The organism is Kribbella sp. NPDC056861 (assembly GCF_040687575.1).
Lineage (GTDB): Bacteria > Actinomycetota > Actinomycetes > Propionibacteriales > Kribbellaceae > Kribbella.
In genome coordinates this window covers 154,640-209,896 of the sequence record NZ_JBFBNQ010000002.1, presented here as the reverse complement: position 1 = coordinate 209,896, position 55,257 = coordinate 154,640, and the positions used below count along the sequence as shown (strand labels likewise).

Sequence of the window (55,257 nt, the reverse complement as noted above, 5' to 3'; positions counted from 1 at the left end):
AGATCGGCTATGCGCCGTTCCCGGCCGGTCCGGCGGGTTCGAAACCCTACAACATCCCGTCCTGGAGCCTGGGGATCAACCGGTTCTCCAAGCTGCAGGACCACTCGTGGGAGTTCATCCGCTGGGCGGCGAGTCCGGAGATGGTTGCTTCGCTGCAGGCCGCCGGGATTCCGGGTGCTCGCGAATCGGTCTGGGCGGCTGGAGCCGGTGGGTTCCCGGCTGAGCTCGCTGCCGCCATGAAGGTCAATGCCGGCAACGGAATCGGGCACGACCGGCCGCACGTCCTGCAGGTCGGTCGCGCGCGCGACATCGTCGGCCGGCCGCTGGTGACGGCTGTGCTGCAGCAGCCGGTTGAGCCGGTCGCTCGCGACGCCGACTCCGAGTTCGCCGACTTCCTGGTCCGCGACAACCGTCACCAGGGGTCCTGATGGCCAGCACGATCGAGCGGTCCAACCGCCGGCTCAAGTGGGCGATGCTGTCGCCAGCGCTCGCCTTCGTCGGGCTGATGATCATCTTCCCGCTGCTGTTCACGCTGAACCTCAGCACCACTGATGCCTTCGGTGCGGTGAATGCCGGCGCCAAGCACATCGGTCTGCAGAACTTCGCCGACGGACTGAGTGACAGCCGCCGGTTCTGGCCGGCCGTGTGGCGCACTGTCGTGTTCACCGTGGGAGCGGTGGCGCTCGAGACCGTGTTCGGGCTGGCGCTGGCCATGCTGATGCGCAAGGTGTTCCGGGGGATCCGCTGGGTACGGACCGTACTGATCATCCCGTTGCTGGCGACGCCGGTGGCGATCGGAATCCTCTGGTTGCTGATCCTCGACCCGACCAACGGCATCGCCAACCGGATGCTGGACGTGGTCGGGATCCCGCCGCAGGAGTTCCTCGGCTCGGTCTCGCAGTCGCTGCCGACGCTGATGCTGATCGACGTCTGGCAGTGGACTCCGATGATGACCCTGTTGCTGCTCGCCGGGTTGGCGACGCTGCCGGAGGAGCCGGAGGAGGCCGCCAGAGTCGATGGGGCCGGCGCCTGGCAGCGCTTCAGGCACGTAGTACTGCCGATGCTCGGGCCGACCCTGATGACAGCGCTCGTACTGCGTGCTGTGGACGGGCTCAAGACCTTCGACATCATCTATGCGACGAAGGGCGCCGGGGGAGGGTCCTCGTTCGAGGCGGAGACGCTGAACGTGTACGCGTACGGCCTGACCTTCGACTACCAGGAGTACGGCCTAGCCGCGGCGGTGCTGGTGATGTTCACCCTGTTCATCATCGGTGTGGTGCTGGTCCTGCGCCGTCGCTCGGTCAGGAGTGCCGCATGAGGAAACAGCTCTCGTGGGTCCGCGGGGCCGGCATCACGCTGGTCGCCCTGTTCTTCGCGCTGCCGCTGGTCTGGATGTTCGCCGCGGCGTTCAAGACCAACGTGCAGGTGACCGACCCGAACGTCGGGCTGATCTTCTCGCCGACGCTGGAGAACTTCCGCGCGGTACTTGCCGACGGCAAGATTCTGCCGTCGATGGCCAACTCGCTGATCGTCGGCGTGGTCTCCACGGTGCTGTCGGCGATCATCGCCGTACCGGCCGCGTGGGCGGTCGGCCGGTTCCGGATGCAACGGGCCGGCTCGCTGGTGCTGGTGGCGCGGATCGTGCCGGCCATCTCGCTGCTGGTGCCGTGGTACTACCTGTTCGCGCAGGTCGGGCTGGTCGGCAGCTACACGGTGCTGATCCTCAGCCACATGTTCGTCTCGGTGCCGTTGATCCTGTGGATCATGATCGGCTTCTTCGAGGGGTTGCCGATCGAGCTGGAGGAGGCCGCCCGGGTCGACGGGCTGAGCGCGTTCGGCGCGTTCCGGCGGATCGCGCTGCCGCTGGCGGCGCCTGGTACGGCGACGGCGGCGACGCTGGCGTTCGTGGCGAGCTGGAACAACTTCATGTTCGCGCTGATCCTGTCCGACGAGAACACGATGACCGTGCCGGTCGCGCTGTTCACCTTCATCTCCTATGCCAGTACCGACTGGGGCGGCCTGATGGCCGCGTCCACGATCATGACGGTGCCCGTTGTCGTGGTCGCCGTGCTCGCCCAGAAACATCTCGTTGCCGGCCTCACCGCCGGCGCCACCAAAGGCTGAACAGGAAAGAGTTGTCATGAAGATCGTCGATGCCACCGTCGTGGTCACCAGTCCGGGCCGTAACTTCGTCACGCTGAAGCTCACCACCGACGACGGGGTGACCGGTCTCGGCGACGCGACCCTCAACGGGCGTGAGCTCGCGGTGGTCTCGTACCTGCGCGATCACGTGGCGCCGCTGCTGATCGGGCTCGACCCGCATCGGATCGAGGACACCTGGCAGTCGCTCTACCGGGGCGCGTACTGGCGTCGCGGGCCGGTCACGATGGCCGCGATCGCCGCGGTGGACGTCGCGCTGTGGGACATCAAGGCGAAGGTCGCGAACCTGCCGCTGTACCAGCTCCTCGGCGGGGCCAGCCGGGATCGCGTACGCACCTACGGTCACGCCAGCGGGCGCGACGTACCGGAGTTGTTCGACTCGGTGCGGGAGCGGCTCGAGCAGGGGTACAAGTCCATCCGGATCCAGACGGGCATCCCCGGGCTGCAGCGTGTGTACGGCGTGGGCGGCGAGCCGGATGTACTGCCGGACGGTCGGGTGCGGCCGCTCGTCGAGGACTGGGACACCGGTGCTTATCTGCGCCACATGCCGGGGGTGTTCGAGGCGGTCCGGAACGAGTTCGGTCCTGAGCTACCGCTGCTGCATGACTCCCACCACCGGCTGACGCCGTTGCAGGCGGGTCGGCTGGGGAAAGACCTGGAGCCGTACGACCTGTTCTGGCTCGAGGACTGCACGCCGGCCGAGAACCAGGAGGGCCTGCGGCTGGTTCGCAGCAAGACCACGACGCCGCTGGCGATCGGGGAGGTCTTCAACACGATCCACGACTTCCGGACGCTGGTGAACGAGCAGCTGATCGACTACGTCCGCGCGGCCGTCACCCACTTCGGTGGAGTCTCGCCGATCAAGAAGCTGTTCGACTTCGCCGCTCAGCAGCAGATCAAGAGCGCGATCCACGGTCCGGAGGACATCTCGCCGGTGGGAATGGCAGCGGCGATCCACCTCGATCTGGCGATCCACAACTTCGGGATCCAGGAGTACGCCGGGTACACCGCTGCTACGTCAGAGGTGTTCCGGCACGAGTTCACGTTCTCCGACGGCTATCTGCATCCGGGGTCGGCGGTGGGACTGGGCGTCGAGCTGGACGAGGAGCTGGCCGCGGCGCATCCGTACGCGCCGGCCTATCTGCCCGTCAACCGGCTGGCCGACGGGACCGTTCACGACTGGTGACCTGGGCTTTGGGCCGGCCGGCTAGTTGCTGTTCGCGATCCGGGAGACCGCGAACAGCAGGATGACCAGGACCGAGAAGATCCGCATCAGCCGGGCGCCGGTGCTGACCACCGGCCAGGACAGGAAGCCGAGCCAGCCCAGCAGCAGGGCCAGCAGGATCAGGGCCGGGATGCCGACGCTGACCGGCGCGAAGACTCCGATCAGGGCGAGCACCAAGGTGATGCCGGGCAGGGTCAGCTTCGGCATGGCGTGCAGCTTGGCGACGATCGGGTAGCTGGCCTTGGTGATCCGCGCCCGGAGCGGGCTGACCGGCTGACTGCTGGGTGTGCTGCTCATCCGGCCATTGTTCCAGGCGACCGGAGCAGGGCCAGCGACCGGTGACCCCAGGTGACGCCGTACGCTGTCGTGGGTGTTCGTGGTGATCAGGTTCCGGGTCGAGCAGACCGCGCAGCCGGAGTTCATTGGCCGGCTCGAGACCGCCGTCGAGGTGCTGTCGCGGCAGAAGGGTTTCGTCGCGGCCAGAACCGGGCGGAACGCGGACGATCCCGACCTGCTGGCGCTCAGCATGGAGTGGGTGAACATCGGCAGCTACCGTCGCGCGCTGTCGCCGTACGAGGTCAAGCTGGCGGCCGTGCCGCTGCTGTCGCAGGCGATCGACGAACCGTCGGCGTACGACGACCTGAGCGAGTTCGCCCCGCACCGCTGACCGGATAGCCTGGTCCCTTCCCGTACCACCACTCTGGAGTCGAAACGTGCCCGTGGATACCGTCGATGCCGTCGTCAGCCTCAGTAAGCGGAGAGGCTTCGTGTATCCGTGCGGCGAGATCTACGGCGGTACCAAGTCGGCCTGGGACTACGGACCGCTCGGCGTCGAGCTGAAGAACAACGTGCGCACCCAGTGGTGGCGCTCGATGGTGACGAGCCGTGACGACATCGTCGGGCTGGACTCCTCGGTCATCCTGCCGACCCGGGTCTGGGAGGCGTCCGGCCACCTGCAGGAGTTCGTCGACCCGCTGACCGAGTGCCAGTCCTGCCACAAGCGGTACCGCGACGACCACCTGCGCGAGGAGTTCGCCGCCCGGAAGGGTCGCGACGCCGACGAGGTGAAGCTCGCCGAGATCCCGTGCCCCAACTGCGGTAACAAGGGCACCTTCACCGAGCCGCGGATGTTCAACGGCCTGCTGAAGACCTACCTCGGCCCGGTCGAGTCCGAGGAAGGCCTGCACTACCTGCGGCCGGAGACGGCGCAGGGCATCTTCATCAACTTCGCGAACGTGATGGGCACCGCCCGGAAGAAGCCGCCGTTCGGCATCGCCCAGGTCGGCAAGAGCTTCCGCAACGAGATCACCCCGGGCAACTTCATCTTCCGGACCCGCGAGTTCGAGCAGATGGAGATGGAGTTCTTCGTCGCCCCCGGCTCGGACGAGGAGTGGCACGAGTACTGGCTGAAGGCCCGCTGGGACTGGTACCTCGGGCTCGGGCTGAACCCGGACAACATGCGGTTGTTCGAGCACCCGAAGGAGAAGCTGAGCCACTACTCGAAGCGCACCGTCGACATCGAGTACAAGTTCCACTTCGGCGGCAAGGAGTTCGACGAGCTCGAGGGCATCGCGAACCGGACCGACTTCGACCTGTCCACGCACTCCAAGCACTCCGGCGTCGACCTGTCCTACTTCGACCAGGAGAAGGGCGAGCGCTGGACGCCGTACGTGATCGAGCCGGCCGCCGGCCTGACCCGCAACGTGCTGGCCTTCCTGCTCGACGCCTACACCGAGGACGAGGCGCCGAACGCGAAGGGCGGCGTCGACAAGCGGACCGTACTGCGCTTCGACCCGCGGCTGGCCCCGGTCAAGGCGGCCGTGCTGCCGCTGTCCCGCAACGCCGACCTGTCGCCGAAGGCCAAGGACCTGGCCGGCGAACTGCGGAAGAACTGGAACGTCGACTTCGACGACGCCGGGGCGATCGGCCGGCGCTACCGCCGGCAGGACGAGATCGGTACGCCGTACTGCATCACGGTCGACTTCGACACCCTGGACGACCAGGCGGTGACGATCCGCGAGCGTGACTCGATGAAGCAGGAGCGGGTCGCGCTGACCGAGGTGACTGGTTATCTGGCGCAGCGGTTGGTGGGTTGCTGACTATGGCCGTCTCGACGTTGCGAGGGATTGTGACGCCTCTTTTGACGCCCAGCCGCGCGAGGTTTGGGGTAGCGGTCTTCGGGCTGAGCGCGCTGCTGGTGTTTCTGGTCGCGGGCTGCTCGGACACTGCTCCGGATGCCGGCAGTCCTCCGGCGTCTAACCCGACCTCTGCGTCGTCTACAGGTGGGACACCGTCTGCGCCGGGCTCTACCGCGCCGATCCCGACCGCGTCGACGCCGTCGCTGACGCCGCTGCCGACCCCGTCGAAGCCGTGGCCGACACCTTCGGTGAAGGGCGAGCCCGCTTCGGATGCGCCGCTGTCGCAGCGGATCCGGTTTGCGATCTCGAAGCAGGCTCAGGTCACCGCTGGTCGCGCCGCGACAACGACGGTGAACTGCCCGGGAATCGACAAGGCGGAGACGGCCGGCAAGCACACGCTTGCGTGCACGGTGACGTATGCGGGCAAGGCGTACAAGGGGACGTTGACGGTCGACGCGAAGCAGTACAGCGCGTCGTACAAGTTCACGTCCGATGAAGTCGCGATCGTCAAGGCGAAGGTTGTCGACGCAGTACTGCGGACTGTGGCGGGCGCCGCGAAGGTGACCTGCACGATGGATGACATCGCTGTTGTGAAGCCTGCCGGCCCTGGCATCGCGTGTGACGTGACGACGACGGACAACGCAGTACAGCCTTACAAGGCGCAGGTCTCCGGCAACGGCCAGGTCCTGGTGGCGAAGGCCTGATCATGCTGAAACTCGGTGAACTGACGATCGATACGCCGGTGGTGCTCGCGCCGATGGCGGGAATCACCAACGCGGCGTACCGGCGGCTGTGCGCCGAGCAGGGTGCCGGGCTGTATGTCTGCGAGATGATCACGTCGCGCGGGATCGTCGAGGGCGACCAGAAGAGTCTCGACATGCTCACCTTCGACGAGCGCGAGACTGTGCGATCGGTGCAGTTGTACGGCGTCGATCCTGTGTATGTCGGGCGCGCGGTTGAGTTGCTGTGTTCGGAGTACGGGGTGGCGCATGTCGACCTGAACTTCGGCTGCCCGGTGCCGAAGGTCACGCGCAAGGGCGGCGGCGCTGCTCTGCCTTGGAAGCGGAATCTGCTGGGCGCGATCTTGCAGGCTGCGGTGAAGGCGGCTGCGCCGTACGGGATTCCGGTGACGATGAAGACCCGCATCGGAATCGACAGCGCGCACCAGACCTATCTCGACGCCGGCCGAATCGCTGAGGAGTCCGGTGCTGCTGCCATCGGCCTGCACGGCCGCACTGCCGCACAGGCCTACTCGGGTCAGGCCGACTGGACGAAGATCGCCGAGCTGGTAGAGCACGTGAACATCCCCGTGCTCGGCAACGGCGACATCTGGGAGGCCTCCGACGCCCTCCGAATGGTCGCCGAGACCGGCTGCGCCGGCGTCATCGTCGGCCGCGGTTGCCTCGGCCGCCCCTGGCTCTTCCGCGATCTGGCGGTTGCGTTCGATGGCGGCGAAGCACTCAACCTGCCAACCCTCGGCGAGGTCGCGACGGTCATGCGCCGCCACGGCGAACTGCTCGCCGGCCTGATGGGGGAGGACCGCGGCCTGCGGGACTTCCGCAAACACGTCCCGTGGTACCTGAAAGGCTTCCCCGCCGGCGGCGAACTCCGCGCCGCCCTCGGCATGGTCGATTCGTTGTCCCGCCTGGACGAACTCCTGTCTCAGCTGGACGTCTCTGCGCCCTTCCCCGTGCAGGAGTTGGGCTCCCCGCGGGGCCGCCAGGGCAGCCCGCGCGACCATGTCATCCTCCCGCACGGCTGGCTCGACGACACCGACGGCCTCAACACGGACATGGCCGACGCAGAAATCGGCATCTCCGGCGGCTGACCAGTCCGCCCCACCCGTACTCGCGATTCAGCTTGAGCGTTGTGCCCACCCAAACCCGCGCGGGGTGCTGCCCGGCGTGGTGCTGATCCGTGTCTTGGGTGGTGCGGCTGACCAGTTCGCCCCACCCGTACTCGCGTTTCGACTTGAGCGTTGTGCCCACCCAAACCCGCGCGGGTTGCTGCCCGGCGTGGTGCTGATCTATGCCTGGGGTGGTGCACGCGCAGCGATGCTTGACGAGAGACCTTGAGCCGGACCTGTCACGCAGGCTCGCGTTCGGCCCCTTCGGGCCAGACAACCAGCACCACGCGGCCGAGGCTGCGAGCATGGTCGACAACATCAGCCGTTCCGCCGTAGCCTCCCGCGGGCTTGCCATCCCAGACAGCAACCATCAGTTCGCTTCGGGCCACCAGTTCCTCGCTCGCAGCCATGTAGGCAGCTCGGCCTGGTTCATCGAACGGCATATAGACAACCTCAGCCGCCTTCGACAGCAGGTCATCGAATGCCTTAAGGTTGGCCGGCTTCACCTTCTTCTCGCGATAGTTCCGCGAAGGCAGCAAGACCGTGACCTGCCCGCCGCTGTCGAGGACGGCCTGCGCGAATATCTGATCCGCTCCCCGTGCCAGGCATGTCACGCCGACGAGTCTTTGTTGCGAGTATGGTCTCAGCGCTTCGCGGATCGCTTCGTATACGAGCGTCCCGCAAGCTTGCGTCAGGTTCGTGTGCCCTGAGATCCCGATCCTCATCGTGACTTCAGACTCTCTCCTCGTGTGGCGACTTGCGTAGATACTTCCCGAGTTGCTGCCACGCATGTCGAACACTATTGGTGTGTCCGAGGAGCAACACGCGCCTTAACCACACGCTCAGCCTCTGCGCTCGAGCGGTCCACGTCGATCGGCCGAGATCCTGGTGGGCGCATCGTGACCGGCCGATTGGGCGAGTACGCGTGACCAGATTTCAATCGGATCGCCGTGACAACCGGCGACCATCGACCGGTCGGCTATTTGCTCAGGTCTGGATGGTCATCTGCTGAAGGGCTAGGTTTCGCGGTGGGGAGGGGTCATGGATGACCACGCGGCCATCAGGGCCGGCGACGAGCGAGCGCAGTATGAGCTCCTGCTGCGCCTTGCGCGGCAGGCCATTGGTCGGTTCTTCGGTGGACCGCCGATGACCGGACACACGAGCTGGACTGAGGATGCGCTCGTTGACCTTCTGGGGGAAGTGTTCGTGCGCAAGGGGCAATTCGTCGAGGCGGGACTGCTGAGGACGACCACTGACGCGAAGCTCGAGTTGTACCTGTTGACCGCAATCGAGAACGTGCTGCGCGACATGGGTCGCGAGACCGAGCGATTCAAATTGATGGCCCGGCTTGAGACGATCTTCGGAGCCGAGAGTGACTTCGTTCGTCATCTTCGGCCGTACAAGGCATGGCGTCTGGGGTCAGCGCCTGCCGTTGCCTGGCAGGGTGACATCGGCCGGTTGATCGCCGCATCGCTGCGGCTACGTGGGGTCGTTGCGACTGCTTGGAGCCGATCCGGCCCGACGCCACGGCCGTCTCGGGAGGCGATCGTTAGGGTTGCGAAGGCGGCGTTGGACGAGGCCGCGGGGTTCGTGCGGGATCCTGACCTCGCTGAGGTCGTGCAGAACTGCGTTCCAGCCGTACCGCTCGATGTCGACAAAGCGGAGCGACCCACCGATCCGCAGATCGTCGCGAGCATCGGGCGTGACGAGTCCCGGCCAGGTCTGGATGATGATCTGGAGGTCTTGCCTGAGGCGATCGCGGATGCGATCTGGCATGCCCTGGACGTGCACGAGCGACGGGCGGTCCTGCATCTCGACAGTGACCGGGCTGTGGCTTCGGCACTCGGCGTATCGCGGAGGACCGGTGCGGCGATCGCCGCGAGCGCGAAGGCGAAGATTCGGTCCGGAACTACTGCGGGGACCGAAGAAGATGTCGTCCGGTGCATCTGCGATCGTGCGAACTCGTTGGAGGACGTGTGACAGTTCGAGCGTTACCGCGTTCGTTGACACTGAGGAGGGAGGTCGTCGCGTATGTCCGATGAGGAAAGGTTCGCTCGTTTCCGGAGCAACCTTGTAGCGGGATCGGCGCTTCGGGATGCGCAGCGGTCGCGGCGTACGCCGTTACCGTCACCGGGCGACTTCTGGCGAGTGCGCTGGAACGGGACGGCTTTGGTCGCCTTCGTCGCCGAGGTAAACCCACCGTCAGTCAGGGCGGTGCCGGTGACTCTCGATGTCGAGGCGGACGACAGCGCGGTGGTCGCTCCGGCTTCGGCCCACGATCTTGGCGTCGACGTCACGATCTGGGTCAACGACGACTCGGCGGTGCCGATGCGGGTGCTCGAGTTCAAGCTCGGGTCCCTCGCGGTGCCGAGTACAGCCGAACTGGCGGCCGGTACAGCGAACTGGGGGCCGACCGATCCGCGAACCCGGCTGCGCGCAGATCTACAAGATGCGATCGAGAGCCTTGCCGATGCTTCGTGGGTGCCTGACGCGGAGGCCGGGGCCGTCGACCTCGACGCGCTGCTTGATACTGCGGAATTCGACGATGTCGTCCGGGCTGTCGGCTCGGTCCGGTTGGCGAGTCGAATACGGCGGGGCGAGGCCTCGCTCACGGAGCAACAAGCTGCCGGGCTCGCAGAACTGCTGGGGGTATCGACCGCACACGTGCTGTCGGCTTCCCAGCCGGTGCTGCCGGATGAACTGATCGCCGCCATGGATCTTCCCGAGGTTCGAGCCCGCGTGGACCGGATGGCACAGGCTCGTGAACGGGAGGAGATCGAGACCTGGAGATTCTGCGCCTACGGTGTTCTGGCCCTGGCGGCGCGCGAGCATGATCGGCGACAGACCTTCTGGGAGGCCAAGGTGCGGGCGTACTTCGATGCGGTTCTTCCGGAGATCGACGAGGCCCCCGGCCGATGAACGGGCCTCGCCGGGATATCGTCGCCCTGCAGGCGGCGAACATGGTCGCAGTCGCCAAACGGATCTTCGGAACTGACTTCGGTGAGCTCCATCGGGAGCCGTGCGACGTACTGGGCCGGTGGGATCAGATCCAACTGCAATTCGTGCTCGAAGTGCCCGCCGAAGGCAAAGCCGCGTGCAGCGTGGCCGGGGCGTACATCGAGGATGACCAGGGCGTCAGCACGATCCAGGTTGCGTTGGCGGCCAGCCCACGGCGCCGGAACTTCACGGCACTCCATGAACTGGGGCACCACCTGCAACGGACAGATTCCGGACTGGCCAAGGCCGTCTGGGGACAGACGCCGCGGGCACTGTTCGAGGACGTCGCGTGCGATGGTTTCGCAGCCGCGATCCTGCTTCCGGATGCGGTCGTCGAGCTTGCCATCAACCAGTCGGGCCCGACCGCAGGCGATCTGGTGACCCTATACCGGCGTTGCTCCGCGTCGCGCTCGGCGGTCTGCGTGCAGGGTGCTCGTAGGCTGCCGGCGCCTGGACACGTCGCGTTGTTGCACCCCGACGGCACGGTGTTCTTCTCCTCGTCACGCGAGCTGCCGCCGTTGCGGCGTGGCAGCGACCAGTCCGGTACGCCGGTCATCGGCCGCGCGCTGTCGAGCGGCAACGGTCGGGGCCGAGGACGGTTCACCTATCGCGACGGTATCCAGGGACAAGAGCTGTACATCCAGACCACAGGCATGGACGGCTTCCTCCTGGTAGTCGCTGTAACCGACCACGCCCCATGGGAAGAGTTCGCGCTGCCGAGCCGAGATGACCGCCCACGGGCCGGGTCGTACGACTGCGTCAACCCGGCCTGCGGCACCTCCTATACGACGTTCGCCGCAGGGTGCTCACGCTGCCGGGTTCCACCGTGCCCGGACTGCGGGCGGTGTGCTTGCGAGCCAGCCCTAGCCGAGCGCACCTGCACCTCCTGCTGGATGGTGAAACCCGCGGCGGGCTTTGCACGGGGAGTCTGCGCCGACTGCTTGTAGGCAACTGGACGCCTTCGCTGAACTGTCGGTGGTGGCTGTCACGATCATCACGACGGTGGCCGAGTCGAGCCACCGCGTGCGCCAAGCGTCGAGATAGCCCGTTCGTTCCTCGCAAGGCCACATCGACAGCGAGGAGACACCGTGACCACCCTGCTCACCGCGAGCGCCGACAACTCCGTTCCCGACCGCCCGCCGACGCTTCAGGAACTGCTGGAGCTCCTGCGGTCGCATATTCAGGTCACCCCCGATGAGCTCACCGAGGCGCGTCGTCGGCGGGATCTCCTCGCCGCTGCCCTCCTCGACGAGTTCCCGGGCAGCCGTCCGTACGTGAATGGGTCGGTTGCCCACGGCGACGCGCTAGATCCGCTGACCGACATCGATTTCGGCGTCGTGGTCGCCGAGGCGAAGGACACCCATGGTCCTGGCCTGAAGGGCTGCGCAGACCTGCAGGAGCGGGCCGCGAGGGCGATCCGCGATGCGCTGAAGGAGGAGTTCCCCGACCTCCGAGTCGAGTGGAAGGCGCGGAAGCGCTCGATCCTGGTGCGGTTCGCCAAGTCGGTCTCGTCCGGCGCCGGAGACTTCACGGCCGATGTGATCGTGGCGATCGAGCACCCCACCGAGGGGCTTTACATCCCCAATCACGCCGGCTGGAGCCGGTCACACCCCGAGGAGCACACGCGGCTGATCCGCGAGGCCAACAAGACCACGCGGATGAGCTTCGCCCGTGTGGTCCGACTGCTGAAGCACTACAACCGCTGCAACCAGCACCCGCTCTGCTCGTGGAACATCAAGGCGCTCGCGCTCGGTGCGATGACCGCTCCTACCCGGTTGGTCGCCGGCATGAAGGACTGGTTCGACCACGCGATCGACGACCTCTCCGACGGTCTGACCGAGGACCCGGCCGGCATCGCCGAGAAGCCGATCGCGCTGAACGATCTGACGCGGACCCAGGTGGTCGACAAGCTTGAGCGGGACCGCGACCGGCTCGTCCACGCGATCGAGCTCGAGGACGCCGGCTACCCATTGCAGGCCCACGAACAGCTAGCAAAGTTCTTCAACGATAAGGATCTGTTGCCCTTCCCGGATCCGGACGCCGTGCAGGCTGAGGTTGCCCGGAAGCTGGCGGCGGACCGGGCCGCCGCAGAGACGGCCGCGGCGGTCGTCCCGATCGCGACGGTGCCTGTGGTCGGTCACCATCCCGATCAGCAGGCGCCGCGTACCCGCTCCTGGGGTGTCGGGTGAGCAACGCCCGCTCCGAGGTCACAGCTGAATTCGGCGGAGGACGCCGTACCAGAGGATTCAATCCCTGGTATGCCACGGGGATTGCGTTCCAGGTTGCGCTCGAGCGTGACCTGGACGCACACCCAGAGCACCGCGGCCTCGTGACCTCCAGCCTGACCTCACCGACGCACGGTCGGCCGGTGGGGCGGGTCCTGATCTACCGGCACGCTGGACTGGATGTGCCGGGCCGCGAAGATGCCGTCCCGGTCACTGTCGAGTTCCACGAGAACCCGACGTACGACACCTATGGGCTGGAGCCGGCCGAGTATCCACGTGTCTTCGCCGACGTGGGCGCGATCTCCCCTCATCGGCTGCCTGGAGATGCCCTGTGCTTGTGGTATCCGCGTGATGCAGATGATCGCCGATGGACCCACACCATGGGGCTGATCGCCTTGTTGAACCTCACGCGTAACCACATCTTCTACGAAGGCCACTGGCGATCCACCGGTGGACTCGGACCACCACCTGGTGAATGGCTCGGCGACGAGGCGCCGCACGGCTTCCCCGATGAAGCTGGTACCGGATGAGCCTCTATGACCTCGTGGTCCGGCTGCTCATGCTGCTGCCGGGAGCAGGTCCGGCGCCAGACAACATCCCAGCTCCAGCCGCAGTCGCGCCGGCCGAAGGAGGCCTCGGCGCATTTACCTGGGCGCAGGTCGTCACGTTATCTGGCGCGTTCATCGCCGCCAGCGCGGTCGTCCTCACCCTGCTCGTGAACGCCGCACGGACCCGCAACGAATCCTGGGCCACCCTGTATGCGGACGCCCTTGGGGCCGTCGCGGAGTACCTCGAAGGACCGTACCGAATCCTGCGCAAGGACGGACAGGCCAGCACCCGATTTGCCATCACGAGCAAACTGTCCGACGTCAAGGCCAGCATCGACCACAGCCAGGCCCTGCTCAGGCTACATTGCGACCCCGCTGTCGCCGACGCCTTCGATCACTACGTCACGACCGCAAAGCAAGAGGCCGGCCAGCAGATGCACGACGCGTGGCTGGTCGATCCAGTCAAGACCGACGCTGGAGTAAACCTGAATGTAGCTCTACCACGGGATCGCTCGACGGCAGCTCGAGCCGTACTCGTGGAAGTGATGCAGAGCCACCTTCGACGCCGTTGGTACAGCTCGAGTTCTCGTCGCCGCTACAAAGCAGCCGCCGCAGCCGCAGCAAGAAGCTCACTCGCCAGCTCGTAGATCGCAGCCTGAGCTCCTCCGCCACCGACCAGTTCAGTGGCCGAGGCGATTTCGAGGACGCCGCGGCAGCCGTCGCAGACTTTGAAGAGGTGGTGTAGTCGTTGGTGCCGAGGAGTTGCTCGGCGCGCGGCCTTGGGCCGAAGGCGGCAAGACTGTTTGGTGTACTCCTGCTCGCAGTCGCTTTCCAGTCCCAGCGGGCGATGCGTGCCACCGCAGCCAACATCGCGGTCAGCGATCTGCTGGCCAGCATGATGGTCCAGGTGGAGGTCACTACGGGATACGACCAGGTTGTCCCACATTGGGTCGATTCGGACTCGGACACCTGCGATAGGCGGGAAGAGATCCTGATCGCCGAGTCGACCACGATGGCGACGGGCTGCAATGTCCTGTCGGCCACCTGGTTCTCGCGGTACGACGGCGCCGCCTGGACGAACTCGCGCGACATCGACATCGACCATGTTGTGGGGCTGAAGGAGGCCTGGGACTTGGGCACTAACGCCGGGACGACCGCCCCAGCGTCAGTGCTATGCGAATGACCTCGAGTACGCCTGGTCGCTGGAGGTTGTGACCGCCGACATCAATCAGTGCACGATCAATAAGGGCCCGGCCCAGTGACTGCCGTTCGCTTCGGTCAAGTACACCTCAGCGATCAACCGGAATGTAGTGAGGCTCCGCTGGAACCCTGAAGATCGATACCACAGAGAAGGTCGCCTTTGCCTCGATCTTTAGAGCAGAATCTCCGATCGGAGCGACCCGGTAGAACCGCTCGGCGCAGTGCGCGCGGACGCGTGGTTGTCCGTTGCAATTGACATCAGATCCGTGCTTGTTGATATCCACGGAAAGTCAACTCGATCAGGACAGCGTCCTTCTCAAGGCGTTTCAGAGGCTGAACGCCTTGTGTGCACCAAGTGTGACAGAGGTTGAACGCTGTCGGCTCGGCTAATGCTCTGGCTCGCGGTCGTTGAGTGGTGGGCGAGTTATATGGCCGCATCTTTCGCGGTTGCGCCGGCCAGTGGCTCGACCAATTTAGTGTTGTCAACTGATTGGTTTGATCATCACGCTGAGGAGGGGGGAGGCCGACGACGGTTGGCTTTGGCCGATGTCGTCGTAGCCCCAGGATTGGTAGAGCGCGTGGACCTTTCCGTCGCCGGCGGCGGGGTTGACCATGAGCGTTACGAATGGCTCGGTTCGGGTGGCGAGGAGGGTGTCGTGGATGCGGCGGGCGGTGCCGGTCTTGCGCCAAGCCGATCGAACGCCGATCTCCTTGAGGGCCGCGGCCGGACGTCGGGTGTACTCGTCGGCTGGTGCGGGGTTGGTGCGTTGCCAGTATCGGTCGCCGTGCTCGATGGTGTTGGCGTAGGCGTAGCCGACTGGAAATCCGTTGGCGTAGGCGAGGACTGCCACGAAGCCCGGCTCGGCGCCGTGCCGGTCCAACCTTTCGCCGAAGGCGGTGACTGCGTAGTTCGGTAGGTGCAGGAGTGCTGAGCGCACGTCAGCGTAGACATCGACAAGATCGCCGCGAACGGTGTCGAGGTTGTCGAATGTGCGCAGTTCGAGGGTGGGTGTCGCGGTCATGCAGGGGTCCTCCAGGTGGCGACGTGTTCGGACCAAGCCTGTACGGCGGAACTACCCGCTGCTTGGGCGCGTAGAGCGGCTCCGAACTCTTGCAGCATGCGGTTCACGCGAGCATGTTGGGTGGCGGCGTCGGTGGGGACCTTTGTAGCTGTGGCGGTGGCAACGTCGGCCATGCCTTGTGCGAGCTGGGCGTGCGCGATTCGGGTCGTGGTGATGGCTGAAGACCGGACCATGTGAGATCGAAGGTTCGCCAGGCAGCGGTGACCGTGAAACTCGGCGGTCGGGTAGTCGCCCAATGCCAGGTAGGCCGACTGGGCGAGGGAGTCCAGCTCGGCCTGGTCATAGAAGCCGAGCATCCATACCGGTCGCTCGTCGGCCGGGTTGGCGCGCATCATCGTTTCTTGCGCTTGTCCGAATGCACGGCGGGTGCCGGCGGGGTCCTGGGCAGCGCCGTGTATTGCTCCTTCGCGAGCGAGGCCTAGTGATGCGAACAGAGGGTCGCGGCGGGTGAGGTGGAGGTTGCGCGCAACGTCGTTGGCGGCAAGTGCATCTGCAGGCCGGCCTGTGTGGCGATAGAGGGTTCCGGCGTGGCTCCAGATGCGAAACTTGATTGTCTGTTCACCTGACATCTCGGCGAGGGCTTGGGCTTCGCGCATGTGTGTCTTGGCGGCGTCGAACCTGCGGCCGTCGATGGCGGCCCACATGGCTGAGGAGCGGAAGGCAGCCGCGGAGGCGTAGAGGCTGCTGCGTACGCGTTGGGTCGCGCTGCCCGAGTTCTGGAGGATCAGTGCTTGGTCGGCTAGCGCACTGGCTCTTTGCTCAATGTCGAGCTGGCCACCGTGACGGTGATCGCTGGCGATGATTTCAGCGAAGCGCTGCTGCAATCGGTCGACGTCACTCATGCCGAGCCGGCGCCGTCCGGTACCGGGAGCACTCGATACCACGGCGACCGCCGCTGCAATCCCACCGACGAGGGTGCGGCGCTTCATGTCGGCGACCTCCTGCGGCATTGAGGTAGCCGACGTTCGGCCCCGTGGTGCGAACCCTAGAGCGGACACCGGTAGACCGGTGACGTTCTCCAGCGCCTTGCGGGTGGCTGTCTTGGGCCAGCTGACGCGGCCGGCCTTCCAGTCCCGAATCGATGAGCCGTCTAGGCCTCCGTGCTTCCCGGTCACCTGTATGAGCGCGTGGTTCACCGCCTCAGCAAGGCTGTTGGAGCTGTAGCCGTGCTCAGCCATCCACTCCTCAAGAGCCGTGTTGCGCGTGCTTCCCATTCCAGAACGGTAGCGCTCACCCTCCGTGTCCGCCAGGCGACAGGGCGCCGAAATCACCCTAGGCGGTTCTGTCGACTGACCACCGGATCGCCCTATTCGGCCAGCAGCAGACGGGGGTTGTCTGGGTGCTGAGCAACAGCAGATACCGACAAGTCAAGGAGTTGGAAGCGATGAGCCTGATCGCTCCGCGACCCTTCGTGCTCGTGCGCTATTACGACTCTTCTCAGGTCAGCGGGACGGGCGTCGTGGCTGAGGGCACGGAATGGACCGATGGTTCGGTGTCTGTACGGTGGCGTGGATCTGATCCCACGGTGGCCTACTGGCCCGGAGGCGTCGAGGCGATCGAACGCATTCACGGTCATGGAGGTTCTACCGAGGTTCTCTTTCCCGACGAGCTGCGTGCCAATCGAACTGCCGACGACTTCGCCTACCCGTTGTCTTCGGGCCTGGCCGTGCCGACCGCGAGCAAGGACGGCCTTTGCGCCGGATGTGGTGGGGCATGGCCGTGCACGCGCTGCGCCGACTGCATCGCCGGAGTACTGCCATGAGCGCCGTTGACGAGCGCCCTACGGTCTACTGCTTCTTCTATGAGGACGCATTCACCTTGCCTCGGCATGCTGCCGACAGCCGCGGCGGGACGGCGGAGTTCGCAGCGCGCTGGCGCAATCGCCTGGCGAAAGTGTTCACCGAGAAGCCCGGTGAGTCGTCACGGAGGTGGCAGTCGAACCTCGCGTCGTCTCTCATCTCGGTGACCTGCTTCTACGTGGTCTGGGGGAGTGAGTCTGTTGCCTGATGGGTTCTGGATTCTGAGCGCGGTGGCAGTTGTGCTTTACGTGCGGACGGTCGTTGAGATTCGCGACGAGCTCCGGGGTGAGTGATGGACGGTCGCCGATCCGATGTGATCAAGTCTGCGCAGCCACTTGCCTTGGGGTACATGCGGAGATATCCGCTGATGCGAGATGGCGAGGTTGCACGGACTCAGGAAGCTCTCGCAGTGTTCGCGCGACGTAGCGGCTACACCCTGGGGACCGTGCTCGTCGAAGATCTCCTGACCGATCCGAAGGCGTTCCTGGACCTGATTGCCGCGGTCAACCTCTTCGAGATTGCGGCGGTGGTCATTCCGACGGCTACCCATCTCGGAAGTCCCTCCGCGGATGGGTCCAAGCGGGCGTACTTCGATCGCGAGACCAAAGCCCGAGTGCTGGTCGCGGACCTGCCGAGATTGCCTGCTACCTGAACCGGAGTCCTCGGCCACGAGACCCCCGACATCCCCTGTGCGTGTCGTGGTCGAGGGCTCCTCTTGAGCCGGCGGGCGGGCGTGATGCTTTTCTGAGGCCGCGTCCGTTCGCCGTTCCATTCGTCTGAGGCGTCGAGTTGATTGGCATGGCTCGCCTGTGCCATCACCCGCGGCTGGCGGCCGGAGGCGCACTGGTGTGATCACGTCGGCCCCGCCGGGCAAGAATTTGTGCGCGCATGTTTTTCGGGTGACGCCCACCTTCGGTGGGATGGGTTGTCAGTCGAGTAGCGGGCCTGCCCAGCGCCAGTCGCGCTGCGGGCCCGGGTCGAGGTATTCGACGCGCTGCACGTCCTCGTCGTGGTCGCCGTCCCTCGCCCAGGCGAGCGCGGCGGTGTGGTCCTCGAAGTCGCCCTCTTCGACGACGTTGCCCATGGCGTCCAGGAACCGGTAGGAGGTCATGCCCCGGATTCTCCTCTCCGCGGGCAGTAGCGGGTACTTGGTCGATTGGATGTCGAAATGTCGAGATCCCTCGTGCGGGTTCGACCTGGGTGGTGTGAGCCAGCACTGTCTCTGGTCGAGTAGAACTGAGAAGAGGAGTAGCACGATGTCTGTAGCGCCGGTCAAAGGTCTGGACAAGCTTGAGGTCATCACCTTGCTCGTGGACGATGTTGCCGCTTGCCGGGCGTTCTATGTGGGGGTCTTCGGGCTTGAGGTGATCTTCGAGGACGCTGACTCGGCGTTGCTGAAGATGCGGAACCTGGCCCTCAACCTGGTCACCGTGGCCGAGGTTCCGTTGCTGATCGGTCCTGCGAGCGCTGGTACGGGTGGGCGGTCGCTGTTCACGATCCAGGTTGGGGACGTGGACGCGACTGCTGCCGAGCTGAAGTTGCACGGCGTAGTACTGCTGAACGGGCCGATCGACCGGCCGTGGGGTCGTCGGACGGCAGCGTTTGCCGATCCGGCGGGTAATCACTGGGAGATCGCCCAGGTCATCGGCTGAATCGAGCGATCTCGACGGCGCCTGCGCGGCTGCCGCCGAGGCCATAACTACTGGCGCGCAGCTCAAGTCAGCAAGGTGCGTTCGCTACGTCGCAGACTTTCGACGTGACCTGGTGCCTCACGGCTTGCCTGCCTTGGTGCGTGACCTCAACGAGAGGCTGAAGGTAACCCGCTCTGGGAAGCGGCCGCCTGCGGTTAGAAGGGCTGCCAGTCTCGGCGGCTGCCATCGGTTCGCAGCGTCTGTACGCGTTTGGTGATCTCGAGCCGACCGCGCTCTCCAGTGATGCTTTCTGCGAGCCAGGCAACCATCAACAGTTCACGCAGGTCACGCATGACCCGGTATCCGCTCCAGGCCATGACATCAAAGCCGTAGCCGTCAACGAAGGCAGCGTACTCGGCATCCGAGTGCCATCCGAACCGCTCGTAGTACAGCGCGGTGAGTATGAGGTCCCATTCTCGGGGGCCTACAGCCACCGAATCGAGGTCCGCGAGTATTGCAGTTCCGGTCCGGTCTCTGATGACGTTTCCGACGTTGGCATCACCGTGGATGATGCCGAACGGCAGGTCGAAGCGAAGCGTCTGGTAGCTAACTGCCAGCTCTTCCAGGCGAGATCGCAAGAACTCAAGGTCGGGTGTCGACAGGGCAGTAATTGCGGCGATGCGCTCCCGGCCTCTGTGGACGGGGTCGTGCCTCGGCAGCTCCAGAGGCGCGACATGGCGATGAAGTTCTCTTAGCAGCCCTGCAAGCTCAGTCGTTGATCCGTACTCGGTCTTCTCGGAGGCCGACTGCCAGAAGGTGACAACGCGCTCGTTCGCCGTGATTGGCTGGTCGATGTGAAGGCCGCGGACCGCTGATATGCCCTCGGACTCCAGCCACCACGACACCTCCAGCTCCCGGACCGCTGACTCCAACCGCTTGAGGCTCGGAGCAACACGTCCAATTACAGGCCCAGTCGTCAGCCGGTACACAGCGTTGGAGCCGATCCGAATCAGCTCGGCCCCTGTCGCATCCAGATCGACTTGGCCAGCGGCGGCCGTCAGAGCGGCAAATGCGTCCTGCGCGTCGAGTGGCTCGTCGGTCCGAGGCACCAATACCCCTTCGCGCGGCGTGGACGGGTTCGAGTGAGTAGTACGTTTCCCGATCTTACGGCAGGCCGGCCTGGGAGGCCTCGCAGTCGGCGCTCGGCCCCGTGAGCCTGGGGCGCATCCCAGCGGCTATTCCTCTACGCCCCGGATGCCGTTGACCCCTGGGCGATGACCTCTACCGACGCTAGTCCACAGGCGAATGAGGGGTCTGTGGTTGCGAGCCGCTCCCGTGTCTGCCAGCGGGGCAAGGCGGGTATCGCGAGATCTTTGGGAACCAGGCGAGCCGCGGCTGGATGACGAGGGTAATGCGGCGTGATCCCGGCATGGGTAACTTGTACGCCGAACCGCACCCCGCACCGCACGGGTAGCTCGAAGCCGAGCCGCACCCCGCGCGGGTTTGGGTGGGCACAACGCTCCAGCCCGCAGCGCGAGTACGGGTGGGGCCAACTGTCCAGGAGCGGGGTGCGGCTTAGCTCTGCGGCTCGGTCGGTGCGTCGATTACGACGTACAGGCTGACGATCTGTTGGTCGCGGACCAGGAGCACGTCACGGCCGGAGGCGATTGCTTCCTGTCCGGACGGGCCTAGCGTCCACGCGTAGGTGATGAGGTCTTGGGCGACCTGAATGGGGCCGGATCGGGTGATTGCCGTGCCGGGCAACTGGGCCTGGAGGGCGGAGATCGCTTGTTCCATTCCGCTGTGACCTCTGAGGGCGGCGTCAGGTTCTCCGATGAAGACATCCGGTGAGTAGGTGGTTGAGACCAGTTGGTCCCGAGCGGCGCCTGCTGGGGAGTTCCAGGCGTCGAGGTGGGCGGCGATGAGGTTCTCGAGTGACGTCATACGGTTCGTTCCTCGCGTGGCGTGGTTCCGGGAGTGACTTGAACATTCAAGTCGCTGACGGTGTTCTGCGCAAGCGCTATCTTTTGTCCCAGGATCATCCAGGCCGGACGCGAGGAGTCCCGATGCTCGACGACAGGGAGAACCGTGCCTGGCGCAACGTTGCGATGATGCTCCACCTGGTGGAGACCATGCTCGAACAGCAGGTGCAGCGAGATGCGGGGGTGTCCCATGCCCACTACAAGATCCTGGTGCTGTTGAGCGAGTCCCCGGATCGCACGGTGCAACTCAAGGAGCTGGCGCAGGTACTGCAGTTCTCGATCAGCAGGGTCTCGCACGCGGTGACCCGGCTCGAATCGCTTGGTCTGGTGGTTCGATCGCCTGTTCCGCAAGTGGGTAAGGCGTTTCAGGCGACGCTGACCAAGGCCGGCCTGGATCTGCTGCGCCGGGTGTCGCCGATTCAGGCGGAGGTGATTCAGCGGCTGGTGTTCGGGCCGTTGACCGATGCGCAGGTGGACAAGCTGGACCGGATCGCTGTCGCCATCGTCAAGGAGTTGTCCCAGTCGTAGACCAGCCGATTCCGTAGGCGAGTCCTTGCTGGACGTTCGGCCAGTCGGCGGTGACGGTGTTGTCGTCGTTCAGGGTCAGTTGGTGGGCGGTTGGCTGACCGTCTTCGATTACCGGCTGGGGTACGCCGTCGTACCGCCAGATGTTGACGGCCTCGGCGCTGTTCTCGAAGCGAACGCTGGCTTGGAAGGAGCGCGTTCGCCGTACGGGCATGAGGGCGTTGTACTTGCGGATGAAGTCGCGCGACGGCATCGTCACGCTCACGCCGACCCGGTGGGTGTCGCCGATTTCGAGCGGTCGGGGGAGGTGCATCGTCAGGAGCCAGTTGCTGGTCGAGTGTCGATCGATCTGAAGGTCCTCGCAGCCTTCGACAGGTTCCACCTCGATCTTCGGGTTGTCCGGTCCGCCGGGTGGTTGCGGGACGCTGAAGGATTCGCACAGGGTCGCTACGCCGTTCTTGGTGACCTTGATGTCGCGGATGCCGATGAACCGCGGGCGGTCGCAGATGACGGCATGCGACTCGATCCGGTCGACGTACCAGCCCTTGCGGTTGAACTGGGTCTGGTCGTCGCCGATCGAGGACTTGCGCTCCAGGTCCTGCGCGACGGCACGGTTCGCGTCGCGGAGCCTTCGGTGAACGGTCCGCGGATCTCGGTCGAGCTCGAGGCCGAGGTTCTTCAGCCTGGTGGTCAGGTGCGGGGAGTTGTCGCCGACGCCGAGACCGGCGAGGAAGATCTTCGCCAGGTCGGGTGGGAGGGTCCTCGCGGCGTCGAACAGGGTGGCGCTGATCAGCCCGCGGCCGAGTGCTTCGTCCGGCTCGTTGTCGCCGAAGATCAGTGCGGACAGCAACGGGCCGAGCCGGTCCACCAGGTCGGGTGCGAACAGGCCGCGTCCGCGGTGCAGCTTGTCCAGTTCCTTCGCGATCAGGGCGATCCGGTCAGTCATACCCGGATCTTCGCAGTGATGCTCAGTCGCCGGACCGGGCTGGTCTCCTGCGACGCGTTTTCTTCGGCAGGACGGTCAGAAACAGAGCCTGCCTGAGGTGCTGCTCGGGAGGACAATTGATAACGAGATTGATACAGAACTGGAAAGATTCGTTCTTCTCTGGCGGAAGCCGGTTGCTGATGCGATCGTGCATCGGAATGTGCCTAGGGGAGGGGAATCGGACAATGCTGTCTCGAACCAGGAAATACGGGGCCTTGCTGGCCGCCGGGGTGGTGATCGCGTCGATGCTGGGGGCAACGCCCGCGGCGGTCGCGGCGAAGGGGCCGAAGGATCTCGGCTACGGCGACAAGGTCCTGTTGCAGAAGGCGCGGACCAAAGGCCAGAAGACGGTCACGTTGCTGGTGGCGGCCGACCGGGGGAAGAGCAACCAGGTTGCCGCGGGCCTCGAGAAGCTCGGTGGCACCGTTGAGAAGCGCACCGACTCGGTGGGCTATCTGCGGGTGAAGATCAGCATCGACAAGGCGCAGGACGTCGCGAACGTCGCAGGCGTGACCACGGCTGACGTCGACGATCTGATCCCGCTCGACGATCCACGGCCGCAGGGCGCCGAGGATCCCATCCCGCAGCAGGCGCCGAACGCGTCGACCGAGCGGAACAACCCGTACCTGCCGACCCAGGACACGGGCGCGTCACAGTTCGTCAACACCAACCCGACCTGGGACGGTCGCGGTACCACGATCGGCATTCTCGACAGTGGCATCGACCTGAGTCACCCGGCGCTGAACACGACCTCGACCGGCGAGCGCAAGATCGTCGACTGGGTCACCTACACCGACCCGACCTTCGTCGGCGGTGTCAACGCCGACAACGACCCGACCTGGCTGTCGATGACCCAGTCGGTCGACGGCGCGACCGTCGGTCTGCCCGGCCCGCCCGTCCGGATCGCCACGCTCAACGAACGCGACCCGCGGTTCGGCGGCGAGGTCGGGAACGACGTCAACCGGGACGGCAACCCGGCGGGGTCGTCCGGACTTTTCAAGGTCGCCTGGAACAAGGACACCAGCACCGTCTGGGTGGACACGAACCAGAACGGCACCTTCGCCGACGAGCAGGCGATGACCGACTACAAGGTCAACTACGACACGGGCGTGTTCGGCACCGACAACCCGGCGACTCCGGTCAAGGAGTCGATGCCGTTCGTCGTACAGACCGATCCGGCCAACAACGCGGTGAACATCGGCATCGTCTCCGGTGCGCACGGGTCGAACGTCGCCGGCATCGCTGCGGGCAACAACATCTTCGGAGGCGCCGCCGACGGCGCCGCGCCGGGCGCGAAGCTGGTGTCCGTCCGGGTCTGCCTGTTCATCGCCGGCTGCACCAACCGCGCGCTGCTCGAAGGAATGATCTACGCGGTCACCGTCGCGCACGTCGACGTGATCAACATGTCGATCGGCGGTCTGCCCGCGCTGAACGACGGCAACAACGCTCGCGCGGTGCTCTACAACCGGCTGATCAACGACTACGGCGTCCAGATGTTCATCTCGGCCGGTAACAGCGGCCCCGGGATGAACACCGTCGGCGACCCGTCCGTGGCGACCCAGGTCGTCAGCGTGGGTTCGTACATCAACAAGGACACCTGGATGTCGAACTACGGGTCGCGGACCGGCCAGTACGACAACTTGCACGCGTTCTCCTCGCGTGGTCCGGCCGAGGACGGTGGCTTCAAGCCCCAGATCGTCGCAGCAGGCGCCGCGGTGTCGGCCGTGCCGACCTGGCAGAACGGTCAGCCGGTGGCCGGAACGTACGCGCTGCCGCCGGGGCTGGGCATGTTCAACGGGACCTCGATGGCTTCACCGCAGATGGCGGGTGCCGGTGCGTTGCTGCTGAGCGCCGCGAAGGCCAGGGGGATCGCCGTCACGCCGGCCCAGTTGCGCAAGGCGCTGCTGTCGACGGCACGGTTCATGCCGGAGTACGGCGCCTACGAGCAGGGCAACGGTCTGGCCAGGGTCAGCGCTGCCTGGGACGACCTGAGGAAGAGTCCGCGGACCGACACCATCACCGCTTCGGTTCCGGTCAGCACGGCTCTGTCGGCTTTCCTCGCCACGCCTGGTGTGGGCACCGGCATCAACGACCGCGAAGGCGTCACGCAGGGCGTCCAGTACACCCGCACGTACACCTTGCGGCGCACGTCCGGCCCAGCCGGACCGGTGAACTACAAGCTGACGTGGAAGGGCGAGGGTGGCCTGTTCGCGGCGGCGGACAACGTCACGCTGCCACTCAACACGGACGTCACGTTGCCGGTCCTCGTCAAGCCCACCAGCGCCGGAGCGCATTCGGCGATCCTGAACTTCGACGATCTCAGCTCGCCGGGGATCGAGTTCCAGACGCTGAACACGTTCGTCGTGCCGTACGGCCTGACGCAGGCGACGCCGGCCAAGACGATCACCGGCAAGATCAACCGCAACCAGTTCCAGAGCTTCTTCTTCCAGGTGCCCGCCGGGGCGCCGGCCTTCAAGGTCGACCTGACGGGTCCGAACGGCGCGCCCGGTGACGGCCAGGCGCGGTTCCTGCGGTTCCACCCGTACGGCACGCCCAGCGAGGGCGCTGTCAACAGCCTCTACTGCTACAACCCGCCAGTACCGGGTGGGACTTGCCAGGGCGATCCGGCCAGCCGCACGGTGGCCAATCCGCAGGCGGGTGTGTGGGAGATCGCGGTCGAGGCACGGCGTACGTCGGACCGCACCCAGACTCCGTTCGTCCTGACGGCGGCGGTGCTCGGCGCGTCGGTGTCCCCGAGCCCGGACGTGATCGCGTCGGCCACACTGGGAACGCCGATCAGCCGTTCGTACACGGTGACGAACTCGTTCGGGCCGTTCGTCGGTCGGGCGGTGGGAACCGCGCTGGGTAGCGCGAAGATCGCCAGGCCGACGGTCTCGGATGGTGCGCAACAGCAGTTCGCCATCCAGGTACCGGCCGGAACGTCCTCGCTGCGCGCCACGATCGGGAACGCGAGCGACCCCGGCGCGGATCTCGACCTGGCCGTCTTCAACTGCACGTCCGGAAGCTGTGTGCTGGCAGCGCAGAGTGCGGGCGGCAGCGCGGAGGAAACGGTCACGGTGAACAACCCGGCGGCAGGAACCTGGATCGCGCTGGTCGACGGGTTCGCGGTACCGGCGGGAACCACGGCGTACGACTACCGTGACGTGCTCAGCAACTCGGCCTACGGCTCCGTTGCCGTCCCGGACGTCAACGCAGCCCGAGCCGCGGGCGCGCAATGGACCGTCCCGGCCACGGTGACCGCCAACACCGCACCCGGAGCGGGACGAGTCCTGCTGGGAGCGGTCGAGGTCCGCACGGACTCCAGCATCCTGATCGGAAGAGGAGAAGTCATCGTCCAGTCAGTGAGCTGATTCAACCCTGACCGTGGGAGGGCACCCGATCAGGGTGCCCTCCCACGGCTATGCGGAACGCGGAGAAGTGCTCAGCCGGTTCTGTGGTCGTTGAACGATTTGAGGAAGCGTCGCAGCAAGGCGGTGTCGCCGGCTGCTGTTGCTGTGCCGGAGTGGAGGGCTTCGTCGAGGGTTCGGCCTTCGAAGACGAGGCTCTGGATTGTGTGTACTTCGGCGGTGAGGGTGACGTCGGCGGGTGCTTCGCCTCGGGCTGCGTTGAGCAGGCCCTTGTTCACGGTGAGGTGGAATGCGTCGCCGGGTAGGTGCAGTTGGACGGAGCCGTGAAGCTTGCCGGCCGCAACGGGAGTGAACGTCGTACGCAGGGCTACCACCAGCGCATCTGGGCTGAGCTCTGCGGCTGAGTCGGGCTGAGGTGGCAACGGGCTGCCCCATTGGCCGAGGGCGAGCAGGACTGGTTCGAGGGCTCGGCCGTGGTCGGTCAGGGTGTAGACCAGGCCGGCGCCTGGGGGGAGTGCGCGTTGGCGCGTAACTACGCCGGAGTCCTGGAGTTCGCGGAGTCGCTGGGTCAGGACGTTCTGGCTGAGGCCGGGGAGTCCGTGGTGTAGGTCGGCGAAGCGTTTGGGGCCGTAGAGGAGTTCGCGGACCACCAGTAGGGCCCAGCGCTCGCCGACGAGGTCCAGGGCGCGGGCGATGCCGCAGAGGTCCCGATAACTACGCATGTCGGACAGTGTACTTCCCATCTAGGACTGTTTGCTCCTAAAGTAGGAGTAATGATTCGAAGGGGATGGTGAGTATGCCGCAGGTGAGCTCGGCTGATGGCACGGCGATCGGGTACGACCGCTTGAGTGAGGACGGGCCGGCGCTGGTGCTCGTCGGCGGCGGTCTCGATGACGGAAGCGAGAACGTCCCGCTGGGGGAGTGGCTGGCGGGGACGTTCTCCGTGGTCAACTACCGGCGTCGCGGTCGTGGGGACAGTGGCGACACTGCGCCGTACGCCGTGGAGCGGGAGGTCGAGGATCTTGCGGCTGTGATCGAGGCGGTCGGGGGTCGGGCGCATGTGTTCGCCGCATCGTCGGGCGGAGGGCTTGCGTTCGAGGCGGCTGCCGCCGGGCTGCCGATCGACAGGATCGCTGCTCATGAGGTGCCGTATCTCCTCGGCGACGACATGGTCGCGGGGTGGCGGGCGTACGTCGATGAGCTTGACGTCGCCCTGGATGCCGGTGACCGTGATCAGGCGCTTCGCTTGTTCATGAAGCTGGCCGGTTCTTCGGAGGAAGACATCGCGGGTGCCGAGGCTGCTCCGGTGTGGCCGGCGCTGGTGGCGCTTGCGCCGACGCTGCGGTACGACGCTGCCTGCATCGGCGACGGGCCGCCACCGGCAGATCGGCTGGCGAAGGTGACTCAGCCTGTCTTGTTGAGTACCGGCGCGACTGTGGATTCACACTCGGCTGGCTTGCCTGTCGACTTCTTCGGTGCCGCTGCTGATGCGGCCACCGGATACTTACCGAACGCGCAGCGACTCACCATCGAGGTCGCTGGACACATCGCTGATCCAGCAGTCCTGGGTCCTCACCTGGCGCGGTTCTACGCGAGCAGCTGATCAGGTAGTCGAGCCAGGGATCAGCCGGAGTGCCGGGCCGAGGGGTTCCGGTGGCGGTGCGGTGACCCCGGCCTCCGCGAGGACGCGGCGGGCGAGGGTTCGCGCGGAGACGGTTGCGTCGAAGGCGATGGTGGTCAACGGCGGCTCGGCGAGCGCGGCGGCGGGCAGGTTGTCGACACCGATGACGGCGAGGTCGGCCGGGACGGTGATCCCTGCGGCGCGTGCTCCCGCGAGTACGGCCAGGCCGACGAGGTCGTTGAAGGCTGCGATCGCCGTCACCTGCTCGGGCGACGCGGTCCAGCGGCGTACGGCGTCGAGGCCATCGGCTGCCGTGTAGTCGAGCGCCTGCACCACCGGTTGTGGCAGCCCGAGCTCGCGGCAAGCCTGCTGCGCGCCGCGCATTCGCGGGTCGCAGAACGCCGCTTCGCGAGGATCCCGTACTGCGCCGAAGCCGATCCGCGTGTGGCCCCGCGCGGCGAGATGCTGCACCTGCATCGCACCGACATCGGCCTGATCCAACCCGGTGATCGCCGTGCCCTGCTGGTCGAACAAGCCGTCGATCAGCGCAATGCCCGCGTTGCGGATGCGCTTGGCATCGGCGGCCGTCAGTCCGCCGAAAGCAACGACGACAGCAGGGTGCACATCCGGCCACAGCTGGGCGAGCGGCAGCCCGGCCACGTCGTGCAGGAAGACGCAGGTCAGGCCCGACTCGCCGAGCACGCCGCTCAGCGTGAGCTTGAACTCCTCCATCGCCTGGGCGACGGGCAGATCGGGAAGCACGCACAGTACGACGCTGCTGCGCCCCTTGCGCAGGCTGCGCGCGGCACCCGACGGCACATAGCCCAGCCGGCGGGCGGCGCCCAGTACGGCCTGCCGGGTCGCGTCGGAGATCGTCTGGTCGGAGCGGTCGTTGAGAACGAAGCTCACTGTCGTCTGCGAGACCCCCGCCTCACGGGCGACGTCCCGCGAGGTCACTCGCGCCATGGGGCGCAGTCTATTGCGCTGTCCGATCCCTCCGGTTATGGTCCTGACTACTAATACGAGTTAGTAGCTCTGACCTGCACTAATGCTGCCCTACGGAGGAGCAATGACGGCCAGCGATGTCACCACCGGTACTCCGGCCACCAGTCCGTCGACCGATCGGGTCGGCCTCGGCCGCCTGCTGACGTTCCTCGTGACCGCCACGTCGTCGATGTTCGCGGCGTTCCAGGGGATCCAGCAGATCCTGATCCCCGCCCAGGTCGGCGCGATCGACCCGGACGGCAAGGTCGGCAGCCTCGCCCTGCTCACCACGCTGGCCGCGATCGCGTCGTTGATCGCGCTGCCCACCGGTGGCGCCGTCTCCGACCGCACCCGCTCGCGATTCGGCCGGCGCGCGCCGTGGATCCTGGCGATGGCGATCGTGTCGGCGGCGCTGATGGTGGTCATGGGGGTCGCGACGGCGCTGCCGCTGCTGGCCGTCGCCTACATGCTGCTGTGGTTCACCGCGAACTTCTACCAGGGCGCGGCCGCGGCGATCCTGCCCGACCGGGTACCGGTGGCGCGGCGCGGTCTGGCCTCGGCGCTCATCGGACTCGGTACGCCGATCGGCGTACTCGTCGGGGTCAACATCGCCAGCCGGGTCAGCCAGTTCTGGGGCTACACGACCATCGGGCTGATCCTGATCGCGGCCAGCCTGCTGCTCGTCGTGGGCGCCCCCGAACCCTCGTCGGTCGGACTACCGCGACCCGAGCGCGCGCCAGGCGGGCTGCGTACGGCGGTCCCGGTCTTCTTCCGCGCCTTCTCGTCCCGCGACTTCACGCTGGCGTTCGTCAGCCGCTTCGGGTTCTTCCTGTCGTACTTCACGGTCAGCGGCTACCTCTACTACACGCTCGAGGACTACATCGGCGTCGAGGATCTCCCCGGCCGCGACATCGCGGTGGCAGTCAGCACCCTGACCACCGTGACCGTGCTGACCTGGGTCGTCGTCGCGACCGGTCTCGGCTGGCTCGCCGACCGGCTCGACCGGCGCAAGCTCTTCTGCGGGATCAGCTCGGCCGGGCTGGCCGCCAGCCTCTGCGTCCCGATCATCCTGCCGACCTGGACGGGCATGCTGATCTACGCCGTGACGTCGGGCGCCTTCATCGGCACGTACTTCGCTGTCGATCTCGCCGTGATGTCGCTGGTCCTGCCCGACAAGCTCAACGAGGGCCGCGACTTCGGCATCCTCGCGGTCGCCACCGGGCTGCCGCAAATCCTCTCTTCGGTGATCGCCGGCGGCTTGATCACCGTGTTCGGCGGCTACACCGCCCTCTTCGCCTTCGGCGCCATCTGCGCAGTTCTCGCAGGCGTCGTGATCATGCGCATCCGCGCCATCCGCTAGGAGCATCTGTTGCCACACGTCACCACGCCCGCCGGAGTGCGCCTCTTCTTCGACACGTTCGGCGACCCCGCCCAGCCACCGCTGCTGCTGATCCAAGGTCTCGGCGCGCATCTGCTCGGCTGGCGCCATGAGCTCTGCCAGCAGATCGCCGACGCCGGCTTCCACGTCGTCCGCTTCGACAACCGCGACGTCGGGCTCTCCCAGAAGTTCCCGGAGGGTGGCTATGACCTCGCCGACCTAGCTGCCGACGCCCAAGGGCTCCTGGTCGCGCTGGACCTCGCCCCGGCCCACGTGGTCGGGCAGTCGATGGGCGGCATGATCGCCCAGCAACTCACGCTCGACCATCCCGAGGTGGTCCGAACCCTCGCGCTCGTCTACACCTCACCCAGTACGGCGTACTTCGCCGGCGCCGATCTCGTCGACGAGCGGATGGAGCTTCCGCGGGCACACGATCGGGCGGAAGCCGTGGAGCTCTACCTCCGCAACGAGGAGCCGTGCCAATCGCCCGGCTACCCCGCCGACCTCGACTGGCTGCGCGAACTCGGCGGCCTGATGTGGGACCGCGACTACGACCCCGACGGCGTCGTGCGGCAGTTCGCGGCCGTCATCGAATCGGAGGACCGGACCGCGGCACTGCGCGAGATCGCCGTACCCACCACGATCCTGCACGGCGAGGCCGACCGCCTGATCAGCGCGGCCGCGTCGAAGGCCATCCACCTGGCGATCCCCGGCTCCACCTGCAAGATCTTCCCTGGCATGGGCCACGAACTGCCTCGGCCACTCTGGCCCGAGATCGTCACCGCGATCAGCACGAACGCGGGGAAGGCGGAGTAGGTCGTCTCCCCACCGCAAGGTCGGATAAACTCCTGACAGCGTCGCGTGCCGGTGGCAGACCGTGTCAGGCATGGAGGCGCCAGACCGAAGGAGTCGACGATGCTCTCGTCCCTCACTTCGTGCTCGCGTGACTGAGCCCGAAACGACCAGGCTTGTTGCCTGGAGCAATGAACTGCGCAGGGTGCACACCCGGATCCGGGCGGCCCTCGACGTCACCCGGCGATCGCTGCGCGACGAAGTACCGGACCAGCAGGCGACCCGGGACCTGCTGCTGTACTGCCATGGGTTCTGTACTGCGCTCAATGGCCATCATCAGGGTGAGGATCGCTCGCTGTTCCCTGCCATCGAGGCCGCGCATCCACAGCTCGCGCCGGTCCTGCGGCTGCTCCGGCAGGACCACTCGATGATCTCGCATCTCCTGCAGGGACTGCAGGATGCCGTCGACCGGTCGGCGAGCCCTGCGGAACTGGAGCGTCATCTCGACGGCGTGGGCGCGATCATGGAGAGCCACTTCCGGTACGAGGAGAAGCAACTGCTCGCCGTACTGGAGGATCTCGAGTTGGCTGCCGAGGTCGGTGAGGTGCTCGGCCCGCTGTGAACCTTGCCGCAGGCGACGAAATCGACTGTATGCTCGCGCTGACCTTGGGTGGCTCACCCGGGTGGAGCGGGGGCAGCAGATGAACGACGACGTCAGCGTCGAGTTGAAGGCCGATCAGGTGTCCGCGACGGCGGTCGTGGCGGCCGGCCCGGCAGAGGTGTTCGACTATCTCCGCCGGCCGGCGAACCACGCCCGGATCAGCGGGGATCACAGTGTGCAGAGGGCGATGACCGGCCCGGAGCTGCTCGGGCTGGGCGACAACTTCGGCATGTCGATGCGGATCGCTCTGCCGTACCGCGTCACGTCGCGGGTCGTCGAGTTCGAACAGGACCGGCTGATCGCCTGGTGTCACTTCTTCGGCCATCGGTGGCGTTGGGAGCTCGAGGAGGTCGAGCCGGGCCGGACCAGAGTTCGCGAGACCTTCGACCTGGGGACCGCCCGGCTGCCAGCGGCCCTTCGACTGATCGGGCTGCCCGCGGGTCACCGCGGCAACGTGGCGAAGTCCGTCCGGAACGTGGCGGAGCACTTCCGCTCGACCACCAGCAACGAGTCGAAGCCCGCGGACTAGCTCGCTCGCGGTTCTGGTCAGCGGCCGCCTGCGCCGCGCAGGCGTTCGGTCTCGGCCTTGTTGATCTCGGTCGCGGTGCTGAACAGCTCGATCGCGAACCGCAGCTGGTCGTCGTCCATTGCGGCGAGCTTGGCCTCCCACTGTTGCTGGACCCCGGCGTAGATCGGTCCGAGGCGGCGCCACAGCTCGTCGGAGTTGGCGGCCACGATGACCTTGCGGCGGTCGCTCGTGTCGCGTGAGCGGGTCACCATCCCGGCCGCTTCCAGCCGGTCCAGGGCGTCGGTGATGCCGCCGCCCGCGGTGAGGCCGGCCAGTTCGGCCAGTTGGCCGGGGCTGAGCGGGCCGTGCATCACCAGCAGGTTCGCGCACTGCAGATCGGTACTGCGGACGCCGACCGATCGCGCGACCGTGTCCTGGAACATCACCGCGTGCGCCATGAAGGTCCGCATCGCGGTGTTCATCGACTCGGCCAGCTCGGGGTTTGACAAGGGGAGTGCTCCGTTCTAATCTCTCGAATACAGAGAGACTCTGATATCGAGAGACTATAGCGCGGCTCGGGCGGACGGGGAAGGCAACATCATGAAGGCATTGGTGGCTGGTTGTGGGGTCGGCGGGCCCGCCGTGGCTCTCTATCTGCGGCGGATCGGCTGGGACGTCGAGATCCTCGAGGCTACCCAGGAGCCGGACCCGCACGCGGGCGCGTTCCTGAACGTCGCGACGAACGGCCTGACCGTACTGCGTGATCTCGGCCTGGCGGATCGTCTGATGACGGACGCCCACCCGTGCCCCGAGCTGGTGATGTGGAGCGGCGGCGGCAAGCGGCTCGGCGTCGTACCGAACGGTCCGGCGGGTGACCCTGCCCGTGGCAGCGTCGTTGTCCGGCGAGGGTGGCTGCAGCAGGTGCTGAAGGACGCCGCTCAGGAGGCCGGGATCCCGATCGCCTTCGGCGCGCGGCTGTCCGCGATCGAGGAGGACGGTGCTTCGGTCGTCGCGCGGACCATGGACGGTCGTGAGTTCGTCGGCGATCTGCTGGTCGGGAGCGACGGCATCGGCTCGATCGCCCGGCGGTACGTCGATCCGGCGGCGCCGAAGCCTAAGTACTCGGGGCTGATCAGTGTGGGCGGTTACGCCGGCAACACCGGGCTGAAGCCGACGCCGGGGGAGCAGCACTTCGTGTTCGGCCGCCGATCGTTCTTCGGGTACCTCGTGCGCGACGACGGTACGACGTACTGGTTCGCGAACGTGACGAAGCCCGAGCCCGATCGCACCGCCCTGCGGCAGATCAGCCCCGAGGCGTGGCTGGACGAGCTGAAGGACCTACACCGCGACGACACCGCACCGGTGCCACAGATCCTGGCAGCGGCGACCGGTGTCGTGGGTGCGTATCCGGTCTACGACCTGCAGCACGTGCCGCAGTGGAGTCGCGGTCGCGTGGTCTGCATCGGCGACGCGATCCACGCGACCTCGCCGAGTGCCGGGCAAGGCGCCTCGCTCACGCTGGAGGACGCTCAGGTGCTCGGTCGCTGTCTGCGGGACAGCTCGGACGTCGAGCTCGCGCTCAAGACCTTTCACCAGCTGCGCCACCAGCGGACCGAGGCTGTGGTTGCCTATGCGCAGAAGATCAACAAGCAGAAGAAGACCACCTCCGGCCGGGTCTCGATGGCGATCCGGGACGCATTGCTGCCGATCTTCCTGCGCAAGGCGGCGACGGACACCACGGTGAACTGGCTCTACGACCCCGGCACCCGCTGGGACGAGCAGTCTGCAACCTGACAAGCAGCGGCGACGGGTCTGCTGAAATCGTTGGATTCCGGGGATCGAAAGGTTGAGAATGGCCACGATGACAGCTGGGCCGAGCGCGATCCTGCGGCTGGCGGCCGACCGTGATCCGGACGGGCTCGCGCTCGTGACGGCGACCGACCGGCTGACCTATCGCGAGCTGGATCGGGCCGCCGCCGCGATCGCCGGCGGTCTGCAGCGCCATGGCATCGCGCCCGGCGAGGTCGTCTCGCTCTACAGCCCCAACCGGTGGGAGTGGATCGCCGCGTACCACGGCATCCTGCGGGCCGGTGCGGTGGTGAATCCGATCAACGCGATGCTCACTTCCGAGGAAGTGGACTACATCCTCAACGACTGCGGGGCCGTCGCGATCGTTGCCAGCGGCCCGTTGCTGCAGCGGTTGCGCAGCCTGCCGGCCGGGCTGCGGCTGGTGGTCGACCTGGAGGAGTGCTCCTTCGGTGAGCTGCTCGAGGCCGAGCCGATCGATCCGGTCGAGGTCGCCGCCGACGCGCCGTGCACCATCGCCTACACCTCCGGCACCACCGGCCACCCCAAGGGCGCAGTGCAGAGCCAGTACGGCGTATTGGTGAACTGCGAGCACACCGCGCAGTTGCACGGTCGCGGCCCGGACGACGTGGTGGTCACGGCGTTGCCGTTGCCGCATGTGTTCGGCAACGTCTCCGTGAACAGCACCTTCCTGGCCGGCGGCACCGTCGTACTGCGGGAGCGCTTCGACTGCGCGGACGTGTTCGAGTCGATCAAGGTGCATCGGGCAACCATGTTCGAAGGGGTGCCGGCGATGTACGCGCGATTGCTGGCCGATCCGGCACTCGCGACCGCGGACCTGTCCTCGGTCACCCGCAGCACGGTCGGCGGGCAGACGATCGCGGTCAGCACGATGCAGGCGTGGCAGGAGGTGTCGGGTGCTCCACTGTTGCAGGTCTGGGGGATGACCGAGCTGTCCGGCCACGCCACCACACATCGGTACGACGGACCCGAGGTGCTCGGATCGATCGGGGTGCCGTTCCCGGGCGTGGAGATCCGGATCGCCGCGCTCGATCAGCCGACCCGCGAGGCTGCCGTGGAGGAGCGCGGCGAGCTGATGGTGCGTGGGCCGGTGGTGATGCTCGGCTACCACGACCGGCCGAAGGCAACGGCGGAAACGATCGATCCCGAGGGCTGGCTGTCGACCGGCGACATCGGCTACCGGATCGAGTCCGGCCACCTCTTCATCGTGGACCGGAAGAAGGACCTGATCATCACCGGTGGTTACAACGTGTATCCGGCCGAGATCGAGCGGGTGCTAGCCGGGCATCCGGCCGTGGCAATGGTCGGCGCGGGCGCCGTGCCCGATGCCGTCCTCGGCGAGCTGGCCTGCGCGTACGTCGTACTGCGGCCTGGCGCGTCCGCGACCGAGGCCGAGCTGATCGGCTTCACCGAAACCCACCTGGCGCCGTACAAGCGGCCGCGGCTGGTGCGGTTCGTCTCGCAGCTGCCGACCACCACCTCGGGAAAGATCATGCGGCGCCGGCTGGCCGCGGTCGCCGACGGCGAGGACGTTGCCGCCGGCAAAGGGACCGTTGAGTAGATTGCGCTGGTGACCGACGCGATCCCGACCCCCAGGCTGCGGCTGCTCGGCCCGCCGGAGTTGGTGGTCGACGGTGTGCCGGGGGCGACCGGAAGCCCGCGGGAAGCGGTCGTGCTCGCCGTCCTCGCGCTGAACGCGAACAGGCAGGTCGGCGCGGACCAGCTCGTCGACGCGATCTGGGGTGAGGATCCACCGGCGACCGCGCGGTCCCAGGTCCAGATTTGCGTGTCGGCGCTTCGGCGGCGGTTGCGTGCCGCGGGGGAGTTCGCGGCAATCGCGACCCGGTCGCCGGGCTATCAGCTGGACATCCCCGCCGACGAGCTCGATCTGACCGCGTTCAGCGCACTGGCCGGTCAGGCGCAGGCGACCGAGGGCGCCGATGGGCTGGCTGCCTGTGATCGCGCCCTCGCATTGTGGCGGGGCATGCCGTTCGCCGGCCTCGGCAGCGAACTGCTGGTCCGCGCCGCGGCCAGACTCGACGATCGCCGCCTGGACCTGATCGAGCTCCGCATGCAGCTCGCGCTCGACGCGGGCCGGTACGACGAACTCCTGTCCGGCCTCCCGCCGCTCCTTGACGAGTACGGGCTTCGGGAGAACCTGCACCGGTTGCTGGTGCTCGCGTTGCATCGGTCGGGTCGCCGCGCTGATGCATTGGCTGCCTTTCAACGCGCCCGGCAGATCCTGGTCGACGAGCTGGGGGTCGAGCCTGGCGCTGGTCTGCAGGAGGCGCAGGCGGCGGTGCTCGCGGGGACGGAGAAGTCGCCGGCCGCCACAGCGCCGGTCAGCACAACGCCGGTACCGCGGCAGTTGCCCGCGGTCGCGACGAACTTCACCGGCCGGGATTCGGCGCTGCAGGCGATCAAGGCCCGGCTCTGCGGTCCTGGCGATCCGAACACGCCGTTCGCCGTCGCCGTGGTGGGCATCTCGGGTGCCGGCGGGGTCGGCAAGTCGACGCTCGCAGTACGGGCTGCGCATGAGGTGGCCGGGGAGTTTCCGGACGGGCAGCTGTACGCCGACATGCACGAAGACTCCGACGAGGGCAGCGACGAATGGGTCGTTCGGGTGCTCGGCAGGTTCCTGCGGGCGTTGGGGATGGACGAGGCGATGCTGCCGGCGGATGCCGGTGAGCGGGCCGAGCTGTACCGGACCCGGCTCGCGGATCGGCGCGTTCTCGTCGTACTGGATGGGGTCCGCGGTGAGGACGACGTGCTGCCGCTGCTGCCCGGGTCGGCGGACTGTGCGGTGATCACGACCTCGCGCGCGCGGCTGACCAGGTTGCCGGGTGCGGCCGGGATTCACCTCGACGTGCTGGACGACGAGGTGGCACTGAAGCTGCTGGCGACGTACGTCGGTGCGGAGCGAATGGCCGAGGAGCCTGAGGCGGCCGCCGCCTTGGTGCGGGCCTGCGATCGGTTGCCGTTGGCATTGAGTATCGCCGGGGCGAAGTTGTTGTCGCGGAGCCATTGGGCACTCGGCGACCTGGTCGAGCGCCTGACCGACGAGAAGCAGCGGCTGGACGAGCTGTCCTATCGCGGAGTTGAGCTGCGATCGACGATCGGCTTGTCATACCGGAGTCTGAGTGCGCCGGCGCGGGTGCTGTTCGGCCGGATCGGCGCGGTGCGCTTCACGGATCTGCCGCAGTGGGCTCCGGGAGCGTTGCTGGACACCGGGGCCGGACCATCCGACGACGCGCTGTTCGAGATCCTGGAGGCGAATCTGGTCTCCGACGGAGCTCCGGCCGGTGCGTCGTCCTCGCGGTGGCGGCTGCACGATCTGGTCCGCGCGTACGCCGTCGAGCGGGCGACGGAGGAGGACGGCATCGCTGACCACGCGGCGGCGTTGCGGCGGCTCGTGTCGGGGTGGCTGATGCTGGCCGAGCAGGCGTGGCGGCCGGAGTTCGGCGACCGGCTCCGGGTGCGCGGTACGGCGCCGAGGTGGATGGCGCCGCGGTCGGCTGTTGCCGGAGTACAGCGTGATCCGTTGCGGTGGCTCGACGAGGAACGGCTGGCCCTGGTGACTGCGGTCGAGGAGGCCGCCGCAGCGCAGTGGGACGACCTTTGCTGGGAGCTGGCTGTCGCGGCGGCCGCGTTGTTCGAGATCCGTGGGTACTTCGACGACTGGCGGGAGACCGCCGAGCTCGCGATCACGGCCGCGGATCGCTCCGGTGACGCGATCGGCAGTGCGATGACCCGGTACTCGCTCGGCTCGCTCCTGCTGCATCAGGGCCGCCCCGAAGATGCCGCCCGGTATCTGGAACCGGCCCTCGACGGATTCCGCGTGGCCGGCGTCGAGGCGGGGGTCGGCGCGACGCTTCGGCAGCTTGCGACAGTTCACCGGTTGCGCGGAGATCTGGGCGATGCCAAGGCCTGCGCCGAAGAGGCACTGCCGCTCCTGCATGCGGGTGGAAATCTCAGTGACGAGGCGCACGCGCGCTCGGAACTGGCGCGGCTCGAACTGGAGGCCGGTGATCTCGGCGCGGCCGCCGCGCACGTGGCGGAAGGGCTCGAACTGGCCCGCTCGGGTGGCGCGATCCGAACCGAGGCCCAGATCGGCTATCGCGGAGCGGATATCGAACTGCGGGCGGGCAACCTCGACGCGGCCCGGGCCGCCTTCGACCGGGTGCACGAGATCGCGTCCGGTCTTGGCGATCGCATCGGGGTGGCCTATGCGCTCTTCGGTCAGGGGCGGGTGGCACTGGCCGCGGGCGATGCCGACGCCGCCCGCAGCCTACTCACCGAGGCAGCTGCGGTCGCCGACATCACCGGCGACCGCCATCTGCGAACTCGGGTCCTCCGCCGGCTGGCCGAGCTGCCGTAGCTCAGGACTTGGGATCGGTCAGGATCAGTACGACGGACCCGCTGGCGAACGTCCGCGTCTCCACCCCGCCGAACGCGCCGCTGACACCGGCGGCGAAGAGTTGCTCGCCCTCGCCGCGGATCACCGGATGGATCCAGAGCCGGAGCTCGTCGAGCAGGCCGTGCTGGACGAGCGTCCGGGCGACCGGCCCGTAGCCGTACATCAGGATGTCCTTGCCTGGTTGGGACTTCAGCTCGCGGACCGCAGTGACGAGATCGCCGTCGAGGACCGAGCTGTTGTTCCACTCCGGGGTGGTGAGCGTGGTCGACGCGACGTGCTTGGCGACCTTGTTCATGGTGTCGCTGAACTCGTCCCCGCTGCGTCCCGGCCAGGCGGTGGCGAATCCTTCGTACGTCTTGCGTCCCATCAGCAAGGCGTCGGAGCGGCGGAGTTGCTCGAGCGCGAATTCGCCCGCGTCGGCGTCGAAGTACTCCAGTGACCACAGCTGCGGGTCGGCGATCACGCCGTCGAGGGTGACGTAGGTCGAGTTCACGATCTTGCGCATGTCTTCTCCTGGGAAGGTAGCGGGGCCGGCCGTTCCCGGAGGCTGATCACGGAGATCACCGCGCAGGCCAGGAAGATCGCCGCGCCGACGACCGAGACGGTCTGTAACCCGTAGGTGAAGGCTTCTCTGGCCGCATCGGCGACCTGTCGACCCAGCTCTGCAGGCAGACCGGCGGCGACCACCGTGGCGGCGTTGACGCTCTCTCGGGCTGCGTCGGCGGCCGCGGACGGCAGGCCGGCGGGCAGGTTGCTGTCCAGCTGTTGGCGATAGACCGCGGTACCGAGGCTGCCCAGGATCGCGATGCCGAGTGCGATCCCGCCTTCGCCGCTGGTCTCGCTGAGCGAGGCGACCGAGCCGGCCCGCTGAGGTGGCGCAGCGGCCATCATCACGTTCATCGTCGACGCCATCGGCAACCCCATCCCGTACGACGTAAGCGCCATCGCGGGCACGAGCACCGCGAGGCCGCCCGCGCCGGCCTGGGTCAGCAGGGCGAGTCCAGCGGCTGCCATGACCAGACCGGCGGCGACAGTGGTCGAAGTACCGAACCGCTGGCTGATCTTGGGTGCGGTGAGCAGACCGAGGATCATCGCCAGGCTCTGCGGGATCAGCCACAACCCCGCGGCCAATGGGGTCAGACCCTCGATGACCTGCAGGAAGATCGCCGTCTCGAGGGAGACACCGGCCATCACCACCCCGGCCGCCAGCGTGATGCCCAGCGCGGCGCTGAAGCGGGGAAGCTTGAACAGCCGCAGGTCCAGCAGCGGATGGTCGAGCTGGTTCTGTCGCCGGACGAAGACGCGACCGACCAGGACACCGGCAAGGATCATTGCCACTGGCAACGGTGCCCACCCGCCCCGGGCGAGCTCCTTGAGCCCGTAGATGACCGGCAGGATGGTGGCAAGTGACAGCCCGACGCTGACCAGATCGAGCCGGCCCGCCTCAGGATCGCGGTACTCCGGCAACAGCCGCGGGCCGGTCGCCAGCAACAGCACCATCACCGGTACGCCGAGCAGAAAGGCCGCTCCCCACCAGAACCGGGCCAGCAGCAAGCCGCCGACGATCGGGCCGAGGAGCATCCCGCCCATGAAGCAGCTGAACCACAGTCCGAGCGCCTGGCCGAGCTGCGCCGGGTCGCGGAACATCGTGCGGATCAGCGACATGGTGGACGGCATCAGCGTCGCCCCGGTCAGCCCGAGCAGCGCCCGGCTCGCGATCAGCATCTCCGGGCTGGACGAGAACGCCGCGACGATCGAGGCGACGCCGAAGCCGGCGGCGCCGACCAGCAACAGCCGGCGCCTTCCGACCCGGTCGCCCAGCCGGCCCATGGTGACCAGGAAGCCGGCCAGCAGGAACGAGTAGATGTCGAGGATCCACAACTGCTGGATACTGCTCGCGCCGAGGTCCTCGCTCAGTTTCGGCAGCGCCAGGTAGAGCACGCTGACGTCCAGTGACAGCAGCAGCGTCGGCAGCGCCAGGACGCCGAGGCCGATCCACTCGCGCCGGCCCGCGCGAAGGGCTCCGGTCATCGCTTGCCCTCGAGGTGCTCGCCGAGCTGGTCGAAGAACAGGACGGTACCGGCCTTGAGCGCCTCGAAGTGCTCGTCGGTGACGACGCCGGTCTGGTGGAACTCCTGCTCGGTACCGCCCTCGACGGCCCGCAGGATGACGGTCAGCACGGTGCGGTCGGGCTCGTTGACGTCGTCGCTGTCGCTCAGGGTGAAGACCAGCCGCTCACCCGGTACGACATCGCGGACGAAGCCCTTGAACGGCATGTCGATCGAGCCGTCGTCGGAGGTCTGGCGGGCGGTGAACCGGCCGTCCTTGGTGAGCTCCATCGACACGTCGCTGGTGGTGAAACCAGGACCGACCCACCACTGGGAGAACTGCTCGGCGTCGGTCCAGGCGGCCCAGACAGCGGCCGGCGAGGCCGGGTAGACGTTGGTCAGGATCAGTTCGTGCGGGGTCTCGATCTCGGCGGGGGAGGTGGTGTTCATGGTGGTGTGACTCCAGATCTCGGTTCTCGCTGACGTCCGGTCGGAGCGTCTGAACAGAACTCTGCTGCCGACCGCCTTTCCCCGGCTATCGATCCGCTATCGACGCCCGGACCTGCGGACTTTTCCGCCTCAGCCGGGCCGGCTACGAGCGGTGGCCTCGGTCAGCGCTTAGGCTCCGGTCATGGCGAGCAAGCCGGATGAGGTGCGTGACGGAGTACCGCTGACCAATCTCGATCAGCCGCTGTTCGACGGCGCCGAGGCGACCAAACGAGAGCTGGTCGACTACCTGGACGCGGTGCACGAGGTGATGCTGCCCGGGTTGGCCGAGCGGCCGTTGTCGGTGGTGCGGATTCGCCCCGGGCAACCGTCGTTCATGCAGAAGAACGTCCCGAAGTACACGCCGGAGTGGGTGCGAACGGTCCCGGTGTGGGCGGAGGCGTCCAAGCGTGAGGTCTCGTACGCCGTCGCCGACGACCGGCGGACGCTGCTGTGGTTCGCGAACCAGCGGGCGGTGGAGTATCACCCGACGTTGACGCGGCTCGACCGGCCTGATCGGGTCACCCATCTGGTGTTGGACCTTGATCCGCCCGAGGGTGACGAGACGTTCGCGCTCGCCGTACAGGCGGCGCTGTTGGTCCGGCAGGCGCTGGCTGACCTGGGTCTCGACGGCGCAGTGAAGACGAGCGGCGCCAAGGGCGTGCACGTCTACGTGCCGATCGACGACACCGCCTCGATCGAGGACGCCGCCGCGGCAACGCGGGCCATCGCGGCGCGGGCCGCCCGGATCGACCCGAAGCTCGCGACCACGGCGTACGTGAAGGAGGAGCGGCACGGCAAGGTCTTCGTAGACTCCACCCGAGCCGGTGGCGCCACCGTCGTCGCGGCGTACAGCCCTCGCATCCGACCGCTCGCGACTGTCTCGTTTCCGGTCGGCTGGGCTGACATCGAACAGGTCACCCCGCAGGACTTCACCATCCGTACTGCGCCCGGCCTACTCGCGACCCCTTGGGCCGAACAGCTCCCGGCTCCGCAGCCGTTGCCCACCGACCTGATTGCCGAAGGCCACGAGATCCCGATCGCCCGAGTGGTCGCGATGCACGAAGGCAAGCGGCGCAAGGCCGCAGCCCGCAAGGCCGCCGAGGACGAGAGCTAGGCGGCAGCGCGGAGTACTTTGACGCGGTGCCGGAGCATGCGGGGAATGAAGAGCGAGTAGACCAGCACCAGCGGGGTCAGCCCGAGGAGCACCGCGCCCGGCAACGAAAACCTGCCGAGCATGAGGAAGCCGAGGACCAACGCCGCGCACATCACGACCAGGTTCCGGGTCCGGCCCGCCGAGGCCAGATGCCGCTCCGCGATCCGCACCGCCGCCGCCCGGATCTCAGGATCGACCGGCACCTTCCCACCCTGAGCAGCCTGGAACGCGAGCGTGGCAGCATCCCGCGACATCCCCGCGACGTCAGGCGCGAACCGCCGCTGGGCACGCCGGATGACGATCCCGAGGCCGGCCGAGATCACCACACTCGACAGCGCGGCGCTGATCAGCACCTCGACCGGGACCCCCGAGCCGGTGCCGGCCGTGAGCCCCAAGAACACCACCCCGATCCCGACCCCGACGGTGCCCCCCACGATCCAGGGCGACACATGAAGCGGATGAATGCGCATGCCGAAGAGTCTCAGACCACCGGCGAGGTCCGCGCGCCTTTTGCAGCAACTGACATCCACCGAGCTGACCACCCTTGGCTGACGGCGCCTCGCCAACACCCCAACCGCACGGGTCAGCTACCCGCCGACCCGCACCCGCGCGGGTTTGGGCGGGCACAACGCTCCAGCCCGCAGCGCGAGTACGGGTGGGGCAAACTGCTACTCCCCAGCAGTCATCAGATCCAACGCGGCATACCGCACATCCGCCACCGGATGCTCGCGCAGACCGGCCAGCACAGACCGCCACTCCGGCGACCAAGCCGAGTTGTCGGCTGCCGCACCGACCATCGCGAGCGCAAGCAAGCCATCCGCAGCACGACCGGTCCGCGCCAACTCGATCGCCGGTGCGAGGGATCGAAGCGCCGTCCGATGCGAAGGAGCATGCAACCGCGAGCGCAGTTGAGAAGCGACGGCAGCGATCACCAGAGGACGATCAGCAATCAGATCAGCCACAACACTCAACCCAGGCAGAGGGTCATTCCAGTCGAGTGCCCAGATCAGCGGCTGCACCCGCAGAGCCAAGTACTCCGGCCCCACGAGCTCAGCCGCCGCGTCGAGCAGCGGCTGCCGCGTGTGCCACTCGACCGCGCCACCCACCAACGCCATCACCACCGTGAGCCGCTGCCGAGCAGGGTGATCCCGCTCGGCCTCCGCGTTCGGCACTTGCGGATTGCTCTCCAACCGAACCAGCAACCTGACAACCGAAATCAGCTCGTCCCGCCCAAGCCCGCCGGCAACGATCTGAGACAGCGCACTACTCGCATCCCTCCAGTTGTTGCTGCGGTTGGAGAGATCAGTGACAAAAGCGGCACACACCGGCGCCACGGCAGAGTTATAGGGCGCCCACCCAGCCAGCGACCGCAGAGCCGCGCTCACCGACTCCGGCTCCGGCCTGTTGGTCACCGCGATCAGCAAGTCGGCATACCGCGACTTGTACCGCGCAGCCATCGTCCCCGGCGCCCGCTGCACCAAAACCGCCGCAGTAGCAGGCGAGTCATGCACAGCCTCCTGCAACAACGCCCAACTGGCCGGCTCATGCAGGAGATGCTGCGACGCAGCACTGGCGATCGCCGCCCGCACATCGCGATGCGCCGAAGCCCAAGCCTCACCCAGTACTTCGCCAGCCCCCGGCGCACGCAGTACGCCGAGCAACCGCGCCGCCTCCTTGCGGGACGTCACCTTCACGCCATCACCCACCAGTACCGGCCGGAACAGCTCAGCCAGCTGACTAGGCCTGACATACCGCGCCGCCCGTCCAGCGGCATACAGAGCCACCCGGGCGCGATCGTCACCCGCATGGCTCAGCAGTACCGGCAATGCCAGCTCCGGTTGGTCGGTCCAGGCAAGTGACCCGAGTGCCGCCTCCTGCAGGATCACCAGGTCGCTGCTGAGGAACGGCTCGACCGCAGCCCGCCCAATACCAGGGATGCGTCCCAGAGCCGAGATGGCTGCCGAGCGGGCCCACTCGGGCATGCGAGTGTCGTGGGCGGCACCGGCGACCAGCGCGGCGTACCGGCTGTGCTGGTGGGGGAGCCAGCGTCGGAGGGCGACCGTGGAGACCGCCCAGGCGTGGTGGTTGCGGTCGAAGCGCTGGATTCGTTTCGGGGTGGCGAGCACCTTGTCGAGCAGGTCGGTGCGGACCTCGGTGACGGCTGTCCAGACCGAGTCCCAGCGCGCCATGCCGAGATCGCGCTTGATGATCCGCCCGGTTCGTTCCGCCCGGGTCGCGGGCGGCCGGAGCCAGAGTCGAGCGGCCTGATCGACCGTGTACTCCTGGTTCGACCAGACCGCCTGCTCGAGTACCTCGTGCAGGTGCTGAATCGTCCAGCCACGTCGACCGAACGCCTCGGCGATCGCGAACGCGAGCTCGAACTCCAGCCGCTTCGCCGCGGCCTCGACGGACGGCCGAAGCGCTTCGTAGACAGCGATCTCGCGACCACGCGGGAGACCGTCGATGATCCCGTAGAGCTGAACCGTACCGGCGCTTTCGGCCAGTTGCGCGTGCGCCTGCAAACCCCAGCCGAGCAATGCGTTGTGGTTGCTCAAGGCCCCTTGCCGGACCGCGGTCTCGGCGAGGTCATTGACGGCCGAGCGAGAGGACCAGGAGGTATCGCGCGCCTCGAGCGTGTCGGTGAGCAGGGTCTGCAGCGCGTCGACGTGCGCGTCGGTGAGCAGCGAGGCCGGCAGGTCGGACGCCGCGCTGAGTACTGCGAGCCGCACCGGATCCTGGTCGTTGCGAACCCGGGCGGCCCACGTCAGAGCCTGCGCGATCGCCTCAGGTTGCCGCGAGTGCCCGGCACTCGCGATGACCGCGCGATAGACGCCCGAGCGGCTGACCGCTTCGGGGCGGCTGATCTCCGGTTCGAGCAGAGCGAAGGCTTCGGCGTACGGCAGGTGAGCGATGACCGGCCAGCGGGCGGGCGGGTCCTCGCTGATCTTGGGGAGCTGAAGCATCCGCCGCGCCTGCTCCTGACGGACGGCCCGGGGGAGTACGGAGAGGAGCCGGTCGGGCAGGACCGTCTGGTCGAGATCGACGCCAGACGTCACCGCGGCGAAGACCGCCGACCGCCGGGAGGGTGGGAGGTCGGCCAGCAGGTTCTCGATATTCGGCCACAGGCCGCGACCTAGAGCACTCAGGTCCTCGTCGCTGAACCGGTAGAGCCTGCGCCGGAGCGCAGGGGTGAGCGCCCGATGGATCGTCGACGCTCGATCGGGCGCGAGCAGGACCGCCAGCAGCCCAGCTGGATCGAGGTCGGCGTACCGGCCGATGATGTTGACGACAGCTCCAGGCATGTCGTACTGCGGAAGCGCGGCGCCGATCAGCTCCAGCACACGCTCGGGGCGCTGGTCGATCGTCGCCATCGCGCCGTAGCCGACGCTGTCCCACCACTGCGTCCGATAGCGGTCGTTCGGAAGGGACTCGAAGGCGTAATCGAGTACGGCGTCCGGGTGGTGCGGAGCCAGGCGCTGCCACTCACCGGCCGACAAGGTGTAGCCGAGTTCAGGCAGCAGCCGGTCGACGGTGGCTCGATCGGCGCAACTGAGCAGGGCTGCCGCGGAGTGATCACCCCAGCGCTCGCGGTGCTCATCGATCAGCCGGGCGGCCAGTGCCTCACGCCGGGTGCGGCGGATGACGGTGAGGATCCGGGCGCGGAGAGCCGCAGGCGCATCGGAGTACAGGGATCGCAGGGCGTCGTCAGAGACCGGTACGCCACGGCCGGCGGCGGACAGTGCTCGCCATTGGAGTAGCGGGTCGCTGAGCAGCTTGGTGATGTGCTCGACGTCGCTGGCCACCTGGGCGAGCTGCAGGCCGACTGTGCGGGCGAAGGTGTCGCCGCTGTCGAGCTCGGTGATGAGCGCGGCCAACTCCGGCGTACCGCGCAGCCGGCGTGCGTGCTCGACGATCAGCTGGACGCGTTCGGAGTACGGGAGTCCGGTGAGGGCGCTCAGCAATTTGGTCGCTCGCATGTCCCCATCCTGCCGAACCGGGGAGTCAGTCCGGTGGCAGCGTGGCCGTCATCAGCAGTTGGGCTGCTTCGCGGGCCCGGGTTGCCGGGGCGGCCGACTCGGAGAAGACCGAGGTGGTGATCGCGCCTTCGCTGAGCAGGATCAGGTAGTCGGCCAGGCGTTGGGGATCCGGAGCGCCGGCCGCGGCCGACAGGTCGCGCAGTGCGTCGCGGAAGCCGGCCTTGTGTTTGCGCGCCATATCGGCGACTTGGGGTGAGACCGTGCCGAGCTCGCCGAAGGAGTTGATGAAGGCGCAGCCGCGGAAGCTCTTCTCCTGGAACCAGGTGTCGAGGAAGTCGAAGACGGCCAGGATGCGCTCGCGCGGCTCGGTCTCGGCCTCCACATGGTCGGCGAGCATCTGCTTCCAGAGCAGGTCGCGCTTGTCCAGATAGGCCTCGATCAGGTGGTGCTTGGACGGGAAGAGCTGGTAGAGCCGCTTCAGCGAGACGCCCGACGCGGTCCGGATCGCGTCCATCCCGACGGCCTGGACGCCGCGTTCGTAGAAGAGAGCGTCCGCGGCGTCCAGTACCTGCTGCTGCGCGGTCGCTGTGTCGATCGTCATAGCGCCTTCCTCGAAGTTCGGACTTGCAGTGAGAACCAACGTTCCCCTACAGTACTCGACATCGGCAGAGAACGCTCGTTCTCAGCCGTCGGATCTCAGTAGAGGAGCACTTCGATGACCGTTCTGGAGCCCGCTGCCCAAGCTTTCGCCGACGCCACCAGCGTCCCGCCGTTCCTGTTCCAGCTGCCGCCGGAGGAGGGGCGCAAGGCGGTCGACGAGGTGCAGACCACCGACTACCCGAAGCTCCCGGTCGACGAGGAGTGGCTGACCGTCCCGAACGGCGACGACACCGTCAAGGTCCGGGTGATCCGCCCGGCCGGCGTCACCGGGCCGCTGCCGGTGATCCTCTACATCCACGGCGCGGGCTGGGTCTTCGGCAACGCGCACACCCACGACCGGCTGATCCGCGAGCTGGCGGTCGGCGCGAACGCGGCGCTGGTCTTCCCGGAGTACGACCTGTCGCCGGAGGCGCGGTACCCGATCGCGCTCGAGCAGAACTACGCCGCCGCCCGCTGGATCGTTGCTTCCGGCAAGGATCACGACCTGGACGCGAGCCGGCTGGCGATCGTCGGCGACTCGGTCGGCGGCAACATGGCGGCGGCCGTAACGCTGCTCGCGAAGGAGCGCGGCGACGTGACTTTCAACCAGCAGGTGCTGTTCTACCCGGTCACCGACGCGTCGTTCGACACGGCGTCGTACCACGAGTTCGCCACCGGCTACTTCCTGGCCCGGGAAGGAATGCAGTGGTTCTGGGACCAGTACACGACCGACGAGGCGCAGCGCAACGAGATCACCGCGTCGCCGCTGCGGGCCACCGTCGAGCAGCTCCGCGGGTTGCCGACCGCGCTGGTGATCAACGGCGAGGCCGACGTACTGCGTGACGAGGGCGAGGCCTACGCCAACAAGCTCCGCGAGGCCGGGGTCGATGTCACCGCGGTCCGGTTCGGCGGCGTCATCCACGACTTCGTGATGGTCGACGCGCTGCGCGCCACGAACGCCGCCGAGGCCGCGATCAACCTGGCGATCACCGCGCTGCGCAAGGCGCTCGCGTAGTACGGCGCCCGCTCCAGTAGTAGTTGCTAGCCGTCAACGCCCGAGCTGACCTTTTCCAGCTCGGCGTAGGCGGCGGCGAGCTTCGGCAGCGTGTAGTGCGCGTTCAGCCCGCTCGGGTTGGGCAGGATCCAGACCCGGGTCTCGCCGATCAGCCGGGTCTGCTCGCCCATCGCGGCCTTCCGCTCGCCGAACGCGTCCCGGTACGCCGTGACGCCCACGACCGCCAGCCATCGCGGCTGATACTCGAGCACCTTCTCGACCAGCTTCTCCCCGCCGGCGATCAGCTCGGCCTTGGTCAGCTCATCAGCCTTCGCCGACGGTCGCGCCACCACATTGGTGATCCCCAGCCCCAGCCCCAGCCCCAGCAACTCTCGCTGCTCGTCCGGCCGGAACTGCCGAGGGGTGAAGCCCGCCTGGTGCAACGCAGGCCAGAACCGGTTCCCCGGCCGGGCGAAGTGATGCCCGGTCTCAGCGGAGATCAGCCCCGGATTGATGCCGCAGAACAACACGGTCAACCCGGGGCCGATCACATCGTCAATTGACTGCACCGCAGAACCCTAGCCCGGTAGGTCAGTCGTTCTCGTTGTTGAGGGGGCTGGGGAGCTGGGCGTTGATGCAGGAGCGGGCCACGAAGAGCCAGATGGTCTCGCCGAGAGCGTCGACCCGGATCATCGAGGCGCCGCCGTCGGCGGTCGTGTAGCGGTAGCCGCCCGTGGTGGGGAGGGCGAAGTTGACCGGGTCGTGCAGGGCTCCGGTCGTGTAGGTGCTGTCGGTGAAGTAGTTGTAGTAGCCGGTGCAGGCCGACGGATTGATCCGTACGACGATCGCGCCGTTCCCGGTGTGCGGTGCGACATCGAAGTCGCGGCCGAACGAGCGGCGGTGCACCAACCGGTCACTGGTCGCGCTGCTGCAACTGTCCGCGACCGGCGTCGAGTGCGAGGTGTCGAGCGCGCCCGGGACCAGATAGGCGCAGAAGTTCGTCCCGTTGCTCGCCCGCCAGCGGCCGAAGTGGAAGTTGTTCGGCGTCGTGGTGCTGACGTCGAAGCGAGTGCCGCCGATCGCCGTGCCCATCACGTAGCCGCAGGACTTGTTGGCCAGCCAGCCACCGGCCGGCATCACCCCGTGGTTGTTGCAGGCCGCGGGCTTGGTGACGTTGGTGGTGGTCACGTACTGGTTGATCGCGTGGGCCGGCTGACTCAGTCCGGCCAGCGCCAGTACGCCGGTCGCCAGCGCGATGAGGGTCCTCTTCATGTCAGCAGAACCAGCCGTCCTGGACCCAGCCGTTGTGGTTGATCGTGCCGTAGGCGAACCCGTGCACCCAGCCCGGGATGATCTGGTCGACCGTGAAGGTCTCGTTGCGGTGCAGCGTGCCGGCCCGGGCGCCACCCGGCTCGGTACGGAACTGCAGGTCGTCGGCGCAGACGGTCTCCCGGACGCCGATGTGACCGTTGGCGGCTTGCGCCTGGGAGGTGTTGAGGGCGAGGCCGACGACGACCAGAGCGGCGCCGGCGGCGGCAGTACGCAGTACTCGGTTCATTGCTGTCTCCTGAAGGGCGGTAGGGAGAGGTCGGAGGGGATTTACCAGCTGTCGTAGCCGCCGATGCACTCGACCCGGATGAAGCCCCAGTCGTTCGGGCCGAAGTCCTGGATCGAGGCCCAGCCGTTGTAGACCGGGTGACCCGGGCTGTGGCCGATCTTGTCGCCGTAGCCGAGGGTCCGGATGTAGGTGACCGGTCCGGGGATCGAGAAGTTGTAGTTCTCGTACATCGTCGCGCTCTCGCAGATGTTCACCGCGTGCCGCGGTACCTCGACCGCGGTGGCGGCCGGAGCGCCGGCGCCGAGGGCGATCCCGGCCGCGGCGAGCGTGGCGACGGTGAGTGCGATGGGAGTCTTGCGTGTCATCTGAGCCTCCATCAAGTTGTCATCTGAGATGACGGTAGGCCGTGTCGCCAGAGATGGCAATAGGTGTACTCAGTGGATACGCTGAGCTGGTGAACAGCACTCGACCGGCGCTCGACCAGGAGGCTGAGCTGTCGCGTAAGGCCTTCTACGGGATCGCCGAGATCGCCGAGGCGCTCGGTCTGAACCGGCAGCTGGTGACCGCTTGGCGCCGGCGCCGCAGCCATGGCATGCCGGAGCCGGACGCCGAGTTGTCGTCCGGCCCGATCTGGCGCGGAGAGACCGTCGAGCCGTGGATCGACCAGGTCCGCGACCGCCGGGACACCACCTCTCAGCCGGTCACTGCCGACGTTGCTTTCAAGGCGAGCCGGCGGATGTTGCGAGTGGCCGCGTTGCTGTTGGAGCAACCGATCCGGCTCCGGCTGCTGAGTCAGGCGCTGGCCGAGGCGCGCGAACTGATCCCGGTCGTCGACGAAGCCGCCGACGACCCGCTCAGCAAGACCGTCGCGCAACTGCTCGGCCCGCTGCGCAAGAGCGGTGACGAGCCCGCCGATCTGGTCGCCTTTCGCCGGCAGGTGCTTGCTGAACTGGCACACCTGGAACCACTGATCCGGATGGCAGCAGAATCCCTTCCGGATCCGGAGAGTGCGGGTTAGTGTGCGAGCCGTGATCGTCGAAGTACCTGGCTACCGCCTGGCGGAGCCGCTGGGTGCGGGTGCGACAGGGGCGGTGTACGAAGCGACCCGACTGGCCGATGGGGCGGCCTTCGCGGTCAAGGTCGTGCATCCCGAGCTGGTCGACCCGCAGTACCGTGACCGGCTGCGCCGGGAAGCGCGACTGGCCGGCGCCGTCGTTCACCCCGGGGTGGTCCGGGTCCACGAGGTGGGCGGGGAAGGCGATCGCGCCTGGCTGGTGATGGATCGGCTGAGCGGGCCGGATCTCCAATGCCTGTTGGAGTCCGACGGTCCGCTGGCACCTGATCGAGCCGTCGAAATGATGGCGCAGGTCGCCGAGGCGGTCGACGTACTGCACCAGGCCGGCGTGATCCACCGTGACCTGAAGCCGGCCAACATCATCCTCGACGGCGATCGCCCGATGGTCGCGGACTTCGGGGTCGCCCGGCAGTTGGTCAGCCTGGAGTCGAGCACCGGGATGGACCTCAGTGACGGCGTCGGCTGGCTGCAGAGCGGCTCGCCTTCGGGTCCGTCGCTCGGCGCTGCCGCGGGAACCGTTGCGTACATGGCGCCTGAGCAGTGGCGTGGCGATCCGGTGTCGGCGGCGAGTGACGTCTACGCGCTCGGCGGGACCCTCTTCTCGTTGCTCACCGGTGAGCGGCCTTTCAATCGCAGGACCTTGCCGGAGCTTGCCTATGCGGTGGCGATGCTGCCGCCGCCGATGCCGAGCCTGTACGGCGTACCGGCTGGGTTCGATGCGGTGATTCGTCGGGCGATGGCCAAGGAGCCGGGGGAGCGGTATGCCACCGCGGCCGCGTTTGCCGACGCGTTGCGGACGGCTGCAGCGGGTGGCGAGCTACCAGTCCAGCGCGTACGCCGCCGGCGGGTTGCGCTGTGGGCCGCGATCGCGGTCCCGGTCGTGGTGGCCGGCGGGATCGGCGCGACTGTGCTCGCGCAAGGCCATGGGTCGCCGGCGAGCAAGTTGACCGTCTGCGCGGAGGACGCGACCGTTCGGGACGCGCCGCGCAGCCGGACGGTGGTCGCGAAGGTCTATCGCGGCGACCAGTTGACCCCGATCGCCCCGCGGGACGGCGATTCCTGGGTGCATGTCGAGCTCGCGGACGGCCGGACCGGCTGGGCATTGACCGACTTCGTCCGGCATCAGTGCTGATCGTCAACCTTTGGTTGACTTGAGGCGTTAGTCAACCTAGCGTTGACGTCATGACCCCAGGACCCGATCTCCAGCAACTCATCGACACGATCCGCGAAGACGCCGCCTCCGACGACGTCCTGGCCCAGCTCGGCGCGGCCGCGACTACGATCAACGAGCTCACCAGCACCAGCGACGCCGCCCTCGGGTACTTCGTCGACCGCGCCCGCGGCGCCGGCAAGTCCTGGGTCGAGATCAGCGCTGTGCTCGGCGTCAGCAAGCAGGCCGCGCACAAACGCTTCGCCGACTCCTGGACGGCCGCCGCGGTGCTCGACCACTACACCCCGCGCACCAAGGCCGTGCTGGTCGCCGCGAAGGAGGTTGCCCGCGGCTTCAATCACCCGTTCCTCGGCACCGAGCACTTGCTGCTCGCCCTCTTCAGCCAGCCGGAGGCGCTCGCCACGCGCGTTCTGCTCGAACGCGGCATCACCGAGGAAGCGGTCGCCGCGGCCGTCACTCCGCTGAGCCCGGCCAAGGGTCCTTCGAAGGATGTCGAGGCCGCCCTGTCGGCCGAGAATCCGCCGTACACGCGGAAAGCGGCGCACGTCCTCCAGGGCGCGGTCGCCGAAGCGCTGGTGCTCGGCCACAACTACGTCGGCACCGAGCACCTGCTGCTCGCCTTCTACCGCGACTCGGCCAGCGTCGCGACGGAGGTCCTGACCGGGCTCGGACTCGACGAAACCGCCGCCTGGGCGGCGATCCGGGCGGCCCTTGAGGAACTGACCAAGGCCAAATAGGAAAATCACTCCGGGAGTTGGAACGGGCGAGCTAACGTCGTCTGAGTGACCAGTGCACCTGTTGAGCTTCCCCGAAAGGCCGGCGAGCTGCGCGCCGCCGGTTACCTCCCCCGCACGATCAAGGCCGAGCTTCGCGACAACCTGCTCCAGGAGTTGCGCGCCGGTCGTGACCCCTGGCCCGGCATCGTCGGGTTCTCCCGGACCGTCATTCCCCAGCTCGAACGCGCCCTGCTCGCGGGGCACGACGTAGTACTCCTCGGTGAGCGAGGACAAGGCAAGACCCGGCTGCTCCGGTCGCTGAAGGACCTGCTCGACGAGTGGACCCCGGTGATCGAGGGCGCCGAACTGCCCGAGCACCCGCTCGAGCCGATCACCCCCGCGTCCATCCGGCGCGCGGCCGAGCTCGGCGACGACCTGCCGGTCGCCTGGCTGCACCGCGACCTCCGGTACGCCGAGAAGCTCGCCACCCCCGACACCTCGGTCGGCGACCTGATCGGTGACGTCGACCCGGTCAAGGTGGCCGAGGGCCGCAGCCTCGGTGACCCCGAGACGATCCACTTCGGGCTCGTCCCGCGGTCCCATCGCGGCATCGTCGCCATCAACGAGCTGCCCGACCTGGCCGAGCGGATCCAGGTCGCGTTGCTGAACGTGATGGAGGAGCGCGACATCCAGGTCCGTGGCTACACGCTGCGGCTGCCGCTCGACATCTTGCTGGTGGCAACGGCCAACCCCGAGGACTACACCAACCGCGGCCGGATCATCACGCCGCTGAAGGACCGGTTCGGGGCCGAGGTCCGGACCCACTACCCGCTCGACATCGACGCGGAGGTGGACGTCGTCCGGCAGGAGAGTCACCTCGTCGCCGAGGTGGGCGAGCCGCTGCTGGAGGTGCTCGCGCGGTTCGTGCGGCACCTGCGCGAGTCGACCGCGATCGACCAGCGCTCGGGTGTCTCCGCGCGCTTCGCGATCGCCGCTGCCGAGACGGTGGCGGCCGCCGCGTTGCGCCGGTCGGCAATCACTGGCGAGGAGCCGGCCGTTGCCAGGCCGGTCGACCTGGAGGCTGTTCCCGCAGTACTGCGGGGAAAGCTGGAGTTCGAGCCAGGCGAGGAGGGACGTGAGGTCGAGCTGCTCGAGTACCTGCTGCGTCGCTCGGTCGCCGACACTGCGCGCGAACGGTTCGCCGGGCTCGACCTGACGCCGCTCGCGGATGCCGTTGCCCAAGGCCACTTGGTGACCACCGGCGAGCGGATCCCCGGCCGCGACGTACTGGCTGCTCTCCCCGAGCTGCCCGTGCTGCACGACGTCGCGATCAGGGCGGGTGCCGACCCGGGTGACTCGCCGGGCCGCATCGCCGCCGCTGTCGAGCTCGCTCTCGAAGCCCTCTACTTGTCCAAGCGATTGGCCAAAGACGCGGACGACGACACAACCGTCTACGGCGGCTGACATGTCCCAGCTACCGGAAGGCTGGTCCTACGGACCGTGGCACGACGGGCCCGACCCGCTCGCCCCGCCGGTGGATCTGCGGGACGCGCTGGACGAGCTCGGCCGCGACGTGATGGGCGGCTCGTCACCGAGGTCCGCGCTGGAGGAGTTGCTCCGGCGCGGGACTCGCGACACCCAAGGGCTCGACGATCTGACCCGCCGGTTGTGGGAGCGGCGTCGCGAGATCCAGCGGCGGCACAACCTCGACGGCACCTTGCGTGACGTGCAGCGGCTGCTGGACGAAGCGCTCGAGGCCGAGCGGCACGACCTGTTCCCGAACCCGTCCGACGAGGCTCGCTTCCGTGAGATGCAGCTCGACGCGCTCCCGTCGGGCACGGCGGCCGCCGTACGGGAGTTGGCCAACTACGACTGGCAGTCGAGCGAGGCCCGGCAGAAGTACGAGGAGATCCGCGAGCTGCTCGGCCGGGAGCTGCTCGGGTCGCGGTTCGAGGGCATGAAGGAGGCCCTGGAGAACACGACTCCCGAGGACGTCGAGCGGATCAACGAGATGCTGTCCGATCTCAACGCGCTGCTCGCGGCGCACGCGCAGGGGCATCCGCAGATCGATGACCTGTTCAACGAGTTCATGGCCAAGCACGGCGAGTTCTTCCCGGAGAATCCGCGCACGGTCGACGAGCTGATCGACGTACTGGCTGCTCGTGCGGCGGCCGCGCAGCGGATGCTCAACTCGATGACGCCGGAGCAGCGAGCCGAGCTGGCTCAGCTCTCGCAGCAGGCGTTCGGCAATCCGCAACTGTCGCAGCAGTTGGCGAATCTCGACGCGCAACTGCAGGCACTCCGGCCGGGCGAGGACTGGTCGGGGTCCGAGCGGATGAGCGGTGACGATCCGCTCGGCTTGGCCGAAGGGGCTCGGGCGATGTCCGATCTCGCCGAGCTGGATGCGCTGGCCGAGCAGCTGGCCCAGTCGTATCCAGGTGCTCGGCTGGAGGACATCGACCTCGACGCGTTGACCCGGCAGCTCGGCGACGAGGCGACGGTCGACGCGCGGCGGCTCTCGGAGCTGGAGCGCGAGCTGCGCAAGCAGGGGCTGTTGGAGCGTGCGCCTGACGGGACGCTGCAACTGTCTCCGAAGGCGCTCCGGCAACTCGGTCAGACAGCCCTGTCCGACGTACTGCGAACTGCCCGTGGCCAGTCCGGCGAACGCGACGCCGCCTCGGCGGGAGCCGCCGGCGAGCTGAGCGGATCGACCCGGCCGTGGCAGTTCGGCGACACCCAGTCGTGGGACGTCTCCCGGACGGTTCGCAACGCAGTACTGCGAAATGCCGGTGCCGGACGCGACGGGTCGGTGCGGCTGGACGTGGCCGATGTGGAGATCGCCGAGACCGAGCATCGGGCCCGCGCCGCGGTCGCGCTGCTGGTCGACACGTCGTGGTCGATGGTGCAGGAGGGCCGCTGGCTACCGATGAAGCGGACTGCGCTCGCCTTGCACCAGCTGATCTCGACGCGCTACCGGAACGACGCACTGCAGCTGATCACCTTCGGCCGGTACGCCGGGGTGGTGGAGCTGCCGCAACTCATAGGCATGGAAGGCACCTGGGAGCAGGGCACCAACGCGCATCACGCGCTGCTGCTCGCCGGCCGGCACCTGCGACGTCATCCGGACGCGCAGCCGGTGGTGCTGATGGTCACCGACGGGGAGCCGACGGCCCACCTGGAGCCTGACGGTACGGCGGAGTTCGACTACCCGCCGCGGCCGGCCACCCTGCGCAAGACCGTCTTCGAGGTCGACCGGCTGGCCAAGCTCGGCGCGAGCCTGTCGATCTTCCGGCTCGGCGACGATCCCCGGCTGAACTCGTTCGTCGATCTGCTGGCCCGGCGCAGTGGTGGCCGGGTGCTGGCACCGGACGTGGACGGCCTCGGCGCGGCCGTGGTCGGCGACTATTTGAGGACCCGTCGCCGACTCTGAGGACAAGAGCAAAGGACAAGAGCAAAGGACAAGAGCAAAGGACAAGAGCAAAGGACAAGAGCAAAGGACAAGAGCAAAGGACAAGAGCAAAGGACAAGAGCAAAGGAC

The 55,257-nt window shown here is 67.4% G+C and carries 58 protein-coding genes (1 of these 58 running past the window's edge); 36 read left to right on the top strand and 22 right to left on the bottom strand.

The genetic code is table 11. The annotated features are described in order from the left end of the window. The 4 genes in view from AB0P21_RS08030 to manD are tightly spaced (at most 16 nt apart) and all read left to right on the top strand, a layout consistent with a single transcriptional unit that may run on beyond the window. A protein-coding gene (locus AB0P21_RS08030) for a sugar ABC transporter substrate-binding protein (RefSeq protein ID WP_363694746.1) crosses the window boundary here: on the top strand, positions 1 to 428 show its 3' portion. 862 nt of this gene lie to the left of the window's left edge; 428 of the gene's 1,290 nt are visible here — the last part of the coding sequence; its start codon lies off the left edge, out of view; the stop codon is at positions 426 to 428. Next, the gene (locus AB0P21_RS08025; protein WP_363694744.1) at positions 428 to 1,318 is read left to right on the top strand and encodes a sugar ABC transporter permease; all 891 of its coding nucleotides are present in this window, start codon (positions 428 to 430) and stop codon (positions 1,316 to 1,318) included. The genes AB0P21_RS08030 and AB0P21_RS08025 overlap by 1 nt, the downstream gene beginning before the upstream one ends. Continuing rightward, a complete protein-coding gene (locus tag AB0P21_RS08020; protein ID WP_363694743.1) occupies positions 1,315 to 2,124 on the top strand; it encodes a carbohydrate ABC transporter permease in 810 nt (269 codons plus the stop codon). Before AB0P21_RS08025 ends, AB0P21_RS08020 begins: the two co-directional genes overlap by 4 nt. Positions 2,125 to 2,140: 16 nt before the next feature. Continuing rightward, on the top strand, positions 2,141 to 3,346 hold the full coding sequence (gene manD, locus AB0P21_RS08015; RefSeq protein WP_363694742.1) for a D-mannonate dehydratase ManD: 1,206 nt from the start codon (positions 2,141 to 2,143) through the stop codon (positions 3,344 to 3,346). Positions 3,347 to 3,367: 21 nt separating this feature from the next. Here manD and AB0P21_RS08010 read toward each other — a convergent pair whose 3' ends face one another. Beyond that, complete coding sequence (locus tag AB0P21_RS08010; RefSeq protein WP_363694740.1) at positions 3,368 to 3,682, bottom strand: DUF6703 family protein; 315 nt, start codon at positions 3,680 to 3,682, stop codon at positions 3,368 to 3,370. 73 nt (positions 3,683 to 3,755) lie between these two features. On the opposite strand from AB0P21_RS08010, the gene AB0P21_RS08005 reads away from it, so the two are divergent. The 4 genes from AB0P21_RS08005 to dusB are packed head-to-tail and all read left to right on the top strand — an operon-like array spanning position 3,756 to position 7,351. Next, complete coding sequence (locus tag AB0P21_RS08005) at positions 3,756 to 4,052, top strand: antibiotic biosynthesis monooxygenase (RefSeq protein ID WP_363694739.1); 297 nt, start codon at positions 3,756 to 3,758, stop codon at positions 4,050 to 4,052. Positions 4,053 to 4,098: 46 nt separating this feature from the next. Beyond that, positions 4,099 to 5,484 carry a glycine--tRNA ligase gene (locus AB0P21_RS08000; protein ID WP_363694737.1) on the top strand — a complete coding sequence of 462 codons (1,386 nt, stop codon included), beginning with the start codon at positions 4,099 to 4,101 and terminating at the stop codon, positions 5,482 to 5,484. A gap of 29 nt (positions 5,485 to 5,513) precedes the next feature. Next, positions 5,514 to 6,227: a hypothetical protein gene (locus AB0P21_RS07995; RefSeq protein WP_363694735.1), complete on the top strand. Its 714-nt coding sequence runs from the start codon at positions 5,514 to 5,516 to the stop codon at positions 6,225 to 6,227. A gap of 2 nt (positions 6,228 to 6,229) precedes the next feature. Continuing rightward, positions 6,230 to 7,351, top strand: a complete 1,122-nt coding sequence (gene dusB / locus AB0P21_RS07990; RefSeq protein WP_363694733.1) for a tRNA dihydrouridine synthase DusB — start codon at positions 6,230 to 6,232, stop codon at positions 7,349 to 7,351. A 257-nt stretch (positions 7,352 to 7,608) separates the two neighbouring features. On the opposite strand, the gene AB0P21_RS07985 is transcribed toward dusB, so the two are convergent. Beyond that, positions 7,609 to 8,094, bottom strand: a complete 486-nt coding sequence (locus AB0P21_RS07985; protein ID WP_363694731.1) for a hypothetical protein — start codon at positions 8,092 to 8,094, stop codon at positions 7,609 to 7,611. A gap of 262 nt (positions 8,095 to 8,356) precedes the next feature. Beyond that, complete coding sequence (locus tag AB0P21_RS07980; RefSeq protein WP_363694729.1) at positions 8,357 to 8,758, bottom strand: hypothetical protein; 402 nt, start codon at positions 8,756 to 8,758, stop codon at positions 8,357 to 8,359. Between the two features lie 180 nt (positions 8,759 to 8,938). On the opposite strand from AB0P21_RS07980, the gene AB0P21_RS07975 reads away from it, so the two are divergent. From AB0P21_RS07975 to AB0P21_RS07945, 7 genes are all read left to right on the top strand, one after another. Continuing rightward, positions 8,939 to 9,349: a hypothetical protein gene (locus AB0P21_RS07975; RefSeq protein WP_363694727.1), complete on the top strand. Its 411-nt coding sequence runs from the start codon at positions 8,939 to 8,941 to the stop codon at positions 9,347 to 9,349. Positions 9,350 to 9,538: 189 nt separating this feature from the next. Next, entirely contained in the window at positions 9,539 to 10,288 is a 750-nt protein-coding gene (locus tag AB0P21_RS07970; protein WP_363694725.1) for a hypothetical protein, read from the top strand. Next, a complete protein-coding gene (locus tag AB0P21_RS07965; protein WP_363694724.1) occupies positions 10,285 to 11,313 on the top strand; it encodes an ImmA/IrrE family metallo-endopeptidase in 1,029 nt (342 codons plus the stop codon). Before AB0P21_RS07970 ends, AB0P21_RS07965 begins: the two co-directional genes overlap by 4 nt. 141 nt (positions 11,314 to 11,454) lie before the next feature. Then, positions 11,455 to 12,555 carry a hypothetical protein gene (locus AB0P21_RS07960; protein ID WP_363694722.1) on the top strand — a complete coding sequence of 367 codons (1,101 nt, stop codon included), beginning with the start codon at positions 11,455 to 11,457 and terminating at the stop codon, positions 12,553 to 12,555. Positions 12,556 to 12,734: 179 nt separating this feature from the next. Continuing rightward, positions 12,735 to 13,121 carry a hypothetical protein gene (locus AB0P21_RS07955; protein ID WP_363694720.1) on the top strand — a complete coding sequence of 129 codons (387 nt, stop codon included), beginning with the start codon at positions 12,735 to 12,737 and terminating at the stop codon, positions 13,119 to 13,121. Next, positions 13,118 to 13,786, top strand: coding sequence for a hypothetical protein (locus AB0P21_RS07950; RefSeq protein WP_363694719.1), 669 nt, complete (start codon positions 13,118 to 13,120; stop codon positions 13,784 to 13,786). The genes AB0P21_RS07955 and AB0P21_RS07950 overlap by 4 nt, the downstream gene beginning before the upstream one ends. 200 nt (positions 13,787 to 13,986) lie before the next feature. Next, a complete protein-coding gene (locus AB0P21_RS07945; protein WP_363694717.1) occupies positions 13,987 to 14,322 on the top strand; it encodes a hypothetical protein in 336 nt (111 codons plus the stop codon). Positions 14,323 to 14,821: 499 nt separating this feature from the next. Here the strand turns inward: AB0P21_RS07945 and AB0P21_RS07940 are convergent, their stop codons facing one another. Further along, positions 14,822 to 15,361, bottom strand: a complete 540-nt coding sequence (locus AB0P21_RS07940) for a hypothetical protein (protein ID WP_363694716.1) — start codon at positions 15,359 to 15,361, stop codon at positions 14,822 to 14,824. Further along, positions 15,358 to 16,635 (bottom strand): hypothetical protein, encoded by a 1,278-nt coding sequence (locus AB0P21_RS07935; RefSeq protein ID WP_363694715.1) that lies wholly within the window; start codon positions 16,633 to 16,635, stop codon positions 15,358 to 15,360. The genes AB0P21_RS07940 and AB0P21_RS07935 overlap by 4 nt, the downstream gene beginning before the upstream one ends. 170 nt (positions 16,636 to 16,805) lie before the next feature. On the opposite strand from AB0P21_RS07935, the gene AB0P21_RS07930 reads away from it, so the two are divergent. The 3 genes from AB0P21_RS07930 to AB0P21_RS07920 all read left to right on the top strand — a co-directional run bounded on the left by AB0P21_RS07930 (position 16,806) and on the right by AB0P21_RS07920 (position 17,872). Beyond that, complete coding sequence (locus tag AB0P21_RS07930) at positions 16,806 to 17,183, top strand: hypothetical protein (protein ID WP_363694714.1); 378 nt, start codon at positions 16,806 to 16,808, stop codon at positions 17,181 to 17,183. Further along, positions 17,180 to 17,428 carry a hypothetical protein gene (locus AB0P21_RS07925; RefSeq protein WP_363694712.1) on the top strand — a complete coding sequence of 83 codons (249 nt, stop codon included), beginning with the start codon at positions 17,180 to 17,182 and terminating at the stop codon, positions 17,426 to 17,428. The genes AB0P21_RS07930 and AB0P21_RS07925 overlap by 4 nt, the downstream gene beginning before the upstream one ends. A gap of 201 nt (positions 17,429 to 17,629) precedes the next feature. Next, positions 17,630 to 17,872: a hypothetical protein gene (locus AB0P21_RS07920; protein WP_363694711.1), complete on the top strand. Its 243-nt coding sequence runs from the start codon at positions 17,630 to 17,632 to the stop codon at positions 17,870 to 17,872. 276 nt (positions 17,873 to 18,148) lie between these two features. Here AB0P21_RS07920 and AB0P21_RS07915 read toward each other — a convergent pair whose 3' ends face one another. Beyond that, entirely contained in the window at positions 18,149 to 18,331 is a 183-nt protein-coding gene (locus tag AB0P21_RS07915) for a hypothetical protein (RefSeq protein ID WP_363694710.1), read from the bottom strand. Positions 18,332 to 18,476: 145 nt separating this feature from the next. On the opposite strand from AB0P21_RS07915, the gene AB0P21_RS07910 reads away from it, so the two are divergent. Next, positions 18,477 to 18,872 (top strand): VOC family protein, encoded by a 396-nt coding sequence (locus AB0P21_RS07910; RefSeq protein WP_363694708.1) that lies wholly within the window; start codon positions 18,477 to 18,479, stop codon positions 18,870 to 18,872. Positions 18,873 to 19,066: 194 nt separating this feature from the next. On the opposite strand, the gene AB0P21_RS07905 is transcribed toward AB0P21_RS07910, so the two are convergent. After that, on the bottom strand, positions 19,067 to 19,960 hold the full coding sequence (locus tag AB0P21_RS07905) for an aminoglycoside phosphotransferase family protein (RefSeq protein WP_363694707.1): 894 nt from the start codon (positions 19,958 to 19,960) through the stop codon (positions 19,067 to 19,069). A 466-nt stretch (positions 19,961 to 20,426) separates the two neighbouring features. Beyond that, positions 20,427 to 20,795 (bottom strand): hypothetical protein, encoded by a 369-nt coding sequence (locus tag AB0P21_RS07900; protein WP_363694705.1) that lies wholly within the window; start codon positions 20,793 to 20,795, stop codon positions 20,427 to 20,429. Between AB0P21_RS07900 and AB0P21_RS07895 the strand changes: the two genes are divergently transcribed. Next, positions 20,786 to 21,361 carry a MarR family transcriptional regulator gene (locus AB0P21_RS07895; protein WP_363694704.1) on the top strand — a complete coding sequence of 192 codons (576 nt, stop codon included), beginning with the start codon at positions 20,786 to 20,788 and terminating at the stop codon, positions 21,359 to 21,361. The genes AB0P21_RS07900 and AB0P21_RS07895 overlap by 10 nt on opposite strands. On the opposite strand, the gene AB0P21_RS07890 is transcribed toward AB0P21_RS07895, so the two are convergent. Then, a complete protein-coding gene (locus AB0P21_RS07890; protein ID WP_363694703.1) occupies positions 21,339 to 22,304 on the bottom strand; it encodes a hypothetical protein in 966 nt (321 codons plus the stop codon). The genes AB0P21_RS07895 and AB0P21_RS07890 overlap by 23 nt on opposite strands. A 224-nt stretch (positions 22,305 to 22,528) precedes the next feature. Here AB0P21_RS07890 and AB0P21_RS07885 point away from each other — a divergent pair, with 224 nt between their 5' ends. After that, the gene (locus AB0P21_RS07885) at positions 22,529 to 25,714 is read left to right on the top strand and encodes a S8 family serine peptidase (protein WP_363694701.1); all 3,186 of its coding nucleotides are present in this window, start codon (positions 22,529 to 22,531) and stop codon (positions 25,712 to 25,714) included. Between the two features lie 71 nt (positions 25,715 to 25,785). Here AB0P21_RS07885 and AB0P21_RS07880 read toward each other — a convergent pair whose 3' ends face one another. Continuing rightward, positions 25,786 to 26,433 (bottom strand): winged helix-turn-helix transcriptional regulator, encoded by a 648-nt coding sequence (locus AB0P21_RS07880; RefSeq protein ID WP_363694699.1) that lies wholly within the window; start codon positions 26,431 to 26,433, stop codon positions 25,786 to 25,788. Positions 26,434 to 26,507: 74 nt separating this feature from the next. On the opposite strand from AB0P21_RS07880, the gene AB0P21_RS07875 reads away from it, so the two are divergent. Then, positions 26,508 to 27,314 carry an alpha/beta fold hydrolase gene (locus tag AB0P21_RS07875; RefSeq protein WP_363694697.1) on the top strand — a complete coding sequence of 269 codons (807 nt, stop codon included), beginning with the start codon at positions 26,508 to 26,510 and terminating at the stop codon, positions 27,312 to 27,314. Here AB0P21_RS07875 and AB0P21_RS07870 read toward each other — a convergent pair whose 3' ends face one another. Further along, a complete protein-coding gene (locus AB0P21_RS07870) occupies positions 27,315 to 28,298 on the bottom strand; it encodes a LacI family DNA-binding transcriptional regulator (protein ID WP_363694695.1) in 984 nt (327 codons plus the stop codon). A 103-nt stretch (positions 28,299 to 28,401) separates the two neighbouring features. On the opposite strand from AB0P21_RS07870, the gene AB0P21_RS07865 reads away from it, so the two are divergent. The 4 genes from AB0P21_RS07865 (at position 28,402) to AB0P21_RS07850 (ending at position 31,676) form a co-directional block, all read left to right on the top strand. Further along, entirely contained in the window at positions 28,402 to 29,676 is a 1,275-nt protein-coding gene (locus AB0P21_RS07865; RefSeq protein WP_363694694.1) for an MFS transporter, read from the top strand. 9 nt (positions 29,677 to 29,685) lie between these two features. Continuing rightward, positions 29,686 to 30,510, top strand: a complete 825-nt coding sequence (locus tag AB0P21_RS07860) for an alpha/beta hydrolase (RefSeq protein ID WP_363694693.1) — start codon at positions 29,686 to 29,688, stop codon at positions 30,508 to 30,510. 127 nt (positions 30,511 to 30,637) lie between these two features. Further along, entirely contained in the window at positions 30,638 to 31,108 is a 471-nt protein-coding gene (locus AB0P21_RS07855; protein ID WP_363694692.1) for a hemerythrin domain-containing protein, read from the top strand. A gap of 79 nt (positions 31,109 to 31,187) precedes the next feature. Next, the gene (locus AB0P21_RS07850; RefSeq protein ID WP_363694691.1) at positions 31,188 to 31,676 is read left to right on the top strand and encodes an SRPBCC family protein; all 489 of its coding nucleotides are present in this window, start codon (positions 31,188 to 31,190) and stop codon (positions 31,674 to 31,676) included. Between the two features lie 17 nt (positions 31,677 to 31,693). On the opposite strand, the gene AB0P21_RS07845 is transcribed toward AB0P21_RS07850, so the two are convergent. Then, the gene (locus AB0P21_RS07845) at positions 31,694 to 32,164 is read right to left on the bottom strand and encodes a MarR family transcriptional regulator (protein WP_363694689.1); all 471 of its coding nucleotides are present in this window, start codon (positions 32,162 to 32,164) and stop codon (positions 31,694 to 31,696) included. 91 nt (positions 32,165 to 32,255) lie between these two features. On the opposite strand from AB0P21_RS07845, the gene AB0P21_RS07840 reads away from it, so the two are divergent. The 3 genes from AB0P21_RS07840 (at position 32,256) to AB0P21_RS07830 (ending at position 37,860) form a co-directional block, all read left to right on the top strand. After that, positions 32,256 to 33,449, top strand: coding sequence for an NAD(P)/FAD-dependent oxidoreductase (locus tag AB0P21_RS07840; protein ID WP_363694687.1), 1,194 nt, complete (start codon positions 32,256 to 32,258; stop codon positions 33,447 to 33,449). A gap of 67 nt (positions 33,450 to 33,516) precedes the next feature. Beyond that, positions 33,517 to 35,043, top strand: a complete 1,527-nt coding sequence (locus tag AB0P21_RS07835; RefSeq protein WP_363694685.1) for an AMP-binding protein — start codon at positions 33,517 to 33,519, stop codon at positions 35,041 to 35,043. 9 nt (positions 35,044 to 35,052) lie between these two features. Continuing rightward, on the top strand, positions 35,053 to 37,860 hold the full coding sequence (locus AB0P21_RS07830; RefSeq protein WP_363694684.1) for a BTAD domain-containing putative transcriptional regulator: 2,808 nt from the start codon (positions 35,053 to 35,055) through the stop codon (positions 37,858 to 37,860). A gap of 1 nt (position 37,861) precedes the next feature. Here AB0P21_RS07830 and AB0P21_RS07825 read toward each other — a convergent pair whose 3' ends face one another. The 3 genes from AB0P21_RS07825 to AB0P21_RS07815 are packed head-to-tail and all read right to left on the bottom strand — an operon-like array spanning position 37,862 to position 40,397. Further along, positions 37,862 to 38,404, bottom strand: a complete 543-nt coding sequence (locus tag AB0P21_RS07825) for a dihydrofolate reductase family protein (RefSeq protein WP_363694682.1) — start codon at positions 38,402 to 38,404, stop codon at positions 37,862 to 37,864. Further along, the gene (locus AB0P21_RS07820; RefSeq protein ID WP_363694681.1) at positions 38,389 to 39,930 is read right to left on the bottom strand and encodes an MFS transporter; all 1,542 of its coding nucleotides are present in this window, start codon (positions 39,928 to 39,930) and stop codon (positions 38,389 to 38,391) included. Before AB0P21_RS07820 ends, AB0P21_RS07825 begins: the two co-directional genes overlap by 16 nt. Beyond that, positions 39,927 to 40,397 carry an SRPBCC domain-containing protein gene (locus AB0P21_RS07815; protein ID WP_363694680.1) on the bottom strand — a complete coding sequence of 157 codons (471 nt, stop codon included), beginning with the start codon at positions 40,395 to 40,397 and terminating at the stop codon, positions 39,927 to 39,929. The genes AB0P21_RS07820 and AB0P21_RS07815 overlap by 4 nt, the downstream gene beginning before the upstream one ends. 181 nt (positions 40,398 to 40,578) lie before the next feature. Here AB0P21_RS07815 and ligD point away from each other — a divergent pair, with 181 nt between their 5' ends. Then, a complete protein-coding gene (gene ligD, locus AB0P21_RS07810; protein WP_363694679.1) occupies positions 40,579 to 41,550 on the top strand; it encodes a non-homologous end-joining DNA ligase in 972 nt (323 codons plus the stop codon). Here the strand turns inward: ligD and AB0P21_RS07805 are convergent. The 3 genes from AB0P21_RS07805 to AB0P21_RS07795 all read right to left on the bottom strand — a co-directional run bounded on the left by AB0P21_RS07805 (position 41,547) and on the right by AB0P21_RS07795 (position 46,167). After that, the gene (locus tag AB0P21_RS07805) at positions 41,547 to 42,059 is read right to left on the bottom strand and encodes a hypothetical protein (RefSeq protein ID WP_363694678.1); all 513 of its coding nucleotides are present in this window, start codon (positions 42,057 to 42,059) and stop codon (positions 41,547 to 41,549) included. The two genes, ligD and AB0P21_RS07805, sit on opposite strands and share 4 nt — an antisense overlap. 198 nt (positions 42,060 to 42,257) lie before the next feature. Further along, positions 42,258 to 45,566 (bottom strand): hypothetical protein, encoded by a 3,309-nt coding sequence (locus AB0P21_RS07800; RefSeq protein WP_363694676.1) that lies wholly within the window; start codon positions 45,564 to 45,566, stop codon positions 42,258 to 42,260. Positions 45,567 to 45,591: 25 nt separating this feature from the next. Then, positions 45,592 to 46,167 carry a TetR/AcrR family transcriptional regulator gene (locus AB0P21_RS07795; protein ID WP_363694675.1) on the bottom strand — a complete coding sequence of 192 codons (576 nt, stop codon included), beginning with the start codon at positions 46,165 to 46,167 and terminating at the stop codon, positions 45,592 to 45,594. A gap of 114 nt (positions 46,168 to 46,281) precedes the next feature. On the opposite strand from AB0P21_RS07795, the gene AB0P21_RS07790 reads away from it, so the two are divergent. Next, positions 46,282 to 47,220 (top strand): alpha/beta hydrolase, encoded by a 939-nt coding sequence (locus tag AB0P21_RS07790; protein WP_363694674.1) that lies wholly within the window; start codon positions 46,282 to 46,284, stop codon positions 47,218 to 47,220. A 26-nt stretch (positions 47,221 to 47,246) separates the two neighbouring features. Here the strand turns inward: AB0P21_RS07790 and mug are convergent, their stop codons facing one another. Genes mug through AB0P21_RS07770 form a run of 4 tightly spaced genes read right to left on the bottom strand, consistent with a single transcriptional unit; the run spans position 47,247 to position 49,122 of the window. Beyond that, positions 47,247 to 47,768, bottom strand: coding sequence for a G/U mismatch-specific DNA glycosylase (gene mug, locus AB0P21_RS07785; RefSeq protein ID WP_363694673.1), 522 nt, complete (start codon positions 47,766 to 47,768; stop codon positions 47,247 to 47,249). A 22-nt stretch (positions 47,769 to 47,790) separates the two neighbouring features. Further along, entirely contained in the window at positions 47,791 to 48,471 is a 681-nt protein-coding gene (locus AB0P21_RS07780; protein ID WP_363694672.1) for a hypothetical protein, read from the bottom strand. Between the two features lies 1 nt (position 48,472). Further along, positions 48,473 to 48,757 (bottom strand): hypothetical protein, encoded by a 285-nt coding sequence (locus AB0P21_RS07775; protein WP_363694670.1) that lies wholly within the window; start codon positions 48,755 to 48,757, stop codon positions 48,473 to 48,475. A 41-nt stretch (positions 48,758 to 48,798) separates the two neighbouring features. Beyond that, positions 48,799 to 49,122: a hypothetical protein gene (locus AB0P21_RS07770; RefSeq protein ID WP_363694668.1), complete on the bottom strand. Its 324-nt coding sequence runs from the start codon at positions 49,120 to 49,122 to the stop codon at positions 48,799 to 48,801. An 89-nt stretch (positions 49,123 to 49,211) separates the two neighbouring features. On the opposite strand from AB0P21_RS07770, the gene AB0P21_RS07765 reads away from it, so the two are divergent. From AB0P21_RS07765 to AB0P21_RS07745, 5 genes are read left to right on the top strand one after another with little or no spacing between them, the layout of a single operon-like run. Continuing rightward, entirely contained in the window at positions 49,212 to 49,775 is a 564-nt protein-coding gene (locus AB0P21_RS07765; RefSeq protein ID WP_363694666.1) for a hypothetical protein, read from the top strand. Between the two features lie 10 nt (positions 49,776 to 49,785). After that, positions 49,786 to 50,964, top strand: a complete 1,179-nt coding sequence (locus tag AB0P21_RS07760; RefSeq protein ID WP_363694665.1) for a serine/threonine protein kinase — start codon at positions 49,786 to 49,788, stop codon at positions 50,962 to 50,964. Positions 50,965 to 51,014: 50 nt separating this feature from the next. Next, positions 51,015 to 51,740: a Clp protease N-terminal domain-containing protein gene (locus AB0P21_RS07755; protein WP_363694663.1), complete on the top strand. Its 726-nt coding sequence runs from the start codon at positions 51,015 to 51,017 to the stop codon at positions 51,738 to 51,740. Positions 51,741 to 51,785: 45 nt separating this feature from the next. Beyond that, entirely contained in the window at positions 51,786 to 53,183 is a 1,398-nt protein-coding gene (locus tag AB0P21_RS07750; RefSeq protein WP_363694662.1) for a sigma 54-interacting transcriptional regulator, read from the top strand. A gap of 1 nt (position 53,184) precedes the next feature. Continuing rightward, positions 53,185 to 55,149: a VWA domain-containing protein gene (locus tag AB0P21_RS07745; protein ID WP_363694659.1), complete on the top strand. Its 1,965-nt coding sequence runs from the start codon at positions 53,185 to 53,187 to the stop codon at positions 55,147 to 55,149. The last annotated feature ends 108 nt before the right edge of the window (positions 55,150 to 55,257 follow it).

Bases quoted from the DNA above. Each gene is read 5' to 3' on its own strand.
- AB0P21_RS07940 (WP_363694716.1), bottom strand. From the start codon at position 15,361: ATGACCGCGACACCCACCCTCGAACTGCGCACATTCGACAACCTCGAC.
- AB0P21_RS07870 (WP_363694695.1), bottom strand. From the start codon at position 28,298: ATGGCGCGAGTGACCTCGCGGGACGTCGCCCGTGAGGCGGGGGTCTCG.
- AB0P21_RS07795 (WP_363694675.1), bottom strand. From the start codon at position 46,167: ATGACGATCGACACAGCGACCGCGCAGCAGCAGGTACTGGACGCCGCG.
- AB0P21_RS08025 (WP_363694744.1), top strand. From the start codon at position 428: ATGGCCAGCACGATCGAGCGGTCCAACCGCCGGCTCAAGTGGGCGATG.
- AB0P21_RS07800 (WP_363694676.1), bottom strand. From the start codon at position 45,566: ATGCGAGCGACCAAATTGCTGAGCGCCCTCACCGGACTCCCGTACTCC.
- AB0P21_RS07890 (WP_363694703.1), bottom strand. From the start codon at position 22,304: ATGACTGACCGGATCGCCCTGATCGCGAAGGAACTGGACAAGCTGCAC.
- AB0P21_RS07950 (WP_363694719.1), top strand. From the start codon at position 13,118: ATGAGCCTCTATGACCTCGTGGTCCGGCTGCTCATGCTGCTGCCGGGA.
- dusB (WP_363694733.1), top strand. From the start codon at position 6,230: ATGCTGAAACTCGGTGAACTGACGATCGATACGCCGGTGGTGCTCGCG.
- AB0P21_RS07825 (WP_363694682.1), bottom strand. From the start codon at position 38,404: ATGCGCAAGATCGTGAACTCGACCTACGTCACCCTCGACGGCGTGATC.
- manD (WP_363694742.1), top strand. From the start codon at position 2,141: ATGAAGATCGTCGATGCCACCGTCGTGGTCACCAGTCCGGGCCGTAAC.
- AB0P21_RS07980 (WP_363694729.1), bottom strand. From the start codon at position 8,758: ATGACGAACGAAGTCACTCTCGGCTCCGAAGATCGTCTCAAGCCGGGC.
- AB0P21_RS07790 (WP_363694674.1), top strand. From the start codon at position 46,282: ATGACCGTTCTGGAGCCCGCTGCCCAAGCTTTCGCCGACGCCACCAGC.
- AB0P21_RS07910 (WP_363694708.1), top strand. From the start codon at position 18,477: ATGTCTGTAGCGCCGGTCAAAGGTCTGGACAAGCTTGAGGTCATCACC.
- AB0P21_RS07935 (WP_363694715.1), bottom strand. From the start codon at position 16,635: ATGGGAAGCACGCGCAACACGGCTCTTGAGGAGTGGATGGCTGAGCAC.
- AB0P21_RS07820 (WP_363694681.1), bottom strand. From the start codon at position 39,930: ATGACCGGAGCCCTTCGCGCGGGCCGGCGCGAGTGGATCGGCCTCGGC.
- AB0P21_RS07880 (WP_363694699.1), bottom strand. From the start codon at position 26,433: ATGCGTAGTTATCGGGACCTCTGCGGCATCGCCCGCGCCCTGGACCTC.
- AB0P21_RS07930 (WP_363694714.1), top strand. From the start codon at position 16,806: ATGAGCCTGATCGCTCCGCGACCCTTCGTGCTCGTGCGCTATTACGAC.
- AB0P21_RS07755 (WP_363694663.1), top strand. From the start codon at position 51,015: ATGACCCCAGGACCCGATCTCCAGCAACTCATCGACACGATCCGCGAA.
- AB0P21_RS07865 (WP_363694694.1), top strand. From the start codon at position 28,402: ATGACGGCCAGCGATGTCACCACCGGTACTCCGGCCACCAGTCCGTCG.
- AB0P21_RS07945 (WP_363694717.1), top strand. From the start codon at position 13,987: ATGCGTGCCACCGCAGCCAACATCGCGGTCAGCGATCTGCTGGCCAGC.
- ligD (WP_363694679.1), top strand. From the start codon at position 40,579: ATGGCGAGCAAGCCGGATGAGGTGCGTGACGGAGTACCGCTGACCAAT.
- AB0P21_RS07900 (WP_363694705.1), bottom strand. From the start codon at position 20,795: ATGACGTCACTCGAGAACCTCATCGCCGCCCACCTCGACGCCTGGAAC.
- AB0P21_RS07885 (WP_363694701.1), top strand. From the start codon at position 22,529: ATGCTGTCTCGAACCAGGAAATACGGGGCCTTGCTGGCCGCCGGGGTG.
- AB0P21_RS07915 (WP_363694710.1), bottom strand. From the start codon at position 18,331: ATGACCTCCTACCGGTTCCTGGACGCCATGGGCAACGTCGTCGAAGAG.
- AB0P21_RS07745 (WP_363694659.1), top strand. From the start codon at position 53,185: ATGTCCCAGCTACCGGAAGGCTGGTCCTACGGACCGTGGCACGACGGG.
- AB0P21_RS07875 (WP_363694697.1), top strand. From the start codon at position 26,508: ATGCCGCAGGTGAGCTCGGCTGATGGCACGGCGATCGGGTACGACCGC.
- AB0P21_RS07815 (WP_363694680.1), bottom strand. From the start codon at position 40,397: ATGAACACCACCTCCCCCGCCGAGATCGAGACCCCGCACGAACTGATC.
- AB0P21_RS08020 (WP_363694743.1), top strand. From the start codon at position 1,315: ATGAGGAAACAGCTCTCGTGGGTCCGCGGGGCCGGCATCACGCTGGTC.
- AB0P21_RS07965 (WP_363694724.1), top strand. From the start codon at position 10,285: ATGAACGGGCCTCGCCGGGATATCGTCGCCCTGCAGGCGGCGAACATG.
- AB0P21_RS07835 (WP_363694685.1), top strand. From the start codon at position 33,517: ATGACAGCTGGGCCGAGCGCGATCCTGCGGCTGGCGGCCGACCGTGAT.
- AB0P21_RS07985 (WP_363694731.1), bottom strand. From the start codon at position 8,094: ATGAGGATCGGGATCTCAGGGCACACGAACCTGACGCAAGCTTGCGGG.
- AB0P21_RS07840 (WP_363694687.1), top strand. From the start codon at position 32,256: ATGAAGGCATTGGTGGCTGGTTGTGGGGTCGGCGGGCCCGCCGTGGCT.
- AB0P21_RS07770 (WP_363694668.1), bottom strand. From the start codon at position 49,122: ATGACACGCAAGACTCCCATCGCACTCACCGTCGCCACGCTCGCCGCG.
- AB0P21_RS08010 (WP_363694740.1), bottom strand. From the start codon at position 3,682: ATGAGCAGCACACCCAGCAGTCAGCCGGTCAGCCCGCTCCGGGCGCGG.
- AB0P21_RS07775 (WP_363694670.1), bottom strand. From the start codon at position 48,757: ATGAACCGAGTACTGCGTACTGCCGCCGCCGGCGCCGCTCTGGTCGTC.
- AB0P21_RS07780 (WP_363694672.1), bottom strand. From the start codon at position 48,471: ATGAAGAGGACCCTCATCGCGCTGGCGACCGGCGTACTGGCGCTGGCC.
- AB0P21_RS07805 (WP_363694678.1), bottom strand. From the start codon at position 42,059: ATGCGCATTCATCCGCTTCATGTGTCGCCCTGGATCGTGGGGGGCACC.
- AB0P21_RS07850 (WP_363694691.1), top strand. From the start codon at position 31,188: ATGAACGACGACGTCAGCGTCGAGTTGAAGGCCGATCAGGTGTCCGCG.
- AB0P21_RS07925 (WP_363694712.1), top strand. From the start codon at position 17,180: ATGAGCGCCGTTGACGAGCGCCCTACGGTCTACTGCTTCTTCTATGAG.